Source organism: Devosia sp. WQ 349K1 (assembly GCF_016595685.1).
GTDB lineage: Bacteria > Pseudomonadota > Alphaproteobacteria > Rhizobiales > Devosiaceae > Devosia.
This window is the reverse complement of record NZ_JAENGO010000006.1, coordinates 57,672-110,545: the sequence shown is the minus strand read 5'-3', so window position 1 is coordinate 110,545 and position 52,874 is coordinate 57,672. Positions and strand designations below refer to the sequence as shown.

The 52,874-nt window shown below is 58.4% G+C and carries 63 protein-coding genes and 1 pseudogene (2 of these 64 cut by a window edge); 27 read left to right on the top strand and 37 right to left on the bottom strand.

Going from position 1 to position 52,874, the window contains the following annotated elements; all coding sequences use genetic code 11:
* Both JHL21_RS12950 and JHL21_RS12945 read right to left on the bottom strand, forming a co-directional pair.
* A protein-coding gene (locus JHL21_RS12950) for a bifunctional 2-polyprenyl-6-hydroxyphenol methylase/3-demethylubiquinol 3-O-methyltransferase UbiG (RefSeq protein WP_200213892.1) crosses the window boundary here: on the bottom strand, positions 1-352 show its 5' portion. 239 nt of this gene lie to the left of the window's left edge; only the first 352 of its 591 coding nucleotides appear in the window; the start codon lies at positions 350-352; its stop codon lies off the left edge, out of view.
* Positions 353-418: 66 nt separating this feature from the next.
* Positions 419-1,621, bottom strand: coding sequence for an ABC transporter substrate-binding protein (locus JHL21_RS12945; protein WP_210338902.1), 1,203 nt, complete (start codon positions 1,619-1,621; stop codon positions 419-421).
* A 221-nt stretch (positions 1,622-1,842) separates the two neighbouring features.
* Between JHL21_RS12945 and JHL21_RS12940 the strand changes: the two genes are divergently transcribed.
* The 3 genes from JHL21_RS12940 to pyc all read left to right on the top strand — a co-directional run bounded on the left by JHL21_RS12940 (position 1,843) and on the right by pyc (position 6,938).
* Complete coding sequence (locus tag JHL21_RS12940; RefSeq protein ID WP_200213890.1) at positions 1,843-2,874, top strand: glycine betaine ABC transporter substrate-binding protein; 1,032 nt, start codon at positions 1,843-1,845, stop codon at positions 2,872-2,874.
* A 110-nt stretch (positions 2,875-2,984) separates the two neighbouring features.
* Entirely contained in the window at positions 2,985-3,401 is a 417-nt protein-coding gene (locus JHL21_RS12935; RefSeq protein WP_199532143.1) for a TIGR01244 family sulfur transferase, read from the top strand.
* A gap of 96 nt (positions 3,402-3,497) precedes the next feature.
* Positions 3,498-6,938, top strand: a complete 3,441-nt coding sequence (pyc, locus tag JHL21_RS12930; protein ID WP_200213888.1) for a pyruvate carboxylase — start codon at positions 3,498-3,500, stop codon at positions 6,936-6,938.
* Here pyc and JHL21_RS12925 read toward each other — a convergent pair.
* Positions 6,935-8,137: a GGDEF domain-containing protein gene (locus JHL21_RS12925; protein WP_200213886.1), complete on the bottom strand. Its 1,203-nt coding sequence runs from the start codon at positions 8,135-8,137 to the stop codon at positions 6,935-6,937. The genes pyc and JHL21_RS12925 overlap by 4 nt on opposite strands.
* 101 nt (positions 8,138-8,238) lie before the next feature.
* The gene (locus tag JHL21_RS12920; RefSeq protein WP_200213884.1) at positions 8,239-8,535 is read right to left on the bottom strand and encodes a YkvA family protein; all 297 of its coding nucleotides are present in this window, start codon (positions 8,533-8,535) and stop codon (positions 8,239-8,241) included.
* Positions 8,536-8,854: 319 nt separating this feature from the next.
* Between JHL21_RS12920 and ispG the strand changes: the two genes are divergently transcribed.
* On the top strand, positions 8,855-10,096 hold the full coding sequence (ispG, locus tag JHL21_RS12915) for a flavodoxin-dependent (E)-4-hydroxy-3-methylbut-2-enyl-diphosphate synthase (RefSeq protein ID WP_169195555.1): 1,242 nt from the start codon (positions 8,855-8,857) through the stop codon (positions 10,094-10,096).
* A gap of 135 nt (positions 10,097-10,231) precedes the next feature.
* On the opposite strand, the gene JHL21_RS12910 is transcribed toward ispG, so the two are convergent.
* The 6 genes from JHL21_RS12910 to JHL21_RS12885 form a co-directional block, all read right to left on the bottom strand.
* Positions 10,232-10,831: a glutathione binding-like protein gene (locus JHL21_RS12910; RefSeq protein WP_169195554.1), complete on the bottom strand. Its 600-nt coding sequence runs from the start codon at positions 10,829-10,831 to the stop codon at positions 10,232-10,234.
* 99 nt (positions 10,832-10,930) lie between these two features.
* Entirely contained in the window at positions 10,931-11,362 is a 432-nt protein-coding gene (locus tag JHL21_RS12905; protein WP_200213882.1) for a PACE efflux transporter, read from the bottom strand.
* Between the two features lie 148 nt (positions 11,363-11,510).
* Positions 11,511-12,125 (bottom strand): methyltransferase, encoded by a 615-nt coding sequence (locus JHL21_RS12900; RefSeq protein WP_200213880.1) that lies wholly within the window; start codon positions 12,123-12,125, stop codon positions 11,511-11,513.
* 4 nt (positions 12,126-12,129) lie between these two features.
* Complete coding sequence (locus JHL21_RS12895) at positions 12,130-12,597, bottom strand: YbaK/EbsC family protein (protein ID WP_200213879.1); 468 nt, start codon at positions 12,595-12,597, stop codon at positions 12,130-12,132.
* A gap of 7 nt (positions 12,598-12,604) precedes the next feature.
* Positions 12,605-13,237: an MOSC domain-containing protein gene (locus JHL21_RS12890; protein ID WP_200213877.1), complete on the bottom strand. Its 633-nt coding sequence runs from the start codon at positions 13,235-13,237 to the stop codon at positions 12,605-12,607.
* A 1-nt stretch (position 13,238) separates the two neighbouring features.
* The gene (locus tag JHL21_RS12885) at positions 13,239-14,141 is read right to left on the bottom strand and encodes a polyprenyl synthetase family protein (RefSeq protein WP_200213875.1); all 903 of its coding nucleotides are present in this window, start codon (positions 14,139-14,141) and stop codon (positions 13,239-13,241) included.
* 89 nt (positions 14,142-14,230) lie between these two features.
* On the opposite strand from JHL21_RS12885, the gene JHL21_RS12880 reads away from it, so the two are divergent.
* From JHL21_RS12880 to fumC, 3 genes are all read left to right on the top strand, one after another.
* A complete protein-coding gene (locus JHL21_RS12880) occupies positions 14,231-14,941 on the top strand; it encodes a biosynthetic peptidoglycan transglycosylase (protein WP_182394443.1) in 711 nt (236 codons plus the stop codon).
* Positions 14,942-15,080: 139 nt separating this feature from the next.
* A complete protein-coding gene (gene rpmF / locus JHL21_RS12875) occupies positions 15,081-15,260 on the top strand; it encodes a 50S ribosomal protein L32 (protein WP_169195547.1) in 180 nt (59 codons plus the stop codon).
* Between the two features lie 129 nt (positions 15,261-15,389).
* Positions 15,390-16,784 carry a class II fumarate hydratase gene (gene fumC, locus JHL21_RS12870; RefSeq protein WP_200213873.1) on the top strand — a complete coding sequence of 465 codons (1,395 nt, stop codon included), beginning with the start codon at positions 15,390-15,392 and terminating at the stop codon, positions 16,782-16,784.
* A gap of 88 nt (positions 16,785-16,872) precedes the next feature.
* Here fumC and JHL21_RS12865 read toward each other — a convergent pair whose 3' ends face one another.
* Together JHL21_RS12865 and JHL21_RS12860 are read right to left on the bottom strand one after the other, a co-directional pair.
* Positions 16,873-17,226, bottom strand: coding sequence for a hypothetical protein (locus JHL21_RS12865; protein WP_169195545.1), 354 nt, complete (start codon positions 17,224-17,226; stop codon positions 16,873-16,875).
* Between the two features lie 98 nt (positions 17,227-17,324).
* The gene (locus JHL21_RS12860; protein ID WP_199532156.1) at positions 17,325-17,888 is read right to left on the bottom strand and encodes an NADPH-dependent FMN reductase; all 564 of its coding nucleotides are present in this window, start codon (positions 17,886-17,888) and stop codon (positions 17,325-17,327) included.
* A 223-nt stretch (positions 17,889-18,111) separates the two neighbouring features.
* Between JHL21_RS12860 and JHL21_RS12855 the strand changes: the two genes are divergently transcribed.
* Positions 18,112-18,933, top strand: a complete 822-nt coding sequence (locus tag JHL21_RS12855) for a sugar phosphate isomerase/epimerase (protein ID WP_254082046.1) — start codon at positions 18,112-18,114, stop codon at positions 18,931-18,933.
* Positions 18,934-19,000: 67 nt separating this feature from the next.
* On the opposite strand, the gene JHL21_RS12850 is transcribed toward JHL21_RS12855, so the two are convergent.
* Positions 19,001-19,885 carry a sugar phosphate isomerase/epimerase gene (locus JHL21_RS12850; RefSeq protein ID WP_200213871.1) on the bottom strand — a complete coding sequence of 295 codons (885 nt, stop codon included), beginning with the start codon at positions 19,883-19,885 and terminating at the stop codon, positions 19,001-19,003.
* Between the two features lie 110 nt (positions 19,886-19,995).
* On the opposite strand from JHL21_RS12850, the gene JHL21_RS12845 reads away from it, so the two are divergent.
* Both JHL21_RS12845 and JHL21_RS12840 read left to right on the top strand, forming a co-directional pair.
* Positions 19,996-21,480 carry a GMC oxidoreductase gene (locus JHL21_RS12845; RefSeq protein WP_200213869.1) on the top strand — a complete coding sequence of 495 codons (1,485 nt, stop codon included), beginning with the start codon at positions 19,996-19,998 and terminating at the stop codon, positions 21,478-21,480.
* Positions 21,481-21,498: 18 nt separating this feature from the next.
* Positions 21,499-22,560, top strand: coding sequence for a Gfo/Idh/MocA family protein (locus tag JHL21_RS12840; RefSeq protein WP_200213867.1), 1,062 nt, complete (start codon positions 21,499-21,501; stop codon positions 22,558-22,560).
* A 48-nt stretch (positions 22,561-22,608) separates the two neighbouring features.
* On the opposite strand, the gene JHL21_RS12835 is transcribed toward JHL21_RS12840, so the two are convergent.
* Positions 22,609-23,088 (bottom strand): VOC family protein, encoded by a 480-nt coding sequence (locus JHL21_RS12835; RefSeq protein WP_169195540.1) that lies wholly within the window; start codon positions 23,086-23,088, stop codon positions 22,609-22,611.
* A 168-nt stretch (positions 23,089-23,256) separates the two neighbouring features.
* Between JHL21_RS12835 and JHL21_RS12830 the strand changes: the two genes are divergently transcribed.
* Positions 23,257-23,706, top strand: a complete 450-nt coding sequence (locus tag JHL21_RS12830; protein WP_349236465.1) for a hypothetical protein — start codon at positions 23,257-23,259, stop codon at positions 23,704-23,706.
* A 68-nt stretch (positions 23,707-23,774) separates the two neighbouring features.
* Here JHL21_RS12830 and JHL21_RS12825 read toward each other — a convergent pair whose 3' ends face one another.
* Together JHL21_RS12825 and gloB are read right to left on the bottom strand one after the other, a co-directional pair.
* Positions 23,775-24,035, bottom strand: coding sequence for a hypothetical protein (locus JHL21_RS12825; RefSeq protein ID WP_169195539.1), 261 nt, complete (start codon positions 24,033-24,035; stop codon positions 23,775-23,777).
* A 208-nt stretch (positions 24,036-24,243) separates the two neighbouring features.
* On the bottom strand, positions 24,244-25,011 hold the full coding sequence (gloB, locus tag JHL21_RS12820) for a hydroxyacylglutathione hydrolase (RefSeq protein WP_200213865.1): 768 nt from the start codon (positions 25,009-25,011) through the stop codon (positions 24,244-24,246).
* A 97-nt stretch (positions 25,012-25,108) separates the two neighbouring features.
* Between gloB and JHL21_RS12815 the strand changes: the two genes are divergently transcribed.
* The 3 genes from JHL21_RS12815 to JHL21_RS12805 all read left to right on the top strand — a co-directional run bounded on the left by JHL21_RS12815 (position 25,109) and on the right by JHL21_RS12805 (position 27,960).
* Positions 25,109-25,840 (top strand): class I SAM-dependent methyltransferase, encoded by a 732-nt coding sequence (locus JHL21_RS12815; protein ID WP_169195537.1) that lies wholly within the window; start codon positions 25,109-25,111, stop codon positions 25,838-25,840.
* 87 nt (positions 25,841-25,927) lie between these two features.
* On the top strand, positions 25,928-27,019 hold the full coding sequence (hisC, locus tag JHL21_RS12810) for a histidinol-phosphate transaminase (protein WP_200213863.1): 1,092 nt from the start codon (positions 25,928-25,930) through the stop codon (positions 27,017-27,019).
* On the top strand, positions 27,019-27,960 hold the full coding sequence (locus JHL21_RS12805) for a prephenate/arogenate dehydrogenase family protein (RefSeq protein ID WP_169195535.1): 942 nt from the start codon (positions 27,019-27,021) through the stop codon (positions 27,958-27,960). Before hisC ends, JHL21_RS12805 begins: the two co-directional genes overlap by 1 nt.
* Here JHL21_RS12805 and JHL21_RS12800 read toward each other — a convergent pair.
* On the bottom strand, positions 27,957-28,928 hold the full coding sequence (locus JHL21_RS12800; RefSeq protein WP_200213861.1) for a DUF2125 domain-containing protein: 972 nt from the start codon (positions 28,926-28,928) through the stop codon (positions 27,957-27,959). The two genes, JHL21_RS12805 and JHL21_RS12800, sit on opposite strands and share 4 nt — an antisense overlap.
* A gap of 118 nt (positions 28,929-29,046) precedes the next feature.
* On the opposite strand from JHL21_RS12800, the gene JHL21_RS12795 reads away from it, so the two are divergent.
* Positions 29,047-29,583 carry a gamma-glutamylcyclotransferase gene (locus tag JHL21_RS12795; protein WP_199532165.1) on the top strand — a complete coding sequence of 179 codons (537 nt, stop codon included), beginning with the start codon at positions 29,047-29,049 and terminating at the stop codon, positions 29,581-29,583.
* A 1-nt stretch (position 29,584) separates the two neighbouring features.
* Here the strand turns inward: JHL21_RS12795 and JHL21_RS12790 are convergent, their stop codons facing one another.
* The 4 genes from JHL21_RS12790 to ftsE form a co-directional block, all read right to left on the bottom strand.
* The gene (locus JHL21_RS12790; protein ID WP_169195532.1) at positions 29,585-29,911 is read right to left on the bottom strand and encodes a hypothetical protein; all 327 of its coding nucleotides are present in this window, start codon (positions 29,909-29,911) and stop codon (positions 29,585-29,587) included.
* A 107-nt stretch (positions 29,912-30,018) separates the two neighbouring features.
* Positions 30,019-30,837, bottom strand: a complete 819-nt coding sequence (locus JHL21_RS12785) for a 1-acyl-sn-glycerol-3-phosphate acyltransferase (protein ID WP_200213860.1) — start codon at positions 30,835-30,837, stop codon at positions 30,019-30,021.
* A 72-nt stretch (positions 30,838-30,909) separates the two neighbouring features.
* Positions 30,910-31,839, bottom strand: coding sequence for an ABC transporter permease (locus tag JHL21_RS12780; RefSeq protein WP_169195530.1), 930 nt, complete (start codon positions 31,837-31,839; stop codon positions 30,910-30,912).
* Positions 31,832-32,494, bottom strand: a complete 663-nt coding sequence (gene ftsE, locus JHL21_RS12775; RefSeq protein WP_169195529.1) for a cell division ATP-binding protein FtsE — start codon at positions 32,492-32,494, stop codon at positions 31,832-31,834. Before ftsE ends, JHL21_RS12780 begins: the two co-directional genes overlap by 8 nt.
* Before the next feature lie 216 nt (positions 32,495-32,710).
* On the opposite strand from ftsE, the pseudogene JHL21_RS18030 reads away from it, so the two are divergent.
* The 3 genes and pseudogenes from JHL21_RS18030 to JHL21_RS12760 all read left to right on the top strand — a co-directional run.
* Positions 32,711-32,809, top strand: a pseudogene (locus JHL21_RS18030) (MJ0042-type zinc finger domain-containing protein); the annotation flags it as partial.
* Positions 32,810-32,821: 12 nt separating this feature from the next.
* Positions 32,822-33,634 carry a DUF3426 domain-containing protein gene (locus JHL21_RS18025; protein ID WP_200214141.1) on the top strand — a complete coding sequence of 271 codons (813 nt, stop codon included), beginning with the start codon at positions 32,822-32,824 and terminating at the stop codon, positions 33,632-33,634.
* Between the two features lie 8 nt (positions 33,635-33,642).
* A complete protein-coding gene (locus JHL21_RS12760) occupies positions 33,643-34,053 on the top strand; it encodes a response regulator (RefSeq protein WP_169195528.1) in 411 nt (136 codons plus the stop codon).
* A 12-nt stretch (positions 34,054-34,065) separates the two neighbouring features.
* Here the strand turns inward: JHL21_RS12760 and lysA are convergent, their stop codons facing one another.
* From lysA to argH, 3 genes are all read right to left on the bottom strand, one after another.
* Entirely contained in the window at positions 34,066-35,325 is a 1,260-nt protein-coding gene (lysA, locus tag JHL21_RS12755; RefSeq protein WP_200213858.1) for a diaminopimelate decarboxylase, read from the bottom strand.
* A gap of 73 nt (positions 35,326-35,398) precedes the next feature.
* A complete protein-coding gene (locus tag JHL21_RS12750) occupies positions 35,399-36,112 on the bottom strand; it encodes a gamma-glutamylcyclotransferase (protein WP_200213856.1) in 714 nt (237 codons plus the stop codon).
* Positions 36,113-36,240: 128 nt separating this feature from the next.
* A complete protein-coding gene (gene argH, locus JHL21_RS12745; protein ID WP_211200590.1) occupies positions 36,241-37,707 on the bottom strand; it encodes an argininosuccinate lyase in 1,467 nt (488 codons plus the stop codon).
* Here argH and JHL21_RS12740 point away from each other — a divergent pair.
* The gene (locus JHL21_RS12740) at positions 37,706-38,368 is read left to right on the top strand and encodes a TlpA disulfide reductase family protein (RefSeq protein WP_254082045.1); all 663 of its coding nucleotides are present in this window, start codon (positions 37,706-37,708) and stop codon (positions 38,366-38,368) included. The two genes, argH and JHL21_RS12740, sit on opposite strands and share 2 nt — an antisense overlap.
* 1 nt (position 38,369) lies before the next feature.
* Here JHL21_RS12740 and JHL21_RS12735 read toward each other — a convergent pair whose 3' ends face one another.
* The 5 genes from JHL21_RS12735 to JHL21_RS12715 are packed head-to-tail and all read right to left on the bottom strand — an operon-like array spanning position 38,370 to position 41,038.
* Complete coding sequence (locus tag JHL21_RS12735) at positions 38,370-38,552, bottom strand: putative motility protein (RefSeq protein ID WP_200213855.1); 183 nt, start codon at positions 38,550-38,552, stop codon at positions 38,370-38,372.
* A gap of 54 nt (positions 38,553-38,606) precedes the next feature.
* Positions 38,607-39,278 carry a rhomboid family intramembrane serine protease gene (locus tag JHL21_RS12730; protein ID WP_169195524.1) on the bottom strand — a complete coding sequence of 224 codons (672 nt, stop codon included), beginning with the start codon at positions 39,276-39,278 and terminating at the stop codon, positions 38,607-38,609.
* Between the two features lie 44 nt (positions 39,279-39,322).
* Positions 39,323-39,916, bottom strand: coding sequence for a cob(I)yrinic acid a,c-diamide adenosyltransferase (locus JHL21_RS12725; protein ID WP_200213854.1), 594 nt, complete (start codon positions 39,914-39,916; stop codon positions 39,323-39,325).
* A gap of 3 nt (positions 39,917-39,919) precedes the next feature.
* Positions 39,920-40,117, bottom strand: a complete 198-nt coding sequence (locus JHL21_RS12720; protein WP_169195522.1) for a twin transmembrane helix small protein — start codon at positions 40,115-40,117, stop codon at positions 39,920-39,922.
* A gap of 6 nt (positions 40,118-40,123) precedes the next feature.
* A complete protein-coding gene (locus JHL21_RS12715; RefSeq protein WP_200213853.1) occupies positions 40,124-41,038 on the bottom strand; it encodes a LysR family transcriptional regulator in 915 nt (304 codons plus the stop codon).
* Between the two features lie 89 nt (positions 41,039-41,127).
* Between JHL21_RS12715 and JHL21_RS12710 the strand changes: the two genes are divergently transcribed.
* Entirely contained in the window at positions 41,128-41,550 is a 423-nt protein-coding gene (locus JHL21_RS12710) for a DUF4260 domain-containing protein (protein ID WP_200213852.1), read from the top strand.
* Here the strand turns inward: JHL21_RS12710 and gluQRS are convergent.
* Complete coding sequence (gluQRS, locus tag JHL21_RS12705; RefSeq protein WP_200213851.1) at positions 41,504-42,358, bottom strand: tRNA glutamyl-Q(34) synthetase GluQRS; 855 nt, start codon at positions 42,356-42,358, stop codon at positions 41,504-41,506. The two genes, JHL21_RS12710 and gluQRS, sit on opposite strands and share 47 nt — an antisense overlap.
* On the opposite strand from gluQRS, the gene JHL21_RS12700 reads away from it, so the two are divergent.
* The 3 genes from JHL21_RS12700 to JHL21_RS12690 all read left to right on the top strand — a co-directional run bounded on the left by JHL21_RS12700 (position 42,357) and on the right by JHL21_RS12690 (position 44,347).
* Positions 42,357-43,034: a DNA-3-methyladenine glycosylase gene (locus tag JHL21_RS12700; RefSeq protein ID WP_200213850.1), complete on the top strand. Its 678-nt coding sequence runs from the start codon at positions 42,357-42,359 to the stop codon at positions 43,032-43,034. The two genes, gluQRS and JHL21_RS12700, sit on opposite strands and share 2 nt — an antisense overlap.
* Complete coding sequence (locus JHL21_RS12695; protein ID WP_200213849.1) at positions 43,031-43,702, top strand: prolyl oligopeptidase family serine peptidase; 672 nt, start codon at positions 43,031-43,033, stop codon at positions 43,700-43,702. The genes JHL21_RS12700 and JHL21_RS12695 overlap by 4 nt, the downstream gene beginning before the upstream one ends.
* 87 nt (positions 43,703-43,789) lie before the next feature.
* Positions 43,790-44,347, top strand: coding sequence for an HNH endonuclease (locus JHL21_RS12690; RefSeq protein ID WP_200213847.1), 558 nt, complete (start codon positions 43,790-43,792; stop codon positions 44,345-44,347).
* Between the two features lie 3 nt (positions 44,348-44,350).
* On the opposite strand, the gene JHL21_RS12685 is transcribed toward JHL21_RS12690, so the two are convergent.
* On the bottom strand, positions 44,351-44,839 hold the full coding sequence (locus JHL21_RS12685; protein WP_169195515.1) for a disulfide bond formation protein B: 489 nt from the start codon (positions 44,837-44,839) through the stop codon (positions 44,351-44,353).
* A 247-nt stretch (positions 44,840-45,086) separates the two neighbouring features.
* On the opposite strand from JHL21_RS12685, the gene JHL21_RS12680 reads away from it, so the two are divergent.
* Positions 45,087-45,896, top strand: coding sequence for a thermonuclease family protein (locus tag JHL21_RS12680; RefSeq protein WP_254082044.1), 810 nt, complete (start codon positions 45,087-45,089; stop codon positions 45,894-45,896).
* Positions 45,893-47,362 (top strand): M48 family metalloprotease, encoded by a 1,470-nt coding sequence (locus tag JHL21_RS12675; protein ID WP_200213845.1) that lies wholly within the window; start codon positions 45,893-45,895, stop codon positions 47,360-47,362. The genes JHL21_RS12680 and JHL21_RS12675 overlap by 4 nt, the downstream gene beginning before the upstream one ends.
* A gap of 3 nt (positions 47,363-47,365) precedes the next feature.
* Here the strand turns inward: JHL21_RS12675 and JHL21_RS12670 are convergent, their stop codons facing one another.
* The 5 genes from JHL21_RS12670 to JHL21_RS12650 all read right to left on the bottom strand — a co-directional run bounded on the left by JHL21_RS12670 (position 47,366) and on the right by JHL21_RS12650 (position 50,332).
* Positions 47,366-47,557 carry a Flp family type IVb pilin gene (locus JHL21_RS12670; protein WP_349236464.1) on the bottom strand — a complete coding sequence of 64 codons (192 nt, stop codon included), beginning with the start codon at positions 47,555-47,557 and terminating at the stop codon, positions 47,366-47,368.
* Between the two features lie 32 nt (positions 47,558-47,589).
* On the bottom strand, positions 47,590-47,997 hold the full coding sequence (mutT, locus tag JHL21_RS12665) for an 8-oxo-dGTP diphosphatase MutT (protein WP_169195513.1): 408 nt from the start codon (positions 47,995-47,997) through the stop codon (positions 47,590-47,592).
* Positions 47,994-48,743 carry a GNAT family N-acetyltransferase gene (locus tag JHL21_RS12660; protein ID WP_200213843.1) on the bottom strand — a complete coding sequence of 250 codons (750 nt, stop codon included), beginning with the start codon at positions 48,741-48,743 and terminating at the stop codon, positions 47,994-47,996. Before JHL21_RS12660 ends, mutT begins: the two co-directional genes overlap by 4 nt.
* A 25-nt stretch (positions 48,744-48,768) precedes the next feature.
* Complete coding sequence (argJ, locus tag JHL21_RS12655; protein WP_182394429.1) at positions 48,769-50,004, bottom strand: bifunctional glutamate N-acetyltransferase/amino-acid acetyltransferase ArgJ; 1,236 nt, start codon at positions 50,002-50,004, stop codon at positions 48,769-48,771.
* Positions 50,005-50,104: 100 nt separating this feature from the next.
* The gene (locus JHL21_RS12650) at positions 50,105-50,332 is read right to left on the bottom strand and encodes a hypothetical protein (protein WP_200213841.1); all 228 of its coding nucleotides are present in this window, start codon (positions 50,330-50,332) and stop codon (positions 50,105-50,107) included.
* Positions 50,333-50,431: 99 nt separating this feature from the next.
* On the opposite strand from JHL21_RS12650, the gene JHL21_RS12645 reads away from it, so the two are divergent.
* On the top strand, positions 50,432-51,061 hold the full coding sequence (locus JHL21_RS12645) for a TetR/AcrR family transcriptional regulator (RefSeq protein WP_200213839.1): 630 nt from the start codon (positions 50,432-50,434) through the stop codon (positions 51,059-51,061).
* 49 nt (positions 51,062-51,110) lie between these two features.
* Here JHL21_RS12645 and JHL21_RS12640 read toward each other — a convergent pair whose 3' ends face one another.
* On the bottom strand, positions 51,111-52,016 hold the full coding sequence (locus JHL21_RS12640) for a peptidylprolyl isomerase (protein WP_200213837.1): 906 nt from the start codon (positions 52,014-52,016) through the stop codon (positions 51,111-51,113).
* 389 nt (positions 52,017-52,405) lie between these two features.
* On the opposite strand from JHL21_RS12640, the gene secA reads away from it, so the two are divergent.
* Positions 52,406-52,874, top strand: the 5' end (the start) of a protein-coding gene (secA, locus tag JHL21_RS12635; protein ID WP_200213835.1) for a preprotein translocase subunit SecA. Its footprint extends 2,228 nt past the window's final position; the window shows 469 of its 2,697 coding nt (coding positions 1-469); it begins with the start codon at positions 52,406-52,408; the stop codon falls past the right edge of the window.

Below are 52,874 nucleotides of genomic sequence, written 5' to 3'. Positions count from 1 at the left end.
CGTCGGTTAGCTCCGAGGCTGGTGCATGCAAAAGACAAGCGCATGCCCACACTGCGTCGTATTGAGAGACATCCTCAAGCGCGTCGAAGGCCAAAATGTGGACTGGGTGGTTGAGGCGCGCCTCTGCATGGGCGGCCAACTCCGCAGAGGCGTCCGTCGGCGTGACATCAAACCCTCGTTGAAGCAAGTATTCAGCATCCCTGCCGCTGCCCGTCCCTAATTCGAGAATTTTGGCCTGCGGGCGCAGAAGTTGAGCAAAGGCACGCAAATGCGACGAGGGCTCGTCCTGCCCATGTTCCACATAGTCGGCAGCATTCGCTGCATAGAACTCTAACGTGTTATTGTCGGCCATTGGACTACCCAAAAAGAAACAGCCCGAGCGTTAGCCCGGGCTGGATAAAGTGCCTTGGTGTGAGGATTACTCAACGAGGCCCTTGTTGACCACTGCGCCGCCTTCAACCACGAAGTAGTTGATAGCGCCGGCTACGTCACCAACAGCGTCGAACTCAACAGTGCCGGAAGCACCTTCGTAGTTGATGTCGGTGCCTGCTGCGATGAGCTCCTTAGCCTTGGCCCATTCGCCTGGCAGGATCACTTCGCCTGGAGCGTTTGCGACATCGCGCAGGGCAGCGGAGATGCCGTTACGATCAGCTGCGCCGGACTTTTCGATGGCCAGTGCCAGCAAGAATACGGCGTCATAGGAGTTGGTCACATAGGTGCCGTTGACATCCTGCCCTGCAGCCTTAGTGAGGGCATCAAGTGCGTCAAACGATGGGCCTGCCGCCGCAGCAGCCTGCGTCAGGATCATGCCTTCGAGATCTGCTGCGTTGCGCGAAGACAGCAGCGCTTCACCGGCCATACCGTCACCACCCATGAACTGGGTGAAGGAGCCAGCTTCGATTGCCTGGTTGAGGATCGCGCCGCCGCCAGCATTTTCGTAGCCATAAATGACCAATGTGGTCGCGCCCGAGGCTTCGATCTGACCGATTTCTGGACGGTAGTCGGCCTTGCCATCTTCGTGAGCGACATTGGACAGAACCTTGCCGCCACCAGCAACGAACGCGTCAGCAAATGCGCCAGCAAGACCCGAGCCGTAATCGTTGTTGACGTAGGTTAGGCCGACTTCTTTGGTGCCCTGTGCCAGCAGAAGCTCTGCAGCCTTCACGCCTTGGATGCTATCCGGGACAACGTCACGGAACACCAGATCATTGTCGTCGAGCTCTGCGACCGCAGGTGCAGTCGACGCTGGCGAAATCATGACGACATTGCCTGGAATTGCCGAGCCATTAGCACCAGCAATCGTTGCGCCGGAGCAGAAGCCACCGAAGATGGCGACGACGTTTTCAGCGTTGACCAAGCGGTCGGCGGCAGGACCAGCCGCGCCACCGTCACATGCGGAGTCTGCGAGCACCGACACCAGAGTGTCGCCACCCAGAATGCCGCCCTGATCATTTACGTTTGTGATGGCCAGATTGGCAGCATCAACCATGCCCGGTGCAAAGCCGGCGATCGGGCCTGTGATGTCTGCCAGGAAGCCGATCTTCACGTCGTCTGCCAAAACTGGCGCGGCGGCAAGCAAGGTGGCGGCAGCGACTGCCAGGCTCAAAGATTTTTTCAGCATTGTTATCCCTCTTATGGTTGCGCCAGAGACCTTTGCATCAGTCCCTCCCTACGGCGCGGCACCTTTAGGGGGCGCGTCATACGCCCCGCTGAGTAAAGTCTTGCATAGAACTGAGGGAAAAGTCACCGGTATTTAGACGAGCATTTCATAAGCTCGTTCGGTTGCTTAACGTGGCCCCCTTCGGCATAAGTTGAGCCTTACAAGACGGAGTACAGGCCGCTATGCATAGACAGGCGATAACGGGGCTATTCTTGGCGGCGATGACGATCTCGGCGCAGGCTCAGTTTAGCGTGTTGAACGATGAAGCCGCGCCCAGTGAAGCGGCCCCGTCAACGGCGGAGAGTGTCGCGCTTCCTGCCTGCGGCACCCATCCGATTGCCATGGCCAAAATGGGTTGGCCCTCTGCTGCACTTTTGGCTGAGGTTCATGCCAATATTTTGCGCGAGGCATATGACTGCGATGTGCAGTTTGTTCAGGGCGATCTCGCAGCGACCGCCTCCAGCATGGGCGCAGCAGCTTTGCCGACCGTTGCTCCCGAGATGTGGGTCAGCCGTATTGCCGAGGTGTGGAACAGCGCAATGGACAGCCAATTGGTGCGTTCGGCAGCGCCCAGCTACGACACGCAGAGCTTTGAAGGCTGGTTTATGCCGACCCAAACGGCGCAGTTATTCACTGGCGCCCCCAATCTTGCCAATCTGGCAGAAGCGATCCCGCTTTTGTCCCCTAGCGAAAAAATCCCATTTATCTCCTGCCCGGCTGACTGGGCCTGCTCGGTCATCAATCGCAATCTGATTGGGGCGCTTGGGCTTGGATCATTGGTCGAGGTGGTGGAGCCCGCCAATCGGTTCGAAATGGATAAGTTGATCGCTGAAGCGGTGAACAAACGCGATGCTTTTCTCTTTTACTACTGGCAGCCAAATCCGGTTCTGGCTCAGCTCGATTTCACCCCTGTGGATATGGGGGCATATGACGAGGCTGCGGCTAAATGTCTGGCGTCATTGAACTGTGCGCTGCCAAAGCCGTCCGCCTTCGCGCCTGAGACAGTTGTTATTGCGCTTTCTGAAAATCTCGTGGTGAATTCGCCCCTTATTGCGGGATATTTTCAAAGAGCGACGCTCTCATTGAAAGAAATGGACGCAATGTTGGCCGAGTTGAGCCAGCCTGGGGCAAGCGAGGAAGCTGTCGCAGCGCAGTTTGTCGAGCGAAATCAATCGATATGGCGTGCTTGGGTTAGCCCGGAAGAGATCCGCTAATCGCGGCAAATGACAGTTGCATGACAGCTTCGCCTTTTGTGCTAGTTGCGTACCGGTGCGTACACCGATTATAACCAACCGTCGCTAGTGCTGGTTTAGGGAGACGAGCCTTGGAATTGAAGCGTATTAACGATCACGTCAGTGTATCGGGACAGATACAGCCGGAAGACGTGACGACGCTGAAAAGCCTTGGTTTCACGACGATTATCAACAATCGTCCAGATGGGGAATCGCCGGATCAACCGGCTGGAGCTGAAATCGAAGCAGCCGCAAATGCTGCTGGGCTCACCTATGTTTCTATTCCACTCGGCCGTGACGGGGTAAACCCGGAACTGATCGAAAACACCAAGTCTGCGCTTGAGGGGAGCGAAGGCAAGGTATTCTGTTTCTGCCGCTCGGGCACGCGTTCTACAACGCTCTGGGCTCTTTCGCGCGCTGGTGAGGAGCCAGCCGAAGAGATCATCGCTCAGGCAGCAGAAGCAGGCTATGACATGAGCCATCTGGCTGGTTACCTCAGCCAATCTTAGAAACTTACGACGGTTGGGCGGGCAACCGTTCATTCCGTCGATTACTGAGCCGACCTCACCGTGAGGAATACGCCCCTCTAGCTCGGGTTTAAATCGATGCCAATCAAGAAGATCCTCGTCGCCAATCGCAGCGAGATTGCAATCCGTGTGTTCCGCGCGGCAAACGAACTTGGGCTTAAGACCGTCGCGGTCTATGCCGAAGAGGATAAACTCGCGCTGCACCGGTTCAAGGCTGACGAAGCCTATTTGATCGGTAAGGGGAAAGGCCCGGTTGAGGCCTATCTGCAGATCGACGAGTATATTCGTGTCGCTAAGGCCTCGGGTGCGGATGCAATCCACCCCGGTTATGGTCTTCTCTCGGAAAGCCCAGAATTCGTTGACGCTTGCGAAGCCGCTGGCATTACCTTTATTGGCCCGCGCGCGCAGACCATGCGCGATCTCGGCAATAAGGTCGCCGCGCGCAATATGGCGATCAAGGCCAATGTTCCGGTTGTCCCGGCCACTGACGCGCTTCCAGACGATATGGACGAAGTAAAGCGTATGGCGGCCGAGATCGGCTACCCGCTGATGCTTAAGGCGTCGTGGGGTGGCGGTGGTCGCGGCATGCGCCGCATCATGGACGAAAGCACCCTTATTGCTGAAGTCTCGGAAGGCAAGCGCGAAGCCAAGGCTGCGTTCGGCAAGGACGAGATGTATCTCGAAAAGCTGATCGAGCGTGCGCGTCACGTCGAAGTTCAGCTGATCGGTGACGATCACGGCAATCTTGTGCATCTCTACGAGCGCGACTGCTCGGTGCAGCGCCGTAACCAGAAGGTTGTGGAGCGCGCTCCTGCGCCATACCTCTCGGAAGAAGTTCGTGCCGAGCTGACTGGCGCGGCTGTGCGCCTCGGCAATGAAGCGAACTATCGTGGTGCCGGTACAGTCGAATTCCTGATGGATGCCGACACCAACAAGTTCTACTTCATTGAAGTGAACCCACGCATCCAAGTCGAGCACACTGTCACTGAAGAAGTGACCGGCATCGACATCGTCAAGGCGCAGATCCATCTGCTCGATGGCGCTGTGATCGGTACGCCAGAATCGGGTGTGCCGCTGCAGGAAGACATTCGTCTTAACGGCAATGCCATCCAGTGCCGCGTTACCACTGAAGATCCAGAACAGAACTTTATTCCAGACTATGGCCGCATCACTGCATACCGCGGTGCGACCGGTTTTGGTGTGCGTTTGGATGGTGGTACGGCCTATGCCGGCGCGATCATCACCCGCTATTATGATCCGCTCTTGGAAAAGGTCACCTGCTGGGCGCCGTCCGCAGATGAAGCCATTGCCCGTATGCACCGCGCGCTGCGCGAGTTCCGTATTCGTGGCGTGTCGACCAACCTGGCCTTCCTCGAAAACATCATCACCCACACCGACTTCGTCGAGAACCGCTACACCACGCGCTTTATCGATACGACGCCGGATCTGTTCAATTTCAAGCCGCGCAAGGACCGTGCGACCAAGCTTTTGACCTACATCGCCGATGTGACGGTCAATGGTCACCCGGAAGTGCGTGATCGTCCGCGTCCGCCTGCTGCTGCGGCGGCGCCGTTCGTGCCGGAATTCCCGGAACTGACCGCAATCGAAGGCTCGCGTCAGGTTCTTGATCGCGATGGCCCTGCTGGCCTTGCGCAGTGGATGAAGGATCAGAAGCGGGTTCTCTTCACCGACACGACCATGCGTGACGCGCACCAGAGCTTGCTGGCAACGCGTATGCGCAGCTTTGACATCACCCGTATTGCTGAAGCCTATTCGCGTGGCTTGCCAAACCTGTTCTCGCTCGAATGCTGGGGTGGGGCGACATTCGACGTGTCGATGCGCTTCCTCAACGAAGATCCGTGGGAGCGTCTGGCCAAGGTTCGCGCCGGTGCGCCGAACATTCTGACCCAGATGCTGCTGCGCGGCAGCAACGGCGTTGGCTACACCAACTATCCAGACAACGTCGTAAAGTTCTTCGTCGCGCAGGCGGCTAAGGGCGGCGTTGATATCTTCCGCGTCTTCGATTGCCTCAATTGGGTCAAAAACATGCGCGTGTCGATGGATGCGGTGCTGGAGGCCAATAAGGTCTGTGAAGGCGTTATTTGCTACACCGGCGATATGCTCGATCCAGATCGCGCGAAGTACGATCTCAAGTATTACGTCAATCTGGCCAAGGAATTGGAAGCCGCTGGCGCCCATGTTCTTGGTTTGAAGGACATGGCGGGCCTCCTGCGTCCGGCAGCAGCCAAGAAGCTGATTGCAACGCTGAAGGAAGAAGTCGGTCTGCCGATCCACCTGCATACACACGACACTTCGGGCGCGGCCTCCGCAACCGTTCTGGCAGCTGTAGATGCGGGTGTTGACGCGGTTGATGCGGCGATGGACGCGCTTTCGGGCACGACCTCGCAGCCGACCCTAGGTTCGCTGGTTGCCGCGCTTGCTGATACCGACAAGGATCCGCAGCTCGACGCTAAGGCGATCCGTCAGCTTTCCTTCTACTGGGAAGCCGTGCGCACGCAGTACCGTGCCTTCGAGAGCGATCTCAAGGGCGGCGCTTCGGAAGTCTATCTGCACGAAATGCCGGGCGGTCAGTTCACCAACCTCAAGGAACAGGCGCGTTCGCTTGGTCTTGAAACCCGTTGGCACGAAGTGGCGCAGACCTATGCTGACGTGAACCAGATGTTCGGTGACATTGTGAAGGTGACGCCATCCTCCAAGGTTGTCGGCGATATGGCTCTGGCTATGGTTTCGGCTGGTATTTCGCGGTCAGACGTCGAAAATCCAGACAAGGACATCGCCTTCCCAGATTCCGTTGTCGGCTTCTTTGCTGGTGACCTTGGTCAGCCTCCTGGCGGCTTCCCGCAGGCACTGCAGAAGAAGGTTCTCAAGGGCAAGACGGCACTCACCGAGCGTCCGGGTTCCTACCTCAAGGACGTTGATCTGGAAGCCGAGCGTAAGAAGGTTTCGGAAGAGGTCGGCATGCCGATCGATGACTTCCGTCTTGCCTCTTACCTCATGTATCCAAAAGTCTATTCGGACTTTGAAAAGACCCAGGATCGTTATGGTCCAACTGAAGTTCTGCCGACCCCGGTTTACTTCTACGGTCTGAGCGAAGGCGATGAGCTGCTGATTGACATCGAACAGGGCAAGACCCTCGTCGTGAACTATCAGGGCCGTGCGGAAACCAACGAAAAGGGCGAAGTGCGTGTGTTCTTCGACCTCAACGGTCAGCCGCGTACCATCACCGTACCGGATCGTCTGAAGGCCGGTGAAATCAAGGTTCGCGCTAAGGCTGTTGCCGGCGATCCGAAGCAGGTTGGCGCTCCGATGCCGGGCGTGATCTCGACCCTAGCGGTTAAGGAAGGTCAGAAGATTTCGGCTGGCGACGTTCTCTGCTCGATCGAAGCGATGAAGATGGAAACCGCCATCCACGCTGAAGTGGATGGGGTTGTCGCTGAGCTTCTGATTAAGCCGGGCGACCAGATTGACGCTAAAGACCTTTTGGTTCGCCTCGACTAAGCTTGGAAGGCCCCGCTTAACGCGGGGCTTTCTTTTTGTTCAACCATTGGCGCTGTGCCGGCCAGCAACGAATCCGGGCCAGTCGCCTCGGCGCTCTTGAGGGCCTGCTGGGCGCGCATCAACGCTTGGGTGTAGGTTTCGTCCACCCCGATTTCTACAATCCCCACACTGATGGTCATGGCGCCGAGATCGTCGTCGCTGCAGAAGTTATGGTCGCGCAGCGTCGCCTTGAAATCTTTCAGCGTGTCGATCCCAATTGCCAGTTTGGTTCGGGGGAGGAGAATTAAAAATTCTTCGCCATCAAAGCGGCCCGTGAGATTGGCGCGACGGATATTACGGGCGAGCACGTAGCCGAAATCCGCGAGTATTCTGTCGCCCTCTTCATAACCTTGGCGTTGGTTGAAGCGGCGGAAGTTGTCGATGTCAAAGATCGCCAAACAGCTGGGTAAACCAGTGCTCTGCTTGAGCATTTCCTCGGATTGCTGATGGAAGGCGCGGCGTGAGAGGACCCGTGTCAGGCGGTCTCTGTCGCGATCATCGGTCATGTAATTCACGGTGTCGTAGATACAGGCGCACAGCACTGCGATGGCAACCGCTGATCCAAAGGCCGCAAGGCACAATTGCAATGTGAACCAATAGGACGAGATCATGAAATCGTCCGGCTCCATCTGCAGGCCGAAGCCGGCAGTCAGAATAGTGCGCGGGAAAAAGTGAAGTCCGAAAAGCAGTAAGCTCCAGAACAGCAGCTTTTCGGTGAACACTGCGTGGCGTGCGGGCATGGCTGTTAAGGCCGTAATGATCAGGATCAGTCCGGCCGAGAAATTGAGAAGATAGATGCGCGCCAATTGGTTCGGGTTCACCGAGGTGAAGTACCACGTTTGCAGGGCAAGTATGATCAGCACGGGGATCATAACGCGGTAGGGCGGCTGCCGACCGATGCGCTTGGCAAGTCCTGCGCAGAACAGGAAGCCCGCTATGACGTAGAGAATATTGGCCGGGAGGCCAGTCTCTGTTTCGTTAAGCGCATCAATGATTTGGGTGAGCATGCCAAGGCTGAACGTGCCAGCGGTGGCAGCAAATATCAGCAGATGTATATGCTGTCGATTTTGAAAATAGAGAACTAAAAAAATAACTGCAAAAGCCGAAAGTGTAGCAGGTCCAGCAAGGCTAAAAGTAAAATTCGTAATCTGTCGATCCATTAGGAGCACCATTTCACGTATAAATTATTCTTACGCGGAATAAGTGCTCGCTGTCACGGCAAAAAACTAAACTTGTAACTCTGCTGGACTATACCTTTGATTTATCGACGCTTGGCTGTGCCGTCGATGGTTGGGCCATGCTTGCCGGCATAGACCTTAGCGGGAACCGGCATACGCGAGACGATCCAGCTAACCATCAGAGGGATAAGGACAAAATCGTCCACCCAGCCAATAAAGGGCAGGACATCGGGAACGATGTCAAAGGGGTTGATGAGGTAGAAGGCTGTAAACAGCGTTGCCGCTTTGAGATAAAGCGGCGTCTCGCGTGCCCAGAATGCTTTCCAGAGCTGCGCGACTTCTTTGCGGAACAGGATCAGACGGGGGAGGAGGAGGTTCATCATGACCCATAAATGGGGGATGATTGCTCCCGTTCAAGACTTGTCGGTGATCACAAAATTCACGGGTTCTTGAGCGCTGATATATAACGCAAATTTCTGCCGATACGCACGGTTTTGGCGTTTTGGCCGCTATTGGCCTTTTTGTGGCATTTGGCTGGCACTTCTGGGCGGCCCACTGGGCGCGGCCTTGGCATGCGAGAATATCGCGCCCCTCGATAGGCACGGTTGCACACTTGCGTTGAGCGTCACGCCATTGTTGAGTTGCCAGTGCATGGTGGAAGGCCTATTTGCGTAGGCAAGAGTATCTTCGGGGAAGAATATGTCCGGTCCAGCGCCGCGTAGGCAGTCTGTTGGTGTCAATGTCGGTGGCGTTATGGTTGGCGGCGGGGCTCCCGTCGTGGTCCAATCCATGACCAATACCGATACGGCCGACATCGATGCGACCGTAAAGCAGGTCATGCAGCTGGCGCGCGCTGGCTCTGAGATCGTGCGCATCACCGTCGATCGCGACGAGAGCGCGGCAGCGGTTCCTGAGATTCGTGATCGTCTTCTGACCATGGGCTATGACGTGCCGCTGGTCGGGGATTTTCACTATATCGGCCATAAGCTCCTCACCGATCACCCCGCCTGTGCGGAGGCTTTGGCCAAGTATCGCATCAATCCGGGCAATGTGGGTTTCAAAGCCAAGCGCGATACCCAGTTTGCCACACTGATTGAGATCGCGAATAAATACGACAAGCCGGTGCGCATCGGCGTCAATTGGGGCTCGCTCGACGAAGAGCTGCTGACGCGGTTGATGGATGATAACGCCAATTCGGCTCAGCCGATCTCGGCTGCGGCTGTGCAGCGCGAGGCAATCATCCAGTCTGCTCTGCTTTCTGCGGCGCGGGCCGAAGAGCTCGGCATGCCGCGCAATAAGATCTTGCTCTCGACCAAGGTGTCGGATGTGCAGCATCTGATCGCGGTCTATCAGGATTTGGCGGCACGCTGCGACTATGCCTTGCACCTTGGTCTGACCGAGGCCGGTATGGGCTCTAAGGGCATTGTGGCTTCCTCGGCGGCCCTCGGAATTTTGCTGCAGCAGGGGATTGGCGACACCATTCGCATTTCGCTGACGCCGGAGCCGGGTGGCGATCGGACGACGGAAGTGAAAGTGGCGCAGGAACTGCTCCAGACCATGGGTTTCCGTCAATTCTTGCCGGTTGTGGCGGCGTGTCCGGGGTGCGGACGCACCACGTCTTCGACCTTCCAGACCCTTGCCATGGAAATTCAGACCCACCTCAACGACTCCATGCCTGCGTGGCGCGAGCGCTATCCCGGTGTGGAAACGCTTTCGGTCGCAGTGATGGGCTGCATCGTCAATGGTCCGGGCGAGAGCAAGCACGCCAATATTGGCATTTCGCTGCCCGGTACCGGGGAAACACCAGCGGCGCCGGTTTTTGTCGATGGCGCGAAGGTGGCAACGCTGCGCGGGGCCGATGTGGCCGATCAGTTTAAGGCCATGGTCGCTGATTACATTGAAAAGAAGTTCGGCACAGGCCGTCAGGATGCGGCTGAATGAGTGAACGCAATGTACGGCGACTGTTCTGGTTCGCCATGCTGATCATCGTGCTCAGCGCTTTAAAATTCACCGGGCATTTGAATTGAAAAAAGGGGCGCTGAGCGCCCCTTTTGTTTGTTTGGCTTGGCGTGCGCCTTAGATCAGGCCTTCGGCCTTGAGCGTTGCCAGAACGGCTGGGCGGGCGCCAACGGCGGCCATCAGTGCGCCAACGCGTGGGAAGGCTGCAAAGTCGAGGAACTGGCGGCCCCAGTTGATGACTGTGAAGGCATAAGCGTCGGCCTGGGTGAAGTCACCGAGGAAATATGGGCTGGCGTCGGTGAGCGTTGCTTCGATCTGGCCAACACGACGGTTGATTTCACCGATAACGGCGGCCTTTTCTTCGTCCGACAGATTTGGCTTGAACAGGCCACCGAAAGCCTTGTGCGTGTCGCCAATGATGCCGAGCGCTTCTTGGAGACGGGCGCGTTCGATCGAGCCGTAAGCAGGCTTGAAAGCGGCGATGTCGGAGTTGTCACCGAGATACTGCAGAATTGCAGGGCCCTGCGAAATAACGGTGCCTGGAGCCACTTCGAGCGCCGGAACAGCACCACGTGGGTTCAGCGCGAGAAAATCAGCGCCGCTTTCGGTTGTCTTGGCGCGCAGGTCGACTTTTTCAATGCTGAAAGTGCCGCCGATTTCGTTCAGAACAATATGCGAAGCCAGCGAGCAAGCGCCTGGCGTATAAAACAGCTTCATTTGATACCTAACCCAGAACTACGCCGTCCTTAGACGGCGCAGCATAGGTAGGTGATTAATGTGTGTTCAGCCAGATGCTGCGACAGTTTGATCGAGAAATTACGCGTTACCTTCAGTCCATTCCGGCAGCGGGAAGATGCGGTCGTAGGCCCAGTTAAAGACCAGCGCGTAGATCATGTAGAAAATGGCGAGGGCCAGATCCATGATGAAGGCGTCGAGTAGCGAAATTTGCAGGTACCAAGCGATGGGTGGCAGCATGATCGCGAGCAGGCCGATTTCAAAGAAGATCGCGTGAAAGACGCGGATCAGCTTGGTCTTTTCGGTTGTGCCCCGGAAGCGCTGCATGCCGTGGTCGAACATCAAATTATAGATGTAGTTCCACAGCATGGCGACGGTGGCGCTGGCGATAACATTGACCATCGAATCGCCGCCCTCCAAATGGAAGGCGAAGGCCGCGAGCGGGGTCGCGAGCAAAATGCCGATGAGCTCGAAAGAGATGGCGTGGCGGATACGATCACGTGTGGTGCGCATGGATGACCCCATGGTTATCCGGGCCGTCCCGGTACACAAACCAAACTGGAAGAGGTCGTCCTCTTGAGCTGCCGATATAGGAGGATTGCGACATATTGGCAAGTTTTGGCCGGGCAAGGCCGATATGCGCGAGGGGGAGGGAACCTTCTTAAAGGGGCTCGATGAGCGCGAAAATGCCCGATGGGACGGGGGATTTTGCGCCCATGTCTGGCACAGAATAGCGCGCGATCTCGCGCATGGCGTCAGAGGGTCGGGTGGATCGATAAGGATCGCCGATCAGAACTTGCGTGCCGGTTTGGGCAAGGGCTTGAAGGAGCGGCAGGACGGCTGCGGCGCTGTCCTCGTCATAAAAGACATCGCCCGCGACGACGATGTCGGTGTGGAGCAAGGTTGGGACGAGGGTGAGGGCAACGCCATTGGCCTCGGCGTTAAGCGTGGTTGCCACTTGCGCCAATGGATCTGGGTCTAGGGCGAAGACCGCAGCGGCGCCCAGCTTGGCAGCGGCTATGCCCACCAGTCCTGAGCCCGAGCCGAGATCGAGAACCGTTTTACCGGCAACCAACTCCGGATGGGCTTTGAGATGAAGGGCCAGCGCGGCCCCGCCAGCCCATGCGTAGGCCCAATAGGGTGCGGCTGGGTGGCCATAGGCCTCAAGCCAAGCGGTGAGGCCGCTATGGGCATTGGCTTGATGCAGAACAATCTCGGGCCAGAGGCTCAAAGGCTGAAGCGGGAGCTTTTGCGCAATGAACTGCTCTGGGCTCATCGCGTTACTCCGGCAATTGGGCGGCGTCGACCCAATTGCTGCCGCAGAGCTCGGCGAGGCGTTCGACGGTCAGGCGCACCGAGGAATGGGTGCTGCCGCCTGCGGGGATGACCTCGTCATAAATCTTGAGCGAGGTATCGAGATAGATTTTGAGCGGCGCGGGCAGGCCAAAGGGGCAAACGCCGCCGACTTGATGGGAGGTGAGACGAAGCACGTCTTCAGCACCCAACATGCGCGGACGGCCGCCAAAGGCGGTTTTGGACTTTTGGTTGTCGAGACGGGCATCGCCACGCGTGACCAGCAAGAACTCTTCGTCTTTGACTTTGATGCAAAGCGTTTTGGCGATCTGTCCGGGTTCAACGCCATGGACTTCGGCGGCCAGCTGAACAGTTGCAGTGGAGTCTTCGGTGACGATGACGGCAAGGTCTGGGGCGCGGGCGGCGAGGTCCGCTTGGACAGATTCAAGGCTCATGGAAAACTCAGAATAGTCGGTTCAAATTGGTTTCGTATTTTTCGCGCGTCTTTTCCCGCAGTGGCGTGGTGAGAGCGCGGCGCATGAAATCGTCGGGGATGAGGGCAACACCATCATAGCCCATGATTTCGGCGGTGGTGATTCTTTCGCCAGAGTAGGGGGTGATGGTGACATCCATGCCTGCTTGCACGGCTCCAGGGGTGATCACACGGCAATAAGCGCCGGAGCGTCGGGCTTTGTGGAAGCGTTTGAGCCAGCGCGGATCGCCCATGCGGGCCGAAAAGGTGCGGCAAGGCTTGCGGTAATAGGTCACCTCAAGAACGAGCTCGCCAATGGTGAAGCGATCGCCAATGGCACAGGTGAGGCTATCGGTGCCCGAGAGGGTGAAGTTTTCGCCAAAGAGGCCGGGCTCGGTGGCGATGCCTTGGGTTTCCCAGAAAATATAGTCTTCCTGGAAATAGACGTAGATCGCCTGATCGGCGCCGCCGTGGTGGCGGCGGTCAGCGATGATGTCTGTGGCGATGCCTTCGCGGGTGATGGCGACCGGGCCAGCAACGGGAAGCTTATAAATGCCCGTCAGCGTCTGGGTGCCGGGAATGTTGCGCGGGACGCCGACATTAACGCTGAGGAGCTGAGCCAAGTTATTTCTCCCGTGAGGCAAAATAGCGGGCGGTGGCGCGTAGGCCGTCGGCCTTGGGGCCAAAGGTGCGGAGGCACCCAACCGCTTCATTGACGATTTGCGCCAGCGCCTCGCGCGCGCCATCGACGCCCAGACGAGCGACGAGGGTTTGCTTATTCTTATCGGCGTCCTTGCCCGTGGCTTTGCCCATGGTCTCAGCGGTGGCTGTGACGTCTAAAATGTCGTCGGCCAGCTGGAAGGCGCGGCCTGCGGCTTCGGCATAGGCTGTGAGGGCGGAGAGAGCGCGCGGTTCAGCACCACCGAGAATCGCGCCCATGCGGACGGAGGCGCGAATGAGCGCGCCGGTCTTCATCGCCTGCATGGTGGAAATCTCATCCGGGGTGAAGCCGCCCTTTTCCCCTTCGATGTCGCGCATCTGCCCGCCAACCATGCCGCCAGCACCAGCGCCGGAGGCGAGCTCGGTGACAAGGCGAATGCGCACCGTAGGGTCTGCGTGGCAGGCTTCATCGGCCAGCATGGAAAAGGCGTGGGTGAGGAGCGCGTCGCCCGCGAGAATCGCTGTGGCGTCGTCATAGGCCTTGTGGACCGTGGGGCGACCGCGACGCATGTCGTCATTGTCCATGGCGGGCAGATCGTCGTGGATCAGCGAATAGCAATGGATCATCTCAACAGCGAGACCCGCGCTCAGCGTCGCCTCTTTGGGCACGGAGAAAATGGCTGCGGCCTGACGCACCAGCAGCGGGCGCAGGCGCTTGCCGCCTTCGAGTGCGCCGTGGCGCATGGCCTCAACCAGGCGATCGGCAGGAAGACCCGGTCCACTCAGCTGAGTGGCCGTTAGATATTGCGAGAGGCCGGCTTCAACGGCGCGGGCGCAATCAGCGCTATCGGCAGAAAAATCGTACATGGCTCGTTGCTAGCCCGAAGGGGGAAATACAGCAAGAGGCCGGGATGGCACGGGTTTGCAGGACCGAGAGGTTCTTTTAAAGAGGGGGAATGTCCAAAGGCATCAAATCACTCTTTAGAGCCCTCAAAATACCGATGATCATTCTCGGGGTGTTGATCGCCATTCCCGTGGTGATGACGCCGATCTATCTGGTGGTGCCGCCCATTTCGGTGCCGATGATGGTGCGCGGGGTGACGGGGCAACCGGTGACGCGGGTGTGGCGCGATATCGACGATATTTCCGACCGCTTGAAGGCCGCGGTGATCCTTTCCGAGGACGGGCAGTTCTGTCGGCACTGGGGGGTCGACATGAGCGCCCTGAGAATCGAGATCGACAATTACTTTGCTGGCAAACCCACCCGCGGCGCTTCGACGCTGACCATGCAGGTGGCGCGCAATCTCTTCCTTTGGAATGGGCAGAGCGCGGTGCGCAAAGCGCTCGAGGTGCCGCTGGCGATGTATATCGATCTGGTCATGCCCAAAAAGCGGATCATGGAGATCTATCTCAATATCGCCGAATGGGGACCGGACGGGGAATTTGGTGTGGCAGCGGGCGCTAACCGGGCTTTTGGGCGGGAGCCGCAGAATCTGGACTGGCGGACGGCGAGCCTTTTGGCGGTGACACTGCCCAATCCGATCGTGCGCAATCCGGCCAATCCTAATCGCGGACTCAGCCGCGTGGCGGGGATTGTGCAGCAGCGTGCCCAAGAATATGGGGCCCGGGCGTCCTGTGTGGGGCAGGGCGGGCAGCTCTCACTTTAGTGCAAAGGCCCGTGTTTTGAGTCAGAAACCCCTAGCCAAGGGTGGTTTTCTGATCTATAGACCGCACCAATCCTGACAGAGATAATCTCTCTGGGCCGCTAGTTGGCGGCACAACGATATTGAATTCGGAGTTCCGACCATGGCAGTGCCAAAACGCAAAACTTCGCCAATGAAGCGCGGTTTCCGCCGCTCGCATGACGCGATTGCAAACCCAACCTATGTCGAAGACAAGGATTCGGGCGAGCTTCGCCGTCCGCACCACGTTGATCTCAAGACCGGCATGTACCGCGGTCGCCAGATCCTCGCGGTCAAGGGCTAAGCCGAAAGGCGGTTTGGCGCAGATGCGCTAGATTTGATATTAAACGGTCGATCCAGTGATGGGTCGGCCGTTTTTGTTTACCCCCACCGCCACAAGAAGCGGTGTTTGCAAACAGTTTGGAGAAGGCAAATGAGCACGCGCGTCGAATCGGACACCATGGGCACAATCGAGGTTCCGACCGATAAGTATTACGGGGCACAGACGGCGCGTAGCCTGATGAACTTCGATATCGGCGGGGAAAAGATGCCCGTCGAAATCATCCGTGCCTTCGGCATTCTGAAAAAGGCGGCGGCGCTGGCCAATCACAAGCTGGGCCTGATGGATGAAGCAACGCGCGACCTCGTGGTTGCTGCGGCCGATGAAGTCATCGAAGGCAAGCTCGCTGACCACTTCCCGCTCGTTGTCTGGCAGACCGGCTCGGGCACGCAGTCCAATATGAACGTAAACGAAGTGATCTCGAACCGCGCCATTGAAATGGCGGGCGGCGTCATGGGCTCCAAGAAGCCTGTGCACCCGAACGATCACGTCAATATGAGCCAGAGCTCGAACGACACCTATCCAACTGCGATGCATATCGCGGCGGTGGAAGCGGTCGAGAATTATCTCTACGAACGCGTCGAACTGCTGCGCAACACGCTCAATGCCAAGTCCGAAGAGTTCATGGATGTGGTCAAGATCGGCCGCACGCACTTGCAGGACGCAACCCCGCTCACCCTTGGTCAGGAAATCTCGGGCTGGGTGGCGCAGATCGACTATGCGCTCGACGCCATCAAGAAGACCATGCCGCAGCTCAAGGAGCTGGCGCTGGGCGGGACCGCTGTTGGGACCGGGCTTAACGCCCATCCAGACTATGCGGTGACTGTGGCGGCGGAAATCGCGGCGCTGACCGGGCATGACTTTGTGACTGGCCCGAACAAGTTCGCGCTGCTCGCGGGGCACGACGCTTTTGTCGGCACCTCGGGCGCGCTCAAGCAGCTCGCTGTTGCCTTCATGAAGATCGCCAACGACGTGCGCTGGTTGGCTTCGGGTCCACGCTCGGGTCTGGGTGAAATCACCATCCCAGAAAACGAACCGGGCTCTTCGATCATGCCAGGCAAGGTGAACCCGACTCAGTCGGAAGCCATGACCATGGTTGTGGCGCAGGTGATGGGTAATGACGCGGCGATTGGCTTTGCGGCTTCGCAGGGCAATTTCGAGCTCAACGTCTTCAAGCCCGTGATCGCTTACAACTTCCTGCAGTCCGTGCGTCTGCTGGCGGATGCGGCCAAGTCGTTCAACGACAATTGCGCCATCGGCATTGAGCCAGACCACAAGCGCATCAAGCAGCTGGTGGACCAGTCGCTGATGCTGGTAACAGCGCTCAACCGCAAGATTGGCTATGACAACGCGGCCAAGATCGCCAAGACCGCTCACAAGAACGGTTCGACCCTGCGTGAAACCGCGATTGAACTGGGTCTGCTCACCGGCGAAGAGTTCGACGCTGAAGTGAAGCCAGAACAGATGGTCGGCCCGCTCAAGCGCTGACTTTTAGATTTTTGCATCCGGGCTTGCACAAGCATCCGGATGTGGGGGATCAAAAAAATGCCGCTCCGTAAGGGGCGGCATTTTGTATTTAGGGCATGGGGTAGGGCGTGACGAAGGGCATGATGTCGACGCCACTGCCGGGGAAGATGGCAAAATGCGGGTGGTCAGCAAAAATGGCTGCGGCGGCATCAATCGTTTCGGCCTCGACAACGATATAGCCGCAGATGTCATTCTTGGCCGGAGCAATGCCGGAGCCGGACGCGCGCAGGGTGCCTCCCACCATTCCGCCCTTATCAACGATCATGGCCGCATGGGTCTTCTCCCAAGCTTCCCACGCCGGGAGCCCCTGATCGTCCACGGCGTTCTGCTCTTCCTCAGGGCGTTCGCGGAAGCGGTCGAGGTCTTCTGGAGTCATCGTATAGACTGCTAGAAAGTGAGGCATTCTGGCCTCCTCAGCTTGGTTTGGATGCGTGATGCTAGGGCGGCAAACGCAAGTTGTCACGCAAACAAAAATGCCGCCCGGAGGCGGCATCGTTCAGTTTAGGCGCGCATTGGCTTGAGCGCTGCGGCCCATTTGGCCAGTTCGTTGAGCTGAAGCGTCATCCCATCAATCATGGGCTGGTTTGGCGTAAACACGCCATCCTGCATGAACTGCGGGAACATCGGCACGGGCACCACCTGCGGGATGGCGTGCACATTGACGTTGCTCAGGAGGGTGCGCAGGGTCTGTGCTGAGCGCAGACCGGCAGAAACGCCGCCATAGCTGACCACGCCCGCGCATTTATAGGCCCACTCGTTCATCAGCACCTGAATGGCGTTGATGGTGACGGCGGGGGTGAAGAAATCATATTCCGGGGTTACGAAAATGAAGGCATCGGCCGAGCCGACGATGGCCGACCAGTTCTTGGTGTGCTCGAAGGCGTAGGTCTGCAAGCGAGGGTGGGTGGCCTCATCGAGGAACGGCAGGTTCACTTCTGCCAGATCGACAATCTCGACATTGAATTGGCCGTGGGCAATGGCGCTTTCAGCAACCCAAGCAGCAATTTTGGGGCAGACACGACCGGGGCGGGTGCTGCCGATGATGATTTTAAGATTAAGCGACAAAAAACTCGTCCGTTCAGGAGATCGGATAGAAGGATAGGGGGATTGAAACTGCGATATGGCCGGGCGGGGGAGCGAGGACAAGAGAGCTCAGCCTGCGACAAGAGCGCACTGTTTGAAGGAGCCGTTCCAATTGGGGAAGGAGACGGTAAGTGCGGTTTCGGGCTTTCAGACCTCGGCCGGAGCGCATTAGGGTTAGGGCGACGCAGAACCAGAGTTTGTTGCTATGACCACTCCCTCTTCCCGCCCTATGGCCAAGACCAGCCTCAAATGGTCGATGATCGAAGAAGATCTTTCGATTGCAGACAAGTTCCGTCTGGTCGCTGATCTTGGTTTTGATGGGGTTGAGCTGGACGCGCCCAATGATCTGCCGCTGGCGGAAGTGCTGGCGGGACGCGATGCGACCGGCGTGGCTATTCCGGGCGTGATCAATTCGGCCCATTGGCCGACCCCGCTCACTGACCCTGATCCTGCGGTGCGTGACGCCTGCGTTGCAGCGAGCATTGAAGGCATGAAGCAGGCCAAGGCCTATGGCGCGGAAACCATGTTGTTGGTGCCCGGCGTCGTCAATGACAAGACCAGCTATGCGGCAGCTTATGACCGCGCTGTTGAAGGCATTGATCGCCTGCTGCCGCATGCCGAAGAGATCGGCATCAAGATTGCGCTTGAAAACGTCTGGAACAATTTCCTGTTGAGCCCGCTCGAAGCCGCGCATCTGATTGATGGTTTTGAGAACGACCATCTGGGCTGGTATTTCGATATCGGCAATGTGCTGCGCTATGGCAATCCATGCGACTGGATTGAAGCGCTGGGCACACGCATCATGCGCCTCGATGTCAAGGAATATAGCCTTGCCAAGATGAACGCCGAAGGCCCGTGGAAGGGCTTTGAGGTGGAGCTGGGCGAGGGTGATGTGGATTGGGCTGCGGTGAACGCCAGCCTTGCCAAGATCGGTTATTCCGGCTGGGCTTCGGTGGAAATGCCGGGCGGCGACCGCAACCATCTCGCCGATATGAAGGCGCGATTTGATCGCCTGATCACGCTTTAGGCGCTAGCCTCGCGACGCGCCTTGCCTCTTTAAAAGAAAAACCCCGCTGTCGTGGCGGGGTTTTGTTTTATGCGGCGGATGATTGGCGCAGGAAGCGTTTGAGATTGTTGAGGCCATGCTCACAGCCAAACAGGGTTGGATCGCCCCCTTCATATTCGAGCGAGACAAAACCATCATAGCCGGAGGCGATGACCGCGTCGGCAAGGGCCTGAATGTCGAGATCGCCATAGCCCAGAACAGAGCCGCGAATGAACTCGCCGCCGGCCGTTTTCAGCCAACCCGGACCGGGCTCAGCTTGGCGCATATAGAAATCCTTGAAGTGGACGAAGCTAGCGAGGGGCAAGGTGCGGTTGGTGGCGACATAGGGATTGTCGTCGACGCAGAGGAAATTGCCGACATCGACGGTGAGCTTGAAATTGGGGTGGTTGACCAGATGATGGAGACGCGTCAGGCGCTCGGCTGAAACCATGACGAAGCCATGGTTTTCAACGCTGGTGACCACATTTTTGCTGGCGCCATATTCGGCAATCTCGCGGCAGGCATCGGCGAGGATAGGATAGGCATCTTCAATGGCCTGAGTGTCGGCCAGACGATTGCCCCAAATGACGATGTCATGGCGCAAATAGTTGACGCCGAACCGCGCGCAAAGATCAACGTAGCGTTTTACTTTGGCGATCTCCTCGGCGCGATTTTCGCCCAACATGTCTGCGCCGAGGCAGAAGCCGGAGATGGGAATGCCGGTGCGGGCAACGGCGGCTTCCAGCGCGCGAAGAGTTTTTTCATCGCTGGCAAGATCATAGGTCGATCCTTCGCCGGGTGGTGCGAAGCTGAAGGTTGCGATTTCCAGGTGCTCGGCGCCATTTGCGCTGAGCCAATCGAACAGGCCATCGACGCTTAGGCTGCCATTCGAGAGCAGGGGGAGGAAGCTATAAGAGGACATACCGATCTTCATCAGCGCGCTCCGGGAATAGAAATTATCGCATTAGTTTCAGTTGGCTACTTTACATCGAGTTTGCACAATTGATACCAATTTCATACCAGCGTTTTGATGGAATTCGTTTCATGTCTTCTTTCTCCACCGACGTCGTCATCATCGGTAGCGGCCCCAATGGGAGCGCCTATGCGCGCGTGATCCGCAACAATTGGCCTGAAGCCCGCATCGTGATGGTGGAGGCTGGCCCTCAAATCCTTCCGGAAGTGGGCGGGCACCTCGACAACGTGCTGGATTTGGAAAAGCGCGCTGAGCTGGAAACGCTGGCGCAGGGCGCCGATCGTAGCCGTCGCCTGTCGATCTCCAAGGAAGAATGGGAAGCCCGTCGCGCGGGCGGTTTCGACGCCTCGCTACTGCGCCGCTCGGGCCTGTTCATCGCCAATGAGGGCGATGATGGTCAGGGCCTGTTCGCAGGCTTCTCGGCGGCAAACGTCGGTGGCATGGGCACAAAGTGGTCGACCGGCACACCAACGCCATCGGAGGCAGAACGCGTCCCGTTCATTGCGAGCGATGTGTTTGACGCGGCTGTCGCCGACGCTGAAAAGCTGCTGGGCACCAATAAGGACCCGCGTGCAGGCGACGCAGTTGCTGCGCAACTGCGCGAGCGCTTGGGGGCGGAATTTAATCCGGGCCGGAACGACGATCGCACCGTGCGCCCAATGCCGCTGGCGGCAACGCCAAAGGACGGCGATCTGTTCTACCACGGCACCGATGTGATCCTAGGCGATCTGGTCAAAGAGCCGAAGGAACGCTTCCAGATTTTGGCGGAAACCATTTGCCGCCGCGTTATCCATGAGAATGGCCACGCAACTGGCGTTGAATTGGTCCGTGCGGGCGAGAGCGAAAGCTTCGTTATTACGGCCGCCACCGTGGTGGTTGCCGCCGATTCGCTGCACACGCCGCAGATCCTTTTTGCCTCGGGCATTCGCCCAGCGGCGCTGGGGCGCTATATCAACGATCACTACATGATCTCCCAGATTGCTGAGTTCCAGAGCAAAGAGCCTATGCGGGCGATGAACTGGATCCCAGCGACCAAGGATTTCCCCTTCTCGGTGACGATTGCCCAGACCAGCCTGAGCAGCATGCCGGTCAATGAAGAGTTTTCGGGCTATCCAGTGGGCATGGGCGTGTTTGTGCCGGCCGATGTCGACGCAAACAATCGCATCGAGTTTGACGAGAACAATCTCGATTGGCACGGCCTGCCGTCGATCTCGATCAAGTGGCAGCAATCGGCAGCGGATCTGGCGCGTATCGAATATGCCAAGGAAACCGCCTTGCGCATTGCCAATATTATTGGTCGTCCAGCGCCGGGCTTTGCCACGATCCAACTGCCAGTGGGCAGCTCGCTGCACTATCAGGGCACGATCCGCATGGGCGAGGCCAATGACGGCACCAGCGTTTGCGACGCCACCAGCAAGGTGTGGGATTTTGACAATCTCTATGTCGCGGGCAATGGCGTGATCCCAACCATGACCGCAACCAACCCCACTTTGTACTCGGTGGCGCTGTCCACTCTGGGCGCGCGTCAGATTGCTGCCGCTCGTCGCACCCTTTAACTTTTCGGGAGACCCTTCATGACCGCAACACCGCTTAAAGTACTGGTGGTTGGACTAGGCCAAATGGGTCGTAGCCATGCATTGGCCTATCATAGCCACGAAGGCTTTGAGATTGTGGGTCTGGTGAACCGCTCGGCGCCGAGCAATCTGCCGGAGGATCTGGCCTCTTATCCGCTGCGTACGGATTACGCAGCGGCACTGGCTGAGTTCAAGCCGGACGTCGTCTCGATTGCAACGCATACCAATACCCATGCTGACTATGCCGTAGCGGCGATGGCAGCGGGCGCGCATGTGTTCGTGGAAAAGCCCTTGGCAGCAACGGTCGCGGATGCGCGTCGCGTGGTGGCGGCGGCCGAGCAGTACAAGCGCAAGCTGGTGGTGGGCTATATTCTGCGTCACCACCCATCGTGGACGACACTGATCGAGCAGGCCCGCAAGCTCGGTGGACCCTATGTGTTCCGCATGAACCTCAACCAGCAGTCGAGCGGGGCAGCTTGGGACATTCACCGCTCCATCATGCAGACCACGTCGCCCATCGTTGATTGTGGCGTGCACTATGTCGACGTTATGTGCCAGATCACCGATGCCACCCCGGTGGAAGTGCGTGGCATGGGCGTGCCGCTGGCCAAGGGTCTGCCGGAAGGCATGTATAATTACGGCCACTTCCAGGTGCTGTTCGATGATGGGAGCGTCGGCTGGTATGAGGCGGGCTGGGGCCCGATGATGTCGGAAACCGCGTTCTTTGTGAAAGACGTGATCTCGGCCAATGGGTCGGTGTCCATCGTCATGGATCAGGGCGCGGCCTCGGCCGATATCAATGCGCACACCCAGACCTCGCGCATTTTGGTGCATCACGCAGGGCTCGATGCGGACAACAAGCCGCTCAAGGCCGACGAGTGGCTCGATATGCATGGGGAGCCGGACCATCAGGGGCTGTGCGATCGCGAGCAGGATTATCTCTATCGCGCGATCACAGAAGACTATGATCTGACGCGCCATATGAATGACGCGGTGGCTTCGCTCAACATCTGCATTGCGGCAGACGAGAGCGTGCGGACCGGCCAGCCGATCAAGCTCTAAGGCTTTTGGCGGGAGGGGCGTGATGTCCCTTCCGCTTTTTCGCGCGTGCTAGCCGCGCCGAGCGGCGTCTATGGCGGCGACGTCGATTTTCTTCATGGTCATCATGGCTTCAAAGGCGCGGCGGGCTTCGTCGCCACCGGCCTGCATGGCTTGGGTGAGGGTGTCGGGCGTGATCTGCCAAGAGACGCCCCAACGATCCTTGCACCAGCCGCACATGCTCTCCTCGCCGCCATTGCTGGTGATTGCATTCCAATAGCGGTCCGTCTCTTCCTGGTCCTTGGTGGACACTTGCATGGAAAAGGCTTCCGAGTGCTTGAAGGTGGACCCGCCATTGATGCCGATGCAGGGAATGCCCATGACCGTAAACTCGACGGTGAGAACGGCACCGGCTTTGGTCGATGGATTGTCGCCGGGGGCACTGCGGACAGCGTGGATATGGGTGTCGGGGAAGGTGGCCGCATAAAATTGGGCCGCTTGCTCTGCCTCGGTATCGTACCAGATGCAGACAGTATTCTTTGGAGTCGTCATTGTCGTCTCCTCCTGCCGGAATGGCGTTTGCAGGCTAGCAGAAGATTTTTGGCTTGGTCACTCGGTTTCTGGGAGGGGGTGATCAATCCTCGTCGCTGAGCGGCGTGGGAAGCCTTTTCCAGCCGCGCGGCGTTTGCTAGGGAAGACTATCAAGGCGCGGAGAGCGAGATGAGCGAAACAGTGATGATGCCAAGCCGTTCGGTGCGGGCGCACAAGGGGCGGTTTATTCCGCCACTGCTGGTCGTCCCCTTTGTGCTCTACAATATTGTTGTGTTCATTTTCTTTGGCGGGAACCCGGCCAACTGGAATTTTGGACTGTTTTCGCTGCCCATGCCTTCGGGCATGCCTTGGGCGATAACCGCCGGCGACTTTCTGGCCGTAATCGGGATTTTGCTGCTGTTCTTCGAGGTGCTGAAGTCCACGCGCACGGCACAGGCGTCCATCGTTGAGCACATGCTCTCAATGGCGCTGTTCATTTTGTTTTTGGTGGAGTTTTTGCTGGTCGGAGCGGCGGCGAGCTCGGTGTTCTTCCTGCTCATGGTGATGAGCCTGATCGACGTGGTCGCCGGATTTACCGTTTCGATCACCAGCGCCAGCCGCGACGTGGAAATGCACTAATCCACGGCGACAAAGATTGGACGAAACTGGCGCCTCAGGGCGCCATTTTTGTCTGCGGGGTGGAAGTGTTAAGCGACGACAGTCTTGCGATAGCCAAGCGGCATGCGGCGGTCGGCCATGCTCATGCCGCGACCATAGGCACCGACGGCGCCTTCTGCCGTATTGGTGCGGCGATGGCGCTGAGGCGGCAAACGATCACGCGCTGCGATCAGCTGGGAGACAAATTCGGGGGTTGGCGCGCAGTGCGGTGAAGACGAACGGGCGCTCAGCTCACTCTGGAAAGAGTAAACCACCGGCGTATCTGTATCGAATTCGGGCAGTCCGGGCATAAATCGCTCCATTTTGGGCCCGCTGTTCCATTTTGGAACATTCTTACGCGTGCCTTACCCAGTTAGGGGCAAGTGCTGTGCCAGATGGTAACGATTTGTTAAGAATTAGCTAGACGGGAGTTCGCTAAAAACCGCTTAAAACTGTCTTTGTGCGCCGTATGGACAGAAAAATAGGCCGGTGGATTGCACCGGCCTAAATCTAGTTTGATTAGAAAGTGTCTTTGCCCTTGCGGATGGCGCCAAAGACTTCGCCTGCGTCTGCGCCCGAGAGACCATAGAACTGCGCCAGTTCCGGAGCATCGGCGCGCAGGAAGGGATTGGCCTTCTTATCTTCGCCGAGGTTGAACGGAATGGTTGGCTTGCCAGCGTCGCGCAGAGCGGTGACTTCGGCAGCGCGGGCCTGAAGCGCCGCATTGTTGGGGTCGATCGAGAGCGCAAAGCGCGCGTTCGAGGCGGTGTATTCATGGCCGCAATAAACGAGCGTTGCGTCGGGCAGATCGCGCAGGCGCTTAACGCCGTCCCACATTGGGCCGGGCGTGCCTTCAAACATGCGGCCTACGCCGAGCGAGAAGAGGGCGTCGGCAGAGAAGAGGTGACCGCCTTCGGCATTGTAGAAGACAATGTGACCGAGCGTATGGCCGGGGGTGGCGAAAACCTCGAACTTGGCATCGCCGACCGAAACAATGTCGCCTTCGCCGACGAGGTCATCGAGGCCTTCGATCTTGTCAGCTTCGGCCTTTGGACCGACGACGCGCGCGCCATAGCTGGCCTTGAGATCGGCGATAGCTTCGACGTGGTCGATGTGGTGGTGGGTGATGAGAATATCGGTGAGGGTCCAGCCGCGTGCCTTGAGCGCCTTTTCGATGGCGGCGGTTTCAGGCGCGTCGATGGCTGCAGTGCGACCTGTGGCCTCGTCATGCACGAGATAGCCGTAATTATCGTCACGGGCGGGGAAGACATCCACGATCAAAGCCATTGCGAACTCCTAATTTGACTGGCCGCACGCTAGGAAGTCGTGGTCACGATGACAACCGGGATTGGACAAGAGCGCGCGTGTTTCCTAAGTTTAACGCATGAGTTCGGATGTCGCGCGCCTTATCGCTTATTATAAATCTCCTTTGGGGCGGCTTTCGCGCGCACTTGTGCGCGAGCACGTTGTGGCTTTGGCTGGCGACGTGAAGGGAAAACGCGTGTTGGGGCTTGGCTTTGCCACACCCTATATGCGCTTTGCTCTTGAGCCTGCTGAGCGGGTTCTGGCCTTTATGCCGGCGCGGCAGGGGGCTTCATCCTGGCCGCGCGAAGGCCCATCTCGCACGGTGTTGTGCGATCCGCTCGAAATGCCGTTGAACGATGCTGCCATTGATTTGACCATTGGCATTCATGCCCTTGAGCATGTGGCGGACGCCGAAGAACTGATGCGCGAGTTGTGGCGGATCACAGCGCCGAACGGGCATCTCATTTTGGTGGTGCCAAGGCGACGGGGCATGTGGGCGCAAAGGGACAACACGCCCTTTGGTCAGGGAAACCCGTATTCGGGTGGGCAGATTGAAAAGCTGCTGCGTGACCATAGCTTTGTGCCAGTGGCCTGGCGCGATGCGCTGTTCGTGCCGCCGATTAATTCTAAGCTGATGATGCGCTCAACGCGTTTTTGGGAAGGGGCAGGGCGCGTCGTCGGCTCGGCCATGAGTGGGGTGATTTGCGTGCGGGCGCGCAAGGAGGCTTTTCCAGCTGTGCCGCGCCGCATCAAAGAAACGCGCTATGTGCGCGTGCCTAACTTAAAGACGGCAACCGCACGCTCGGGATGATTGCAGGATTGTGCCACAGAGGCTTTGCCTTTGGCTCTGTGTTTGCATATGGTCCGCGCGGCTTTCCTGCCTAATCAGATGACCAATATGTCCGAAAATAAGCGCCCGACGCCGCAAGCCGGCATTCTCGACATTGCCCCCTATTTGCCCGGCAAGTCCGGTGCGCCGGGGAGCTATGCGATCAAGCTTTCTGCCAATGAATCCCCGCTCGGCGCCAGCCCAAAGGCTATCGAAGCCTTTGCCGCTATGGCCGACAAGCTGGCGATTTATCCAGAAGGCTCGTCGAAGATTTTGCGCGAGGCAATTGGTGAGGTGCATGGCATCGACCCTGAGGCAATTGTCTGCGGCAATGGCTCGGACGATATTTTGCACCTGCTGGCGCAGATCTATCTTGGCGAGGGCGATGAAGCGGTGATGAACCGCTATGGTTTTTCGGTCTATCCGATCATCACCAAGGCGACCGGCGCGCAGATCGTTATGGTCGAGGAAACCGATTATACGGCTGACGTCGATCTGATCCTTGCCGCTGTGACTGAGCGCACCAAGGTGATTTGGCTCGCCAATCCGAACAACCCGACCGGCACCTATCTCACCGACGCTGAAGTGCGCCGCCTGCATGCGGGTCTGCGTCCCGACATTTTGCTCGTCATCGACAGTGCTTACGCCGAATACGCGACGGCCGCCGACTATTCGGTTGGGATCGAGCTGGTGCGTGAATTCGACAATGTCGTGATGGTGCGCACCTTCTCGAAAATGGGGCTGGCTGCGGCGCGTATTGGCTGGATGGTTGGTCCTGACCACGTCATCGACGCCATGCACCGCATTCGTGGTCCGTTTAACGTCAACCTGCCCGCGCAAATGGCCGGGGCCGCAGCGATGCGCGACGTTGAGTTTACAGCCCAGCTCAATGCTCACAATGCTAAGTGGCGTGACTGGCTGACCGCTGAACTGAGCGGCAATTCCATGCGCGTGCTGCCAAGCCAGGCCAATTTCATCCTTGTGCTGTTTGAGACCAAGGAAGAGGCCGCGGCTGCGTTTGAAACGCTGCTGGCCGCAGGCTATGTCGTGCGTGAAGTGGGCAAATCCTACGATATTTGGAACGGCATCCGCATTTCTATCGGCTCGGAAGAGGCGATGCGCGCGGTGGCGCAGGTGCTTAAAGAGTTTAAGGGGGCGTAATGGCGGCGCAGTTTAAAAAGCTCGCGCTGATCGGCATTGGCTTGATCGGCTCTTCCATCGCGCTGGCGGCTCGTCGTCATGGCCTGGTCGATACCATTGCGATTGCAACCCGCAAGCAAGAGACGCTGGATGAGGCCAAGGCGCTGAACCTTGGCGATATCTATACGCTCGACAGCGCCGAGGCCGTGAAGGGCGCAGACCTCGTTATTCTGTGCGCGCCGGTTGGCACCTATGCCAAGCTGGCCGAAACCATTGCGCCACACCTAGAGCCGGGCGCGATCATTTCCGACGTTGGCTCGGTTAAAGAGCACGTTCTCAATGCGGTGGGGCCGTATCTGCCTGATACAGTGCATTTTATTCCCGGACATCCGCTTGCGGGTACTGAACACTCGGGGCCATCGGCTGGCTTTGCGGAGCTCTTTGTTGGCCGTTGGTGCGTGTTGACGCCGGGCGAGGAAGTGCCACAGGCAGAAGTCGACAAGCTCATCGGTTTTTGGCAGGGCATGGGTTCCAATGTGGAATGCATGGACGCGGCTCACCACGATATGGTGCTGGCGATTACCAGCCATATTCCGCATTTGATCGCTTACAATATTGTGGGCACGGTGGCCGACCTTGAGGCTTCGACGAAGTCTGAGGTGATCAAGTTCTCGGCTTCGGGTTTCCGCGATTTTACCCGTATCGCGGCGTCTGATCCGGTGATGTGGCGCGATATTTTCCTGACCAACCGTGACGCGGTTTTGGAAATGCTCGGACGCTTTTCAGAAGATTTGTCGGCGCTGCAGCGCGCTGTTCGCACCGGCGATGGGGCTTCGCTGGAAGCGCTCTTTACCCGCACGCGGGCCATTCGCCGGTCGATCATCAATGCGGGTCAGGAAACGGCCGCTGCCGATTTTGGGCGCGCTCATGAGGCCGCGCCCAAAACCGACGATAAGGCTTAAAACAGCGGCGGGATGGCGGCGACAGGCACAAGCCCTGCCGACATGCCGCCATTGGCAAAGGTTAGAACATTGGTGTGTCGGCCGTTTTCGCCCGGCACACCCAGAACCAGAGTGCGCACAGGTTCTTCCAGCATTACGCCCAAGCGCTGCGCTACACCCTCAGAATCAATGGTGATCGAGCCTGTTGGATAGCCTGCAGCGTCCAGCGTCAGCTCGCCCGTGGCGTTGAGGTCGCCCTGTGGATCGCTGGCGCGAAGGCCAACGAGATTGAGCGTGCCGCCAGCCTGCTGCCAATCGGGCAGGAAGGGGACGGCGCCGAGTTTGCGCAGATCATCGGGCAGGGCCGAGAGTTCGGCTTCCAATTCGGCATTGGTCTGGGTGACGTTAAAGCCGGGGGCTTCAATATCGGCAAAGCGCAGATAGGTGGCGACCGAGGCGCGCTTGGTTTCGGTGTTGTGCGCTTCGGGAATATCGAGCAGATGCAGTTCGGCCTTGGAGCTGGTGGCGATAGTGCGATCACCAAAAAGCTGATCGGCCCAAACGAGATCGTCGGCGATCAGCGAAATGCGGCCAATGCGCCAATCCTTGAGGCGAATGCTGGCCTCAAGGCCAGACCAGGCAAGGCTCTGCTCGGAGCCGGTGAAAGCATCGGAAATCGTGGCCGGGCCAAGCGCTGAGACGCGGGCATTGGTTGGGCTATAGACAAAGGCTGTGGCGCGGACGGCTGGAATTTTGGTCAACACGTCGCCGGTGACGACACTGGCATTGCGGCAATCAATGGCAAAGCTGGACGGGAAACCCGTGATGTCGAGCGTTTCGCACACCAGCTGCGGCGCGGTCTCGCCATCATTATAGGCGAGCAGGCCGATCTGCTCGCGCAGTTGGCCCGAAATGTAGAACCAGACGCCGGTCCAAGCCAGCAGGACGAGCAGGACAACGCTGCCGAGAATGATGATTCGCTTCTTCATATCTTCTTCTTATCTGGCGCTGACGGCGCTTGCATCACTGTGATGCTTGCACTGCATTTGTGTCGCTGGCGGGTCTGGATTACCATGATGGTCAGTTCAAGCATGGTAGTTCGACTGAATGCAAACACGATGGGTCTTTGGCTATGGTTCGCTGATTTGGAACCCTGGTTTTTCTTTCGTGTCGTCGCAGCTGGGCATGCTTCGCGGGGCGCATCGCTCGCTCTCTATCATCTCGCATCATCATCGCGGAACGCCGGATGTGCCCGGACTTGTGTTTGGGCTGGCGCGAGGCGGGTCCTGCCGGGGCATGGCCTTTGAGGTCAGTGAGACGGTCTGGGATGAGGTGCGGGCCTATCTTGATGCGCGCGAGCTCGTCACCTCGGTCTATCGCGACGTCTGGCGGCCTGTGACGTTGGCTGATGGGCGGCGGGTGAGCGCTTTGGCCTATGTCGTGGACGAAGCCCATGAGCAGTTTGCGGGCAGCTTGCCGGTCGCGGAGCAATTGGCGATCATCCGCGCGGGTGTCGGAATTTCGGGCCGCAATGTCGACTATGTGATCAACACCGCCAATATGCTGAGCCAGCTGGGGATACGCGATAAGCGTTTGGCGGACATTGTTCGCCAGCTGCAAGAGGCCAATAGCGCTGCGGCGTAAGCTAGGCGGCGTGTTGGTGGGCAGGCCCCGGGGTGCCGACAAGATCCCACACCACAGCTTGCGCATTGTCTGGGCAATCCATGGAAAAAGCGTCGGTAGCGTTTTCAAGAGCCTGACGGAATTTGGCGCGGCTTGAGGTGTCGACGATCAAATCATCGGCCGTTCCAGCCCAAGCAATGACCGAGCCTTCGGCTAAAACATAGAGCGCGGCGGTATTGAGGCTGAAGCTTGAGAGATTTTCGGGAACAAGGCCATAGTCTCGGCCGGAGCGGCCAAGCCAATGTGTGACGGTCGCTTTGTCTTGCTCGTTCCTATCAACACACGCCATTTCGCGAACCCATACAAACTCACGGAACAAAAGTAGAACAAATTTGACGCAAAGTCAAAGCATGTTCTGCGATGTGTCTACCTATATGGTCCGCTTCCGGATGGAAATCAAGATGTAGTGTTTTTTGCGTTGTGGAGTGCTGCTAATCGTTGTTTGAGCTGACCATCGAGGGGACGGTTGAGGCCTTCAGCTTCCGCTTCGAGGATCAGACGATTGGTTTCTGCCTCAATGGCGGAGCGCAGGCGGTCCATGAACACATCGGGACTGAGGCCGGGCTCAATCGGCGCGAGAAAGCGGGCTTTGGCTGTACCGGGCCAGATGAGGAGGCTATTGCGGCCCCAATAGAGGCCGGAATTGAGGGCGACGGGCACAACGGGGACATTGAGCTGGGTGTACATGCGCACGATGCCTTGCCGGTAGTCCGGCGGGGCGAGGGGGGCTTTGCGCGTACCCTCGGGATAGATGACGATCTGGCAGCCGCGCTCGATGGCTGCGCGCGAATCTTGCAGCATGAGGGGAATGGATTCGGCGCCACGCTGACGGTCGACCTCGATGCAGTCGATGGAGCGTGCGGCCCAGCCGAAAAAGGGGATCCGCATCAGCTCTTTTTTGGCGATGAAGGCCGGCCGCGTGATGTGGGGGAATAGCCCGAAAATATCCCAATCGGACTGGTGCTTGGAGGCGATGATGCAGCCGCCGGGGGGGATGTTTTCAGCGCCCTCGACCTCGGTTTTAACGCCGACGATGGTGCGCAGATAAACGAGGTTGGACGCGCACCAGAAACGGGCAATGGCAGTGCCGACGCGCGTGCGCCCGGCGATGACTGCAATGGTGCCCAAGATCAGCGCCAGAACTACGGTTTGACCCAAAAACACCACATAAAACAGGACGGTTCGGAGGGCCTGGATCGCGGTTCTGATCGACATGTGGGTTGCCTTGTCAACGGCTGGTGCTGCCTCGTCATAGCGTGATGGGCAGCACTTGGCGAGGCATTTGGATTAGGACGCTTCGCTGAGATAGCGACGAACGGTGATGCGCGAGGTGATGGCTGTGAGGACGGCAATAACCGGCACAACGGCGATGACCCAGCCGATGCCATCAAGGCCAAGGATGAATTGGCCGAACAGAGCATCCATCTGCGCTGTCGCTTCTGAGGGGAGAACCGAGCTGGCGGCTGTGCCTACGAGGAGGAAGAAGACGATCGCCAGAAGCGCGCCCAAGAGGCCGCCTTGCAGGCCAATAGAGAGGAAGCGTCCCTGAAATTCGCCAGCGATGAAGCGATTCGATGCGCCGATAAAATGCAGTACGTCGACGATTTCGCGGTTTGTCGCCATGGCGCCGCGGGTCGCAAAGACAATGGCTAGAACCGTCGCAACGCCAATGAGGCCAAGCACCAGCAGACCAGAGAACACAACCGTTCCGGCCATGGTGTTGAGCTGTTGACGCCAAGCGGCGTGGGTATCGAGGCTTGCGCCATTGATGGCTTGCAGATTGCGCGAAAGCTGTTCGACGTCGGCCAAGTTTGGATCAGAGAGCTGAACCACCACAAGACGCGGGATGGCGATGGTCGATAGGTCGAGCCCTGCGCCCAGCCAAGGGGTTAGGAGAGCCTCGCTCTCGGCAAGGGTCAGCGCGCGGGCATTGGCAACGCCGGGGGTGGATTGGGCCAGCGACACGGCGGTGCGCAGATTGCTGTCCATCACCTCGCCCTCAACCGGGCGGATCTGGATGGTCAGTTCGCGGCCAACGTCAGCGGACCAGGCAATGGCCGATTTTTGCACCAGCACGACGCCACCCAAGGTGACGGCCGATAGGAAGGCCATGATGGTGATGAGCAGAAGGAGGGTGCGCCCGGCGACGGATTTTTCCGGCACGATTGGAGCGGCACCGGTGCGGCGCGGAACGAAGCGCAGAAGCTGCTTAACCATGGATGGCCAGCTCCCCCTTGTTGAGAACCATGCGCGGATAGGAGAACCGATCGAGCAGGGGCAATTCGTGGGTGGCCAGAATAATGGTCATACCCAGGGTGCGATTGAGTTCGGCGAACAGGTGTACGAGGCGGCTCGAGAGTTCTGGATCGACGTTACCGGTCGGCTCGTCTGCCAGAAGAATTTTGGGGCGGGCGATCACGGCGCGGGCAATGGCAGCGCGTTGTTTTTCGCCGCCTGAAAGAAGCGTAGGGTGCGCGTGCATGCGTTCGCCCAGACCAACCCATTCGAGCAGCTCGGTCACATTGGGGCGATATTCGCTTTCGGGCTGACCGAGAACGCGCAGCGGCAGGGCCACGTTTTCGAAGGTGGTCAAATGATCGAGCAGGCGAAACTCCTGAAACACGATGCCGATATGGCGGCGCATTTGCAAAAGACTATCCTGATCGAGATTGCCCACGTCTTCGCCAAACATGGTGACTTTGCCGCGCGACGGCTTCAGCGACAGCAGCAAGAGGCGCAAGAGGCTGGTCTTGCCAGAGCCCGAAGGGCCCGTGAGAAAGTGAAACGAGCCGGGCTCGATGGAGAAAGACAGGTCTTTCAGGATCTCCGGGCCATGGCCGTAGCGCAGACCCACATCGGAAAACTCGATCAAGAACGGATGCTCCCCAGCTGGTCCGGTGGTGCCAAAAAGGCGAATCAGCCTTTCGGCCATCATAGCAGCGTCGTGTAGCCGACGCGGTGTTAGGCAAGTGTTTCGACGGGGGAAACGGCACAATTGTGGTGATGACGTCGCTTTAGCGAGGTTTGAGGAGTTTTAACAAGTGGGCATTAGGGTCAATGCGACTCCATGTGAAAGCCACTCGGCGCGATGATTATTTCTTGTCCGCATTGCCAGACCAAATACCAGGTGGCGTTTGACGCCATAGGGTCGGCTGGCCGTAAGGTAAAGTGTGCCCATTGTCGGCAAGCTTGGGATCAAGTGCCAGTCAATGAAGCCCCTGCAATTCCTGAGGGAATCAAGCTCACTGATCTGGCTGAAGACCTGCTCGATGAGGCCATGGCCGAGGCGGCCAAAATGCGCAGCAGGCGAAAGACCACCGCATTGGTTGAGGCGATTGCCGAGCCCGTTGCTCCTGTTATGCCCGACGAATCTGTCGGTGAGACGACTGTAGACCTGACTATGCCCCCGCCAAATGCCGCCGAATTAAAACAACGACAGGCGGAATTTTCTCGCCGCCAAAGTGCTTTAAGTTCTCGCCTGCCGCTTGCCCGCGTGCGCCGTGGTGCGCGCATGACGAGTGTTCTGTTGCTCTGTGCCGTGCTGTGCACTGGCTATTTTGCGCGCGTGCAATTGGTCGAACGTTACCCGGAACTGGCCGGCCTTTATTCCAGCATTGGGCTGGGCGTGAATACCGTTGGTTTGGAATTTACCAAGTTGCAGACGCTGCGGAGCCTCTCGCAGGGTAAGGACGTTCTCACAGTCTCGGCGCAAATTGTAGGAATTGGCCGAAAACCTGTCCCGGTGCCTCCGGTGGTGGTCAGTCTCTTGGATAGCAGTGGACGCGCTATTTATGAGTGGAGTGTCAATCCGCGCGTGCCCGACCTTATGGCTGGGGAAACAGCGACGTTTGATACGCGACTAACGCTGCCACCAGCTGATGCGCAACGCGTGCGCTTGAGCTTTGCCTCCACGGGGAGCGCTGTCCGTCCGGGGACAGAACAGACATCACAGGCGGCGGTGCCGCAAGTGGTTCAACCTATTGCTCATGCCGGCATTTCGGCAACGAGGTAAACAACAGCATGGCACGCATTCTTGTTGCAGAGGACGATCCATCGGTCCGCGCCTTCGTCGAAGCTGCTCTGAAAATGAGAGGCCACGAGGTTGTGGCTGAGGAAGATGGTGAGCTGGCTGCAGAAACGCTGGACGCCGAAAATGGCGCATTCGACCTGCTGCTGTCCGATATCAAGATGCCGGTGTTGGACGGCATTGCCTTGGCGCAGCGCGCAGGGGCAAGCTATCCAGAGCTGACTATTTTGTTGATGACAGGATTTGCAGATCAGCGCGAACGCAGCCGTGGGCTTGAGGCGCTGATCTACGATGTGATTCCAAAGCCGTTTACGCTCGTCGACCTTTTGGCGAAGGTTGATGATGCCTTGGCGGGTGTTCCTGTTGAGGTCATGTCGCTGGGCCAAAGGGCCCAAGCGATCTAACCCCCAAACTGATTACAGCCAGTCTGGCACGCTATCGAGCGCGAGCAGCTCATCAATGCTCTTGCGTGGACGGATGACGTGCCAGCGGCTGCCATCAACCAGGACCTCGGGCACAAGCGGGCGCGAGTTATAGGTTGAGGCCATAACAGCGCCATAAGCACCCGCACTCATCACGGCCAAAAGGTCGCCTTCGACGACGCCCGGAATGGTGCGGTTAGTGGCGAGGTAATCGCCGGTTTCGCACACGGGGCCAACGATGTCGCCCGTGATGGGGGCGAGGTTGGAGTGGTTGACCGGGACGATGTCATGGTGGGCTTCATAGAGCGTGGGGCGGATGAGATCGTTCATCGCCGCATCGACAATGACGAAGTCCTTTTCGCCGCGCTTCACATATTCCACCTTGGTGACCAGAATACCGGCATTGCCGACGAGCAGGCGGCCCGGCTCAATAACGAGCGAGCAGCCGAGCTGCCCGACCTTGTCGCGTACGACAGCGGCGTAAGCATCTGGATGAGGCGGCAGTTCGCCATCGGCCGAATAGGGAATTCCGAGGCCGCCACCGACGTCGACATGCTCGATGGTGTGACCGTCTTCGCGCAGAGCTTTGACAAGTTCAGCCATCAGACCAAAGGCATTGCCGAAGGGTTCTAGGTCGGTGATCTGGCTGCCGATGTGCATGTCGACGCCAACAGCCTGCACATTTGGTAGCGCAGCGATGCGGTTATAGACTTCACGAGCGCGCTTGAAGGGAATGCCGAACTTGTTTTCGGACTTGCCGGTCGAGATCTTGGCGTGGGTGCGGGCATCAACGTCTGGATTGACGCGCACGGAAACGCGTGCGGTGAGGCCAAGATCAGACGCGACCATGGACAGGCGCTCAAGCTCGGGCTCGCTCTCGACGTTGAAGCACTTGATGCCGGCTTCTAGGCCGCGACGCATGTCCGCAATGGTTTTGGCGACGCCGGAAAAGACGATCTTGTTGGCTGGGATGCCAGCGGCGAGCGCGCGTTCCAGTTCGCCCAGCGAGACAACGTCGGCGCCACAGCCTTCGGCGGCCATGAGCTTGAGCACGGCCTGATTGGAATTGGCCTTCATGGCATAGGCCAGGGTCGTGGGAATGCCTTCAAACGCCTTCTGAACCACAGCGACGTGACGGCGCAGAGTGGCGCTGGAATAAACGTAGAAGGGAGTGCCGACCTCCGCCGCGAGTTCGTTGAGATTGACGTCCTCGGCAAAGAGGGTGTCGTTGCGGTGATGGAAGTGGTGGACCACGATAGTTCCCCAAAGGCGATAGTTTGAGAAACCTCTACGGCAAGCTTGGAGAAAACGGAAGCGGCAGCGTGCTCTAGCGCTCGTAAACCGCCTCGATCCGCTCAGCGACCATGTGTTGCAGTCGCCACATATGGGGATCGTGAATGCCCATGTCTTCGAGATGGCTGACGGTGGAGTAGAGGTAGTCGGCCATTGAGCCGCGCGTGCCTGTGGCGGTGGCCAGCATATCGGCGATTTGCTCTTCGCTCAGGCCCGCAACATAGCGCCCAGAATGGCGATCAATGCAAAACGTTAGGGCGCGCACGGTGCGGTCGCCGGATTTCACCTTGACCCAGCGCGGTGGGAAAGAGCTGGGGAGCCAGCTCATCTCGCGCTCCAGCAGCTTTTGGACGTTCTCGTCCCGCGTGTCGGGGGGCAGACGATAGAGCGCGCCATTGCAGGCGCCGCCGCGATCGAGCGCCAGCATCAGGCCGGGGTTTTCCGGGCTGCCGCGAAAGCCAGTGTTCCAGCCCAAGCAGAAGCGACGGTGCCAACCATGCAGTCGGCCAGTTCGCACCTCGACATAGTCGCAGGCGGGTCGCCAGATGAGAGACCCATAGGCAAAGACCCAGGTTTCCTCGTGGTGGTCCGCTTCGGGAAAAAGCTGGGCGATGGTGGCATCATAATCGGCCTGCGTGGCTTCGCGCATGCCCGCAGGAGGCTTGGGCAGGGCGACATCAATGGTCGCGGGCTGGAGATGGGCCACGTGACGCGGGGTAAGGCGCATCTGTCGGGTACGAGAGAGCATGTTACGCGACCGTATAAGCTGTTGGATATGCTCAAGCTATGGTGCTGGGCTCGATTTGCAAGACCGCTGGCGTGAACAGTCTGTCACCAAAAATAAAGCCCTCCAGGGGAGGGCTTTATTGTTTTGGCTTATTCGATGCCGCCGTCGCCGTGACCAGATTTCTTGGCTTTTAGCGCGCGCGGCTCGTGGGTCTCCCCGGTGAGCAAGGATTTCCAACGCGCGGCCTGTGCCACGACATTGCTCGGGGCGGTGCCGCCGTAAGATTTACGCGCGGCAACGGAGGCTTCCACGGTGATGACCTTATGGATGCGGCTGTCGATACGCTCATCGACTGCCTTAAAGTCTTCGATGGTCAGACCTTCGAGACCGCAGCCCTTTTTCTCTGCCGCCGAAACAATAGCGCCGGTGATGTGGTGGGCATCGCGGAACGGAATGTTCAGCTCTTTCACCAGCCAATCGGCAACGTCGGTGGCGGTCGAGAAGCCAGCCGAGGCCGAAGCATGCATCTTGTCGCGGTTCGGCTGCATATCGCCAACCATGCCGGTCATTGCAGCAAGGGAGAGCGAGAGCGCGTCGAGCGCGTCAAACGCCACTTCCTTGTCTTCCTGCATGTCCTTGGAATAGGCCAAAGGCAGGCCCTTCATGACGACGAGCAGGGAATTGAGCGAGCCCATAATGCGACCGATTTTGGCGCGAACCAATTCGGCAGCATCGGGATTGCGCTTCTGCGGCATGATGGACGAGCCGGTGGTGAACTTGTCCGAGAGCTTTACGAAGCTGAACTGGGCCGAAGACCAGATGACCATTTCCTCGGCGAAACGCGACAGGTGCATGGCGCAGATGGCCGCTGCTGCAAGGGTTTCGAGGATGAAATCGCGGTCAGACACAGCGTCGAGCGAATTGGCGGTTGGGCGATCAAAGCCCAGCGCCGAAGCGGTCATTTCGCGGTTGATCGGATAAGGCGTGCCAGCGAGGGCTGCGGAACCCAATGGGTTTTCATTGAGACGCTTGCGCGCGTCTTCCAGGCGACCTGCGTCGCGGCCGAGCATTTCGACATAGGCGAGCAGATGGTGGCCAAAGGTCACCGGCTGGGCGTTTTGCAGATGGGTGAAGCCCGGCAGAATGGTTTCCGCTTCGTCTTCGGCGCGGAGCACCAAAGCGAGCTGGAGCTTTTTGATCTGGGTGACCAGGTGGTCGATGTAATCGCGCACATAGAGCTTGAAGTCGGTCGCGACCTGATCATTGCGCGAGCGGGCGGTGTGCAAACGGCCTGCAGCATCGCCGATCTTCTCACGCAAACGTGACTCAACGTTCATGTGGATGTCTTCGAGCGCACGGGAGAATTTGAACTCGCCGCTCTCGATTTCGCCCAAAACTTCGTCGAGGCCGGTCAAAATGGCGTCGCGATCTTCGCGCGTCAAAATGCCCGTGGCTTCCAACATTGTCGCGTGTGCCTTAGAACCGGCAATATCTTGACGGAAGAGGCGCTGATCAAAGCCGATCGAGGCGTTGATCTCTTCCATAATCGCATCGGGCGCCTCGGCAAACCGACCGCCCCACATCTTATTGCTTGAAGACTTGTCCGGAGACACCATGGCCAATATCCGCTCAGATCGATCCTCAACCGCGATGCGCTGGATCATGCCAGCTGCGGCGGGACTTGTGGTGGTTGGTGGGTCTATAGCGGCATGGCTGATGCTCGGCAATGCCGGGGAAGCGAATGAATGCCCAGTTCAGGCCGCTGCAGCACAGATTATTGAGGGCGCGGCTGTGGGTGAATTGGCCGCTTTGAACGGCACAGGCGAAGGTCGCGGCTATGCCGATATGGCATTTAAGGACATTGACGGCACGGATATGACTGTTGCGGACTTCAATGGAAAATCGCTGCTAGTCAATTTCTGGGCCAGCTGGTGTGTGCCGTGCCGCGAAGAAATGCCGGCGCTCGACGCCATCGCGACCGAGTTCAATTCCGATAGCTTTATGGTCTTGCCGATCAATCTCGATATTGGTTCGGACGGCTTGGGCAAGGCGCAGCAGTTTTTGGATGAAGGGCAGTTCGAGAACCTGCCGCTTTATGCCGACAACACTTTTGCAGCGTTTGAGCGGTTGAAGCGTCAGGCGGTAGCGATTGGCCTGCCCGCGACGCTTTTGCTCGACCCAGAAGGGTGCGAGCTGGCCGTGTTGCAGGGCCCTGCCGAGTGGCAGACCGAAGACGGCAAGAATGTTGTGAAGGCGCTTTTGAGCCTGCGCAGCTAATTTAAGCGATCTTGTCGACCGAGATGCCTTGACCGGGCGGTGGCGCATTGAGCGCCACCTGCATCAGCATCTCGAGCGTTTCCGTCTGCATGTCATGAGCTTTTCTCACCAGCGCGACGCTGATTTGTTGCTGCATGTGCTGCTGACGCATGCCTAGGGCTGTCGATGCCAGTTCGGCGCTCATCCTGAGACCTCTTGTATGGTGGGCTAAAGCTAGGCCCTAGTGCTTAAAACAAGCTTACCGTCCACCGAACAAAGGCACGTCACGTCGTTTGAAAATTGGCGTTAACGCCATGCCCGCGACGAAGCCGCCCAAATGCGCCCACCATGCCACTGCGTCGGGCGAGCCGAGAATGGCGTAAAACAACTGCATGGCGATCCAGAACCCGAGCATCCAGAAGGCCGGAACCGGCACGGGAATGGGGATGACGATTTTGGCGAGCACAAAGACGCGGGCGTGCGGATACAAGAGAATATAGGCGCCCATCACCCCTGCTACGGCTCCTGACGCGCCGATCAGTGGGCCATTGCCATCGAGATTGAAGGCGAGATGGAATAGGGCGGCGAGGATGGCGCAGGCCCCATAAAACAGAAAATAGCGCACGTGCCCAAAGGCGTCTTCGACATTGTCGCCGAACACCCAGAGGAAGAGCATGTTGCTCAACAGATGCAGCCAATCGGCGTGTAAAAACGCGTAGGTGAAGAGCGTCGCCCAATCGGGCAGCCACGGCACAGGCTGGGGATAGAGATCGCGCACCACAATCGGGATCATGCCGAAATTGATGGTGGCTTGATCGAAATCGGCTGGCGGCAATATCGCCTGAAAGCAGAAGACGAGGATGGTGAACGCCATCAGCCCATAGGTCACATAGGGGAAACGAACGTGACGGATGGCGTTTCTATCATGCAAAGGAACGAACAGAGCCGGTCTCCAAAAAAGATCGGCTGTGCCTGTCAGCCTTTTGAGATGTCACCATAATTGCCCGGAACCCACAAGACATCCTTTGCGCCATTGCCATTGGTGGTGCGCGAGAGGACGAACATAAGGTCCGAGAGGCGATTAAGATAACGCAGGGTTTCGGCGCTGGTTTCCGGTTCGACTTCAAGAAGTTCGGCAACCAGCCGTTCGGCACGACGCGCGACGGTGCGGATCACGTGGAGCAGGGCCGCCAGAGGCGAGCCGCCGGGCAGGATAAAGCTCGTCAGTGGGGCGAGATCGGCATTGTAGAGATCGATCTGCTCTTCGAGATAGGCGGTCTGTACAGGGCGAATGCGCAGGCTTGGATAGGGATCTTCCGGGCTATCGGCGCCGGGTGTCGCTAGATCGCAGCCAAGATCGAAGAGATCGTTCTGAATGCGGCCGAGCACAGCATCAATGGCTGGAAAATCTGCGGTGTGCAGGCGCGCCTGACCGATGAAAGCATTGGTTTCGTCGACCGTGCCGAAAGCGTCGATGCGCAGATCGTGCTTGGGGCGACGGGGACCGCGCACCAGACCCGTGGTGCCGTTGTCCCCGGTCTTGGTGTAGATGGCGTTGAGCTTGACCATGGATTAGCGGCTGCCGCCGAAGAGGGCCAAGGCGATGAGCAGCAGCAGCAGGGCAACGCCCTGACCGATGACGCGCAAGCGCATGAGCTTCTGGCTGGTGTTGCCGGAGCCGCCCTTGAGCATGTTCCACAGGCCCATGCCCAGAACGATGACCACGAACAGCATGACGAGGCCGATGGCGATATTGAGAAGGGTTTCCATTTGGACCTAACCGATCGATGGGGTCTTGGGTTCGCCTCTTATATAGGCGGTTATCCCATTGGCGAGTGCGTCATAAATGGCACGGATTCGGGGTGAGGTGAACAAGTGCTCGTGGGTGGTGAGCCAGAAAGGCAAAGGCGGGGCTTTGATGTCGATGGGGAGGACAACAAGTCCTGATGTCGTTTGGGCAAGAACTTTCTGCCCAAACCCTATGCCTAGACCGGCTTTGATCGCTTCCCAGAGATAGGCCTGATCGGCCGACCGGATAGCAAAGTTTTCGTCGGTGAGGGTGTAGCCGAGCGTTTTGGCGTGGTCGATCAAGGCGGTGGAGCCAGAAAATCCGATGAGATCATGCTGGAAAAGCTCGTCCAGCGTTCGGGGCGTGCCGCGGCGCGCCAAATAAGTCTCATGGGCGAGGGCGACAATATCCGTTGAGCCCAAGTGGCGACTGATCAACTCCAGTTGGGTCGGACGAAACATGCGCAGGGCGATGTCGGCGTCATTGAGCAGCAGGTTTTCACTGGTGTCCGAGGGAATGATCTCCAGCGCAATATTGGGATAGGCGAGGCGTATGGGTGCCAAAATGGCGGGCAGTACGTGGTGTGAAATGATCACGCTGGCGGTAATGCGGACGGTGCCCGAGAGCGTGTCCTGCGCCCCAGTTGCGCGGATGTTGGCCTCAGCGATTGCCGCTTGCGCGGTGCGAATATGATCATAAAGCCGGAGGGCGGTGGAGTTGGGTTTGAGGCCCGACAGGGTGCGAGCAAAGAGTTTGAGCGCGAGCGCTAACTCAAGCGCCTCAATATGGCGACCAATAGTGGGCTGGCTGATCGACAGCGCCCGAGCGGCGCCAGAGAGGGAGCCGTGCTCGACCACGGCGGCAAAACTGCGCCAAAAATTCCAATCGGGCTCTCTATTCATTTTTGAATATTAATCGTCCAGTTTTGGCGGATTTCTATTCAGAACTGTATCGGCCATTCCTCAATCGAACAAGATTGAGGACGGCGGCGATGGACGAGCGGTTTACAAATGGATGGCAGCGGGTCGAGGGGGCGGTGTTGTTTGTCGTGGCGCTCGGCGTTGTGTTGAGCGGGGATTATGGCTTGCCAGTTTGGGCGGCAATTGTGGTGTTCTTTGCGCCCGATCTGAGCTTTTTGGGCTATGTCTTGGGCCCGCGCCGCGGGGCCTGGATCTATAATAGCGTCCACAATTATGGAGTGGGCGCGGGTGTCTTCGTTCTTGGCGCGATGCTGTCAGTCTCGCTTCTTTGCGCAATTGGGCTGCTGCTGGTCGCTCACACAGGATTTGACCGCATGTTGGGCTATGGCCTCAAGTCGCGACTGGCTTTTGAGGTGACGCACCGTGGCCGGATTGGGCGGGACAAGCTCAGCGTTCAGGCAGACCAATCAACCGACGCACATCGTTTGGGGTGAGCCCTTCAGCGCGCAAATCGCGCAGGCTTTTGGAATTGCGCGATTTGGAGAGCTTTGCGCCCGTCTCGTCTTTGAGCAGGCGGTGGAAGTGATAGATCGGGCTCTTAAGGCCCAATATGGCCTGCAAGAGAACGTGAATATCGGTTGCCGCCTCGAGATCGCGGCCACGGGTGACATGGGTAACACCCTCTGCGGCGTCGTCGACAACAACAGAGAGGTGGTAGCTCGTGGGCGTGTCTTTGCGTTGCAGCACCACATCGCCCCAACGTTCGGGCCGGGCGTAGCGCACTTGCGGGCGGTCGAGCACAGTGGGGCCAACGATGGTATAGGTCAGCATGCCAACGCGGTCGTGTGTCGCTTCGGTATCGAGGCGGAACTGAACGGCGTCGCCCCGCTCCAAGCGCTCGATGCGCTCGGCATTGGAGAGGTGACGGCAGGTGCCGGGATAGATTGGCGCACCGTCTGGATCGGTTTCGTTGGCGTGTTCGGCGATTTCAGCGCGGGTGCAAAAGCACGGATAGATCAGTGCTTGGTCGCGCAAAACATTGGCCGCATCGGCATAAAGCTCGAGCCGTTCGGACTGGATCAGCACCGGTTGAGGCCAGCACAAGCCCAGCCAAGCCAGGTCTTCAAAGATCGCTTGGGTAAATTCGGGTTTACAGCGGTTGAGGTCGATGTCTTCGATGCGCAGATGAGCTGTGCCGCCCAGCTTTTCGGCCGCCTCCCAAGTGAGGAAGGCGGAGAGGGCGTGGCCCAGATGGAGATAGCCATTGGGGCTGGGAGCGAAGCGAAGGATCGGCTGAGACATGGCGCAGAGACTTACCAAAGATTTGGTCCTTGCAACACCGCGCATTGATCACCCCGAGGGACTGGCCTGGCATGTGGACCAGCTCGTGGGGTTTTGGCCCCAGTTGGCGCCAATGCGGGAGGTGGCTGGCGTTGTTGAGCCGCGGGTCAATCCCAAGGGCTTTGCCGGGCTCGCGAAGGTTGTCTGTGGGCAACAGGTTTCAGTGCAAAGCGCAGCAGCAATATGGGCGCGGTATTCGGCGCTTCCGGGCGCACTTGAGCCCGATGGCTATCTTGGCGTGTCAGAAGACGATATTCGCGGGGCCGGGTTTTCGCGCAGCAAATATGCGACCATGCGCGGCGTCGCCGAAGCGATTAGCGCAGGTGAGATCGATTTGGCGGCGGTGGAGGTTTTGCCAGCCGAAGAGGCGGTGGCGAGACTGGTGCAGTTGAAGGGGATCGGCCCCTGGACGGCCGAGGTGTATCTGCTGTTCTGCGCCGGGCATCCAGATATTTTTCCAGCCGGGGATTTGGCCTTGCTCAAGGCCGCCCATTCTGGGCTTGGTCTTGACGCTCGTCCGACGATCAAAGAAATGATTGGCATTGCCCAGGATTGGTCGCCGCACCGATCCGCCGCGGCTATTTTATTTTGGCGCTATTTTGCCGCCATGAAGAAGCGAGAAGGAAGCCTGCTGTGACCAAACTCTCTGGCCCGATGGTGGCTCCGGCAAATGGCCAAGCACCCGATAGTGCAGTGATTTTGCTCCATGGTTATGGCAGCGACGGTAATGATCTGATTGGTCTGGCGAGCCATTGGCAGCATCTGCTGCCCGGTGCGCTGTTTATCTCGCCGAACGCGCCGCAACCGGTTGGTCAATTCAGCGCTGGTTTTCAGTGGTTCCCTATTGATTGGGACCCGAGCGCGGACCGCCTTGCTAATCGCCAGACGGGCGTGGTGACGGCCCGCCCGGTCTTGGAAGAGTTTCTCAACGATCTGTGGAGCCAGACCGGGATTTTGCCACAGCGCACAATTTTGGGGGGCTTTAGCCAAGGCGCGATGATGGCGCTGCACACAGGATTGGCCCTGCCCAAGTCCCAGCAGCTGATGGGGGTAATCGGAGTTTCCGGCGCTTTCCTGCCGCCAGAACAGTTTGGCTCGGACGCGCTGGCCAAGCCGCCGGTATGCCTCGTGCATGGCGATATGGATGAGGTCGTCGACCCCAATCATAGCGCCGACGCTGACCGTATTCTGCGCGATGAAAAATTTGACGTGCACTATCACGTGAGCCGTGGCGTCGGGCATGGAATTGCACCCGATGGTCTTGATTTCATGACGAATTTTATTTCGGCAGTCAGCCAAAAATAAATCCGGCATCTGCTTCACACAGGCGACACAAACGGCGTAGTATTACTGCGCTATGGACTTACACGATTCCCGTTTCGGGAGACTCAAGTGACTATCCATGTGTCGCCTGAGACTTGTCCCGCACTGGTACTGAACGCCGACTACCGGCCGCTCAGTTACTACCCACTGTCTTTATGGTCGTGGCAGGATGCGATTAAGGCGGTGTATCTGGATCGGGTCAACATCGTGTCGCACTACGACACGGTGATCCATTCATCCAGTTTCGATATGCGTCTGCCCAGTGTTGTGGCGCTGAAAGACTATGTGCAGCCGGTGCGCTTCCCGGCTTTCACACGCTTTAATGTGTTCCTGCGCGACCGTTTCCAATGCCAGTATTGCGGCAATCCGCATGATCTGACCTTCGACCACGTTATTCCGCGCTCTAAGGGCGGGCTGACGACTTGGGAGAATGTGGTGGCGGCGTGTGCGCCGTGCAATCTGCGCAAAGCCAACCGCCTGCCGAGCGAGATCAAGATGTTTCCTCGGCAGACGCCTTTTGCGCCAAGTGTGCATGACCTGCACAATAATGGGCGGTCTTTCCCGCCCAATCATCTGCATAAGAGCTGGCTCGATTATCTCTATTGGGACATCGAGCTTGAGCCCTAGGCTTTAGCGCTGACGCGATGTGCGCAGGATGGACAGGGTCAGCAGGCCCGCGATTGCTAGCGAGATGATGGCGTTATAGCCAGCCATGGAAATGCCCAGGAAGCGGAACTGCACCACGTCGCAGCCGATAACCGGTTTCAGATCATTGAGCGAATCGAGTGAGAGGCTTTCGCCAAGGCCAGAGCATGTGGTCGGGCCGGGCCAGAAGCCCCATTCGACGCCAGAGTGGAACGCGCCAAGATAAGCGCCATAGGCAAACAGCGCCGCAACAATCGCCATGCCGGCGATTTTGACCTGCTTGGGTAGGCGGCCCCAAAGCACCAGAATCAGGGCCAAGAGGGGGAGGCCCCAATAATAGGGCATGCGTTGTTGCAGGCAGAGGTCGCAGGGCTGGAGACCGCCGATATATTGGGAGCCGAGGGCTCCCAGAATGGTGGCGAGGCCTAGGATAAAGGCGATCCCGGCGGCAATTCGTTCGAACGGACGAGCCATTTAGTTTTCTCTGCTGACGCGATTAGGTGGCAGGCGCTTAGCCCGTATTCATGTCAAAACCCAGACAAAGCGCAAGTTTGTTGTGTGTGCCTTATTTCGCCACAAGCATAGGGCAATGTCGCGCGCGAAATTGTGATCGCAGCGGACGAAAGTTGATGCGATTGGCCTAAAGCTGGTGCAGGCCGGTAATCCTTTTTTGCCCAGTTGTGGTGCATGGTGAACAAAGTATTGATCTAAGGTGGTGGTATTGCGCAGCGTCACTCTGGCCTCAATCAGTGCAGGAATTTTGGCGGCGGTCAGTCCGGCGGCGGCGGAAAGCTGTGCCGAATTGCGCATGGTCAAAGGCGGGCTGGTGGTGCAGGTCACCGACGGCGATACCATCGTGCTCGATAGTGGGATCACGGTGCGGATGATCGGGACGCAAGCGCCAAAATTGCCATTGGGTCGGGAAGGGTTTCCAACCTGGCCGCTTGCCGAAGAGGCGAAGGCGCAGCTTGAAGCATTAGCGCTCAATAAGCGCGTCCAATTGGGTTATGGTGGGCAAGAGATCGACCGCTATGACCGCGCGCTCGCCCATGTGTTTGTCGAAGACGGCGAGACGTTGATCTGGTCGCAACTGCATATGGTCGCGAACGGCTTGGCGCGGGTCTATTCTTTCCCCGATAATCGCAAATGCCTCGGCCCGCTTTTGGCCGCAGAAGCGCGCGCGCGCGTCGAAGGCCTTGGCATTTGGGCCAACTCCTATTATCGAGTGCGACAAGCAGACCGGCCCGAGATGCTCACAGATCGCGTCGGCGACTACGAACTGGTTGAGGGCAGAGTGTTAACCGCCGAAAAGAGCGGAGCACGTGTTTATCTCAATTTTGGCCGTTTCTATAAAGAAGACTTCACTGTGGTGATCGAGGGGCCGGCTCAACGGCTCTTTGATGACGATAGTATTGATTTGCTGGCGCTGGAGGGTGCGCTGGTGCGAGTGCGTGGATGGGTGGACGATCGGGACGGTCCACGCATCGAGGTGACCCATCCCGAACAGATCGAGGTACTTGGGCGGCAATGACCACGCTTCCTAAAAAATTTGCCCTTCGTGCCTCCGCCTTGGCGGTTAGCGTGCTTGCTATAACTGCTTGCTCCTCGATTACGGGCTCCAACATCAGCGTTGGCCGGACCGGGGACAATCCGGCGCCTTCAGTGTCGCAGGAAACGCTCACGGGTGATGATGCCATTGGCCGTCGCGAGCATCCGCGCATTGTTGCAACCTATGGTGGGGTCTATGAAGACCGCCAAGCCGAGATCATGGTTGCGCGGATTGTGGGCCGCCTGTTGGCTGCCGCAAACCAGCCCAATGTGCAGTTCCAAGTGACGATCCTCGACACCTCGGAAGTGAACGCTTTTGCGCTGCCGGGCGGCTATATTTATGTGACGCGCGGGATTTTGGCGCTGGCCTCGGATACGAGCGAGCTGGCGGCTGTTCTCGCGCACGAAATTGCCCACGTGACGCTGCGCCATGCGCGCGCGCGCACCGACAAGACCCGGACCACGCAAATTGTTGACCGTGTGGTCACAGGGATTTTCGGTGGCGATCGATCGAGCGATGCCGCTGCCGATCGGACGCGTCAATCCTTGGCGGCCTTTAGCCAGAACCAAGAGCTTGAGGCGGATCGTGAAGGGATCAAGTTTGCCGGCAAGGCTGGCTATGATCCAACGGCTGCGGCGCGCTTCTTGGGCGTGATGAGCCGGTTTGCGGCCTTCTCGGCTGGCGCTGCCAAGGGCGATGGTTTCTTGTCATCGCACCCATCGACGCCAGCGCGCGTTGAGACAGCGTTGAGCTCGGCACGCCTGTTTGGCGCAGGTGCAGTCGGTGAGACCGATCGTGAAGGGTATCTGGCGGCCATCTCTGGCATGACTTTTGGCGATAGTCCGGCGCAGGGCAGTATTGTGGGCCAGCGCTTCGTTAATCCGGCGCGCAAGTTCACCTTTGCCGTGCCGCAAAACTATGCGCTGCAAAACGCGCAGAGCGCGGTTGTGGGCGTGGCGGGCGACGGGGAAGCGGTGCGCTTTGATAGCGCGCAGGTCCAAGGCAATATGGAGCTGACGGCGTACCTCAAGTCCGGCTGGATAGCGGGCCTGAAGGCCGACACCGTTCAGGCGCTGAATTACAACGGCATTGAGATGGCGTCGGGCCTAGCGCAGACGGACCAGTGGTTCTTCCGTGTGGCGGTGATGCGTATGGATGGCGAAGTGTATCGCTTTATCTTCGCGGCCAAGGCTGACAGTCAGCGTTTTGCGCAGGGCTTTGATACAACGCTCCAAAGCTTCCGTCGTACGACGGCGGCCGATCTGGCCCCGATCCGGAAAACCTCTATTCGTTTGGTGACGGCGAAGGCCGGGGATACGGCCAATAATTTGGCGGCGCAGATGGCCAATATTCCGGCCGGACGCGACCTGTTCTTTATCTTGAACAATCTCTATCCGGGCGATGAGCTCAGAGCCGGTCAGCGCTATAAAATCGTGGCGGTGCAGTAGCGCTTAGAGGTTGGCGGCTTTTTCGGCAAAAATATTGGCCGCGTTCCCGTATTTGAGCAGATTTTCAATGCTGGGGCCGAGCACAGAGGCTGAAGCTAGGGCCGTCAGGCTGAGAAGCGCGGCAATGAGCACATATTCGATCGCTGTGGCGCCACTGGTGTCACGTATAAAGCGCGAAAATGTTGTGCTCAGCATAGGGCCTCCAAACTTGCCCTATGCCGCTCTCCTCAAAGCAGATCGCACAGGGCCGCAATGAGCGGTTCATCGGCTGGGGGCATGGGGTAATCTCGCAGAGCCTGCGGGCGGACCCATTTGAGGGCCTGGTGCTCGTTGGTTTGCGGCGTGCCTTGCCACTTCCGACAGGCGTAAAGTGGCATCAACAGGTGAATATTATCGTAAGAATGGGATGCAAATGAAACCGGTGCGAGGCAGGCCTCCTTGGTTTCAATACCCAGTTCTTCGCGCAATTCGCGGATAAGGGCTGCCTCTGGCGTTTCGCCGGGTTCGACCTTGCCACCGGGGAATTCCCACAGACCCGCCATGTTCTTACCCTCGGGGCGCTGGGCGATCAGCACGCGACGGTCGGCATCGACCAGAGCGCAGGCGACAACAAGGAGAATAGGCTTATCGCTCACTTGGGGGCTCCGGGGATGCGGTAGTGATAATCATATTGATGGGTGTAGCCGAGCTCAGAATAGAGCGCGATGGCGGCAGGATTGTCGCCTTGGACATTGAGAGCGGCAAATTTGGCGCCCTGTTTCTTGGCCCAAGCCAGGCCCGAGTTCATCATGGACTTGGCGAGCCCCTGACGGCGACGTTGGGCGTCGGTGATGACATTGCCGGTGATGACAATGCCATCGGCGATGGCCATGAGGCCTGAGGCCACGGCTTGCCCATCACGCGTGAGCACCACGCCGGTGGCGGGCACCTTCAAAACCGCCATCAGGTTCGTGAACCCGGTCAGCGTCGTGTCGTCATAAGACTGAAGCTGCTGCTGGGCTGCGACAAATTTGGGGTCCGTGACGCTGAGGAAATGCGCCTCGGCGTCTGCTTCATGATCGCCTAGGTCCATCGCATAGATGTGGCTGAGATCAATGGTTTGCCAGCCCGACTCGTCGAGCGTGGCGGATACTTCAGGCGCTGCGAGCGGAGTGATGCGGAAAACCGGCTTGGTTTTGCGAATGATCATCCACGTGCTGGCCGAGATGATGCGAAGATCGGCGTCTTCAAAATCATCAGGGTCAAAGCACTGGGTTGAGTTGGCGCGTTTGGTGTAGCCGCCTGAGGCGCGTCGTACCCAAGAGCCATCCCATTTTTCTTCGATGCCGGGCCAGGCGGATAGCCCGGCGCGTTCAATCGCTTCGACGTCTGGGATGCTCATTGTGGTACTCCGCGTGACGACCGGATTAGCTCCGGTAGTCGCCGTTGATGGTGATGTAGCCGTGGGTCAGATCGCAGGTGTAGATGGTGGCGCGGCCTTCGCCCATGCCGAGCGATACGGTGAGCTCAAGCTCTTCGCCCTTCATGTAAGCGCTAGTGGCGGCTTCATCGTAACCATGAGCGCGCTCGCCATCCTTGGCGACGACGAGATCGCCGAAGCGGATGGAAAGCTTATCGCGGTCCGCTGGCTCGCCGGCCTTGCCGACTGCCATGACCACGCGGCCCCAATTGGCGTCTTCGCCGGCAATGGCGGTCTTGACCAATGGGCTATCAGCAATGGCCTTGCCGATGCGGAAAGCGCTTTCGTCAGAGACTGCGCCTTCGACGTGAACGGACACCTGCTTGGTGGCGCCTTCGCCATCGCGGACGGTGAGGATAGCCAATTCGAACAGCACATCGGCCAAGGCCTGGCCGAAGATTTCTGCGCGCGGATCATCGAGCGATGCAATCGGCTCGACAGCAGCCTTATTGGTGGCGAAAACCAGCAGCGTATCAGACGTGGACGTGTCGCTATCTACGGTGATGGCGTTGAAGGTGGTCTGGACGTGACGGCTCAGGAGCGCCTGTAGCACTGGCGCTGCGATCGGCATGTCGGTGACAACAAAGCTCAGCATGGTCGCCATGTCCGGCGCAATCATGCCCGAACCCTTGGCGATACCGTTGATCTTGATCTCGGTACCGTCAATGTCGAGGACAGCGCCGGAGAGCTTTGGATAGGTGTCCGTGGTCATGATGGCCTTGGCAGGCTCGATCCACGGCATGAGGTTCATGCGGGTCGCGGTTTCGTCGAGAACACCATCAAACTTGGACGCATCGATCAGCTCACCGATAACGCCGGTCTGAGCGATGAAAACTTCCGAAGGGGAACAGCCGAGCGCTTTGGCAGCGGTTGCGGCGATGTGCTTGACGCTTTCGCGGCCCTTCATGCCGGTGAAGGCATTGGAATTGCCCGAATTGACGACGAGGCCACGGGCGATGCCGCCAGGCAGGTTTTCGCGGCACAACTCGACAGCAGCCGACGAGCACAGCGAGCGCGTGAGCACGCCAGCAACGGAGGTGCCTTCATCAAACGCCATCAACAGAACGTCGGTGCGGTTCTTGTACTTAATGCCAGCTTCGGCAGTGGCGAAGCGAACGCCTTCAATCGCTGGGAGCTCGGGGAAAGTCTTCGGCGCGAGCGGTGATACCGGAATTGCGGCCATGGGCGAAACCTCAAAGGCAAATCGATTGCTTTCCGGTTTGCCTCAAAGGTGTGACGGACGCAAGGCAGAGCAGAAGGAGTGTAACTGCAGTGCGGTGTTTTTAACCAATAGGCTTACGCCCGATGATGAATTTGGCGAACCGGCGGTTGATGAAAGGCGAGATGAGTATGGCAAGGCTTGAGCTGACCACTGGCACTAAAATCAAAGTTCTTTGCCAAAGTTCCCAAGTTTGGGTCAGCGGGCCAAGTGCGTAGAGCCCAAGGGTGACGAGGGGGTAAACGGCAATGGTGAGGAGGAGGGCCAGTCTTACGCGGGCGGGGATGGGCATGTCTGGGATCTCTAATGAAACGATACGTTTCGTATGTAATGAAACGGGCCGTTTCGTTCAAGTCTTTTCTTTGAGTGCCGCCTCAGGCATATTCGGGGGATGGACCTCAAAGACTCTCAAGCTGAACCCACCGGCGCTGTGACGCGAAAATCAATCGGCGCGCGACGCAATCCGGCGAGCCAAGAAGCCATTCTGGATGCGGCGGAAGCGGTGTTAAACGAAGGCGGTGTGGCTGGGTTTTCGATTGAGGCGGTCGCTAAAAAGGCCCGTGCTGGTAAGCCAACCATCTATCGCTGGTGGCCAAACAGAACCGCGCTGATGCTCGACGTCTACCGGCGGTTTAAAAACGAACGCCCGTTTCCCGACACGGGTAGCTTGCGCGCGGACCTTGTCGCATTCCTCGACAATCAGCTGCTAGGCTTCTGGCATAACAGCCTCGCCGCCACGGTCTATCGCGCGCTGATTGCCGAGGCGCAGACCGATCAAGCGGCAGCCGATGCGCTTTATGCGTATCAGGAAGGCCGCAAAGCTGTGGTTATTCAAATCATCGAAAAGGCCAAGCTGCGAGGGGAGTGCGCGCCCGAGGTCAATTCCGAGTTGATCGTTGATCTCATCGTCTCCTACGCGTGGCATCAGCTTTTGCTTGGGCGGGTCGAGGCGGCCATGGGGACAATCGAGGCCGTCGTCGATAGCGTGCTGCACGGCGCGTTGAACAGCACCACAAGATAAAAAAAAGCCCGGTGCGAGACCGGGCTTTCTTCGTACAGTGTGACGAGGATTATTGAGCGGGGGTAGCCGCTTCCGCTTCTGCGGCTTCCTGTTCGTCGAACTTGGCCTTGAGGGCCTCGTCGTTAATGGTGATGTCCAAGCCATCCATCAGTGTGGTGACCTTGTCGTTGAACGTGGTCATCATCAGCTGCTGCTGGATTTGGCCTGCAACCTGTTCAAAGGTTGGCGGAGCCGACTGGCGCTTTTCTTCAAGCTTGATGATGTGCCAGCCGAACTGGGACTGAACTGGCGCCGAAATGTCGCCGGTGTTTTCAAGCGCGAAGGCCGCTTCTTCGAATGGAGCGACCATCATGCCCTTGCCAAAGAAACCAAGATCACCACCGTTGGCGGCACCTGGATCAATGGAGTTTTCAGCCGCGAGCTTGGCGAAATCTGCACCCTTGTCGAGCTCGGCCTTGAGTTCATTGGCCTTTGCTTCCTCTTCAACGAGGATGTGGCGGGCGTGAACTTCGTCTTCCGGAGTGTATTCGGCAACGAACTTGTCGTACTCGGCGCGGGCGGCTTCTTCGGTCACGCTCGCAACGATCTGTTCGTTGAAATAGGCGCGACGCAGAGCGCGTTCTTCGAGGTAATCAAGGCGCTGAGCGAAGGTCTCGGTCTTGTCCATACCCGCTTCGCGAGCCGCTTGAGCCATCACCTTCATGTCGATGAGGATGCGCACGAGAAATGCGCGACGTTCATCGGGTGGGAGCTGTGCCAGATCCTGTGCCATGTCTTCGGCGGCGAAGGTCAGGTCAGCTTCGGTAATGGAGTGCGCGCCAATGGTGGCAACGACCGCATTCTGATCAGGTGCTGCAGGAGCGGCGTCTTGCGCGTAGGTGGCAAGAGCAGGAACCGCGAGCAGGACTGTCGCGAGGCTAGCAGCGCGCAGCAGGCGCAAGGCAGGGTTCTGCATAGGGATTAGGTCTCTCCTTTGCCGATGTCGGATCGGCACTACCGAATCTTTGTTCTTTCCGGCTCGCACGACATGACGGCTAAAATGTGCCGTGCACTCCGTTGTGTCTGGCACTATAAATCTATCGCAACGCCCGGAAAGTCAGAGGCTTGCTGTGGTGTGGCTGATTTCGGATACGTTGACAAGACCACCCCTCACTCTTACATCTCACCCGCTTTTCCAAAAGCATGGGCCCGCTGTCGCGCCCAACCAAAATCGCGCAGTGGACATGCAAGACTTCGCTCAGAGAAGCTGATTAAGCTTTTTCTGATGAGTCGCGATGAGTTGAGAGACGCCATAGGCGCTGTCCTTAACTCGTTATGACTCCGAATTAAAAAGGACCAGAACACATGGCACTTACTGCTCTTGCCCGGAAAATCTTCGGGTCACCGTCCGATCGACAGGTGAAGCGGTATCAGAGCAAGGTAGCGGCGATCAACGCGCTGGAACCGGAACTGGTCAAGCTTACTGACGAGCAATTGCGCGCACGCACCACTGAGTTCAAGCAAAAGCTTGAGCAGGGCGCTTCGCTCGATGATTTGCTTATCCCCGCTTTTGCGACCGTGCGTGAAGCCGGTAAGCGTGCCTTGGGCATGCGCCACTTCGATACGCAGATGATCGGCGGCATGGTCATGAATGACCGCGCTATCGCTGAAATGCGCACCGGTGAAGGCAAGACGCTGGTTGCGACTTTGCCAATGTATCTCAATGCGCTGACCGGCAAGGGCGCGCATCTGGTGACCGTGAACGACTACCTGGTGCGCCGCGACGCGCAGTGGATGGGTCAGCTCTATAATTTCCTCGGACTCAGCTATGGCG

What these genes read in the sequence shown, in the direction of transcription:
- JHL21_RS12945 (WP_210338902.1), bottom strand. Translation starts at nt 1,621, where the DNA reads ATGCTGAAAAAATCTTTGAGCCTGGCAGTCGCTGCCGCCACCTTGCTT.
- JHL21_RS12940 (WP_200213890.1), top strand. Translation starts at nt 1,843, where the DNA reads ATGCATAGACAGGCGATAACGGGGCTATTCTTGGCGGCGATGACGATC.
- pyc (WP_200213888.1), top strand. Translation starts at nt 3,498, where the DNA reads ATGCCAATCAAGAAGATCCTCGTCGCCAATCGCAGCGAGATTGCAATC.
- JHL21_RS12925 (WP_200213886.1), bottom strand. Translation starts at nt 8,137, where the DNA reads ATGGATCGACAGATTACGAATTTTACTTTTAGCCTTGCTGGACCTGCT.
- JHL21_RS12920 (WP_200213884.1), bottom strand. Translation starts at nt 8,535, where the DNA reads ATGAACCTCCTCCTCCCCCGTCTGATCCTGTTCCGCAAAGAAGTCGCG.
- ispG (WP_169195555.1), top strand. Translation starts at nt 8,855, where the DNA reads ATGTCCGGTCCAGCGCCGCGTAGGCAGTCTGTTGGTGTCAATGTCGGT.
- JHL21_RS12910 (WP_169195554.1), bottom strand. Translation starts at nt 10,831, where the DNA reads ATGAAGCTGTTTTATACGCCAGGCGCTTGCTCGCTGGCTTCGCATATT.
- JHL21_RS12905 (WP_200213882.1), bottom strand. Translation starts at nt 11,362, where the DNA reads ATGCGCACCACACGTGATCGTATCCGCCACGCCATCTCTTTCGAGCTC.
- JHL21_RS12900 (WP_200213880.1), bottom strand. Translation starts at nt 12,125, where the DNA reads ATGAGCCCAGAGCAGTTCATTGCGCAAAAGCTCCCGCTTCAGCCTTTG.
- JHL21_RS12895 (WP_200213879.1), bottom strand. Translation starts at nt 12,597, where the DNA reads ATGAGCCTTGAATCTGTCCAAGCGGACCTCGCCGCCCGCGCCCCAGAC.
- JHL21_RS12885 (WP_200213875.1), bottom strand. Translation starts at nt 14,141, where the DNA reads ATGTACGATTTTTCTGCCGATAGCGCTGATTGCGCCCGCGCCGTTGAA.
- JHL21_RS12880 (WP_182394443.1), top strand. Translation starts at nt 14,231, where the DNA reads ATGTCCAAAGGCATCAAATCACTCTTTAGAGCCCTCAAAATACCGATG.
- rpmF (WP_169195547.1), top strand. Translation starts at nt 15,081, where the DNA reads ATGGCAGTGCCAAAACGCAAAACTTCGCCAATGAAGCGCGGTTTCCGC.
- fumC (WP_200213873.1), top strand. Translation starts at nt 15,390, where the DNA reads ATGAGCACGCGCGTCGAATCGGACACCATGGGCACAATCGAGGTTCCG.
- JHL21_RS12865 (WP_169195545.1), bottom strand. Translation starts at nt 17,226, where the DNA reads ATGCCTCACTTTCTAGCAGTCTATACGATGACTCCAGAAGACCTCGAC.
- JHL21_RS12855 (WP_254082046.1), top strand. Translation starts at nt 18,112, where the DNA reads ATGACCACTCCCTCTTCCCGCCCTATGGCCAAGACCAGCCTCAAATGG.
- JHL21_RS12850 (WP_200213871.1), bottom strand. Translation starts at nt 19,885, where the DNA reads ATGAAGATCGGTATGTCCTCTTATAGCTTCCTCCCCCTGCTCTCGAAT.
- JHL21_RS12845 (WP_200213869.1), top strand. Translation starts at nt 19,996, where the DNA reads ATGTCTTCTTTCTCCACCGACGTCGTCATCATCGGTAGCGGCCCCAAT.
- JHL21_RS12840 (WP_200213867.1), top strand. Translation starts at nt 21,499, where the DNA reads ATGACCGCAACACCGCTTAAAGTACTGGTGGTTGGACTAGGCCAAATG.
- JHL21_RS12835 (WP_169195540.1), bottom strand. Translation starts at nt 23,088, where the DNA reads ATGACGACTCCAAAGAATACTGTCTGCATCTGGTACGATACCGAGGCA.
- JHL21_RS12830 (WP_349236465.1), top strand. Translation starts at nt 23,257, where the DNA reads ATGAGCGAAACAGTGATGATGCCAAGCCGTTCGGTGCGGGCGCACAAG.
- JHL21_RS12825 (WP_169195539.1), bottom strand. Translation starts at nt 24,035, where the DNA reads ATGCCCGGACTGCCCGAATTCGATACAGATACGCCGGTGGTTTACTCT.
- gloB (WP_200213865.1), bottom strand. Translation starts at nt 25,011, where the DNA reads ATGGCTTTGATCGTGGATGTCTTCCCCGCCCGTGACGATAATTACGGC.
- JHL21_RS12815 (WP_169195537.1), top strand. Translation starts at nt 25,109, where the DNA reads ATGAGTTCGGATGTCGCGCGCCTTATCGCTTATTATAAATCTCCTTTG.
- hisC (WP_200213863.1), top strand. Translation starts at nt 25,928, where the DNA reads ATGTCCGAAAATAAGCGCCCGACGCCGCAAGCCGGCATTCTCGACATT.
- JHL21_RS12805 (WP_169195535.1), top strand. Translation starts at nt 27,019, where the DNA reads ATGGCGGCGCAGTTTAAAAAGCTCGCGCTGATCGGCATTGGCTTGATC.
- JHL21_RS12800 (WP_200213861.1), bottom strand. Translation starts at nt 28,928, where the DNA reads ATGAAGAAGCGAATCATCATTCTCGGCAGCGTTGTCCTGCTCGTCCTG.
- JHL21_RS12795 (WP_199532165.1), top strand. Translation starts at nt 29,047, where the DNA reads ATGCAAACACGATGGGTCTTTGGCTATGGTTCGCTGATTTGGAACCCT.
- JHL21_RS12790 (WP_169195532.1), bottom strand. Translation starts at nt 29,911, where the DNA reads ATGGCGTGTGTTGATAGGAACGAGCAAGACAAAGCGACCGTCACACAT.
- JHL21_RS12785 (WP_200213860.1), bottom strand. Translation starts at nt 30,837, where the DNA reads ATGTCGATCAGAACCGCGATCCAGGCCCTCCGAACCGTCCTGTTTTAT.
- JHL21_RS12780 (WP_169195530.1), bottom strand. Translation starts at nt 31,839, where the DNA reads ATGGTTAAGCAGCTTCTGCGCTTCGTTCCGCGCCGCACCGGTGCCGCT.
- JHL21_RS12760 (WP_169195528.1), top strand. Translation starts at nt 33,643, where the DNA reads ATGGCACGCATTCTTGTTGCAGAGGACGATCCATCGGTCCGCGCCTTC.
- JHL21_RS12750 (WP_200213856.1), bottom strand. Translation starts at nt 36,112, where the DNA reads ATGCTCTCTCGTACCCGACAGATGCGCCTTACCCCGCGTCACGTGGCC.
- JHL21_RS12740 (WP_254082045.1), top strand. Translation starts at nt 37,706, where the DNA reads ATGGCCAATATCCGCTCAGATCGATCCTCAACCGCGATGCGCTGGATC.
- argH (WP_211200590.1), bottom strand. Translation starts at nt 37,707, where the DNA reads ATGGTGTCTCCGGACAAGTCTTCAAGCAATAAGATGTGGGGCGGTCGG.
- JHL21_RS12735 (WP_200213855.1), bottom strand. Translation starts at nt 38,552, where the DNA reads ATGAGCGCCGAACTGGCATCGACAGCCCTAGGCATGCGTCAGCAGCAC.
- JHL21_RS12725 (WP_200213854.1), bottom strand. Translation starts at nt 39,916, where the DNA reads ATGGTCAAGCTCAACGCCATCTACACCAAGACCGGGGACAACGGCACC.
- JHL21_RS12720 (WP_169195522.1), bottom strand. Translation starts at nt 40,117, where the DNA reads ATGGAAACCCTTCTCAATATCGCCATCGGCCTCGTCATGCTGTTCGTG.
- JHL21_RS12715 (WP_200213853.1), bottom strand. Translation starts at nt 41,038, where the DNA reads ATGAATAGAGAGCCCGATTGGAATTTTTGGCGCAGTTTTGCCGCCGTG.
- JHL21_RS12710 (WP_200213852.1), top strand. Translation starts at nt 41,128, where the DNA reads ATGGACGAGCGGTTTACAAATGGATGGCAGCGGGTCGAGGGGGCGGTG.
- JHL21_RS12700 (WP_200213850.1), top strand. Translation starts at nt 42,357, where the DNA reads ATGGCGCAGAGACTTACCAAAGATTTGGTCCTTGCAACACCGCGCATT.
- gluQRS (WP_200213851.1), bottom strand. Translation starts at nt 42,358, where the DNA reads ATGTCTCAGCCGATCCTTCGCTTCGCTCCCAGCCCCAATGGCTATCTC.
- JHL21_RS12685 (WP_169195515.1), bottom strand. Translation starts at nt 44,839, where the DNA reads ATGGCTCGTCCGTTCGAACGAATTGCCGCCGGGATCGCCTTTATCCTA.
- JHL21_RS12675 (WP_200213845.1), top strand. Translation starts at nt 45,893, where the DNA reads ATGACCACGCTTCCTAAAAAATTTGCCCTTCGTGCCTCCGCCTTGGCG.
- JHL21_RS12670 (WP_349236464.1), bottom strand. Translation starts at nt 47,557, where the DNA reads ATGCTGAGCACAACATTTTCGCGCTTTATACGTGACACCAGTGGCGCC.
- JHL21_RS12660 (WP_200213843.1), bottom strand. Translation starts at nt 48,743, where the DNA reads ATGAGCATCCCAGACGTCGAAGCGATTGAACGCGCCGGGCTATCCGCC.
- argJ (WP_182394429.1), bottom strand. Translation starts at nt 50,004, where the DNA reads ATGGCCGCAATTCCGGTATCACCGCTCGCGCCGAAGACTTTCCCCGAG.
- JHL21_RS12650 (WP_200213841.1), bottom strand. Translation starts at nt 50,332, where the DNA reads ATGCCCATCCCCGCCCGCGTAAGACTGGCCCTCCTCCTCACCATTGCC.
- JHL21_RS12645 (WP_200213839.1), top strand. Translation starts at nt 50,432, where the DNA reads ATGGACCTCAAAGACTCTCAAGCTGAACCCACCGGCGCTGTGACGCGA.
- JHL21_RS12640 (WP_200213837.1), bottom strand. Translation starts at nt 52,016, where the DNA reads ATGCAGAACCCTGCCTTGCGCCTGCTGCGCGCTGCTAGCCTCGCGACA.